At 41.8% G+C, this 57,671-nt stretch carries 50 protein-coding genes (2 of these 50 cut by a window edge); 12 read left to right on the forward strand and 38 right to left on the reverse strand.

Translation table 11 applies throughout. From position 1 onward, the window contains the following. Positions 1-592: the 5' end (the start) of an ATP-dependent zinc metalloprotease FtsH gene (gene ftsH / locus MHO82_RS11860; protein ID WP_239184157.1), read on the reverse strand. The gene continues 1,379 nt to the left of window position 1, outside the view; 592 of the gene's 1,971 nt are visible here — the first part of the coding sequence; the start codon lies at positions 590-592; the stop codon falls past the left edge of the window. Between the two features lie 51 nt (positions 593-643). After that, complete coding sequence (gene rlmE / locus MHO82_RS11865; RefSeq protein WP_239184158.1) at positions 644-1,273, reverse strand: 23S rRNA (uridine(2552)-2'-O)-methyltransferase RlmE; 630 nt, start codon at positions 1,271-1,273, stop codon at positions 644-646. Between the two features lie 111 nt (positions 1,274-1,384). Between rlmE and yhbY the strand changes: the two genes are divergently transcribed. Further along, entirely contained in the window at positions 1,385-1,681 is a 297-nt protein-coding gene (yhbY, locus tag MHO82_RS11870; protein WP_239184159.1) for a ribosome assembly RNA-binding protein YhbY, read from the forward strand. A 72-nt stretch (positions 1,682-1,753) separates the two neighbouring features. Here yhbY and greA read toward each other — a convergent pair whose 3' ends face one another. Then, positions 1,754-2,227 carry a transcription elongation factor GreA gene (gene greA, locus MHO82_RS11875; protein ID WP_239184160.1) on the reverse strand — a complete coding sequence of 158 codons (474 nt, stop codon included), beginning with the start codon at positions 2,225-2,227 and terminating at the stop codon, positions 1,754-1,756. A 517-nt stretch (positions 2,228-2,744) separates the two neighbouring features. Between greA and MHO82_RS11880 the strand changes: the two genes are divergently transcribed. Continuing rightward, positions 2,745-3,737, forward strand: coding sequence for a porin (locus MHO82_RS11880; protein ID WP_239184161.1), 993 nt, complete (start codon positions 2,745-2,747; stop codon positions 3,735-3,737). Between the two features lie 113 nt (positions 3,738-3,850). After that, a complete protein-coding gene (gene dacB / locus MHO82_RS11885; RefSeq protein ID WP_239184162.1) occupies positions 3,851-5,266 on the forward strand; it encodes a serine-type D-Ala-D-Ala carboxypeptidase in 1,416 nt (471 codons plus the stop codon). Here dacB and MHO82_RS11890 read toward each other — a convergent pair. From MHO82_RS11890 to murJ, 10 genes are all read right to left on the reverse strand, one after another. Beyond that, on the reverse strand, positions 5,241-6,086 hold the full coding sequence (locus tag MHO82_RS11890; protein WP_239184163.1) for a magnesium transporter: 846 nt from the start codon (positions 6,084-6,086) through the stop codon (positions 5,241-5,243). The genes dacB and MHO82_RS11890 overlap by 26 nt on opposite strands. Positions 6,087-6,497: 411 nt before the next feature. Beyond that, positions 6,498-9,719, reverse strand: coding sequence for a carbamoyl-phosphate synthase large subunit (carB, locus tag MHO82_RS11895; RefSeq protein WP_239184164.1), 3,222 nt, complete (start codon positions 9,717-9,719; stop codon positions 6,498-6,500). Between the two features lie 17 nt (positions 9,720-9,736). After that, a complete protein-coding gene (gene carA, locus MHO82_RS11900) occupies positions 9,737-10,876 on the reverse strand; it encodes a glutamine-hydrolyzing carbamoyl-phosphate synthase small subunit (RefSeq protein ID WP_239184165.1) in 1,140 nt (379 codons plus the stop codon). A 492-nt stretch (positions 10,877-11,368) separates the two neighbouring features. Then, on the reverse strand, positions 11,369-12,178 hold the full coding sequence (gene dapB / locus MHO82_RS11905; RefSeq protein ID WP_239184166.1) for a 4-hydroxy-tetrahydrodipicolinate reductase: 810 nt from the start codon (positions 12,176-12,178) through the stop codon (positions 11,369-11,371). Between the two features lie 135 nt (positions 12,179-12,313). Further along, on the reverse strand, positions 12,314-13,255 hold the full coding sequence (gene ispH, locus MHO82_RS11910; RefSeq protein WP_239184167.1) for a 4-hydroxy-3-methylbut-2-enyl diphosphate reductase: 942 nt from the start codon (positions 13,253-13,255) through the stop codon (positions 12,314-12,316). Between the two features lie 23 nt (positions 13,256-13,278). Next, on the reverse strand, positions 13,279-13,713 hold the full coding sequence (fkpB, locus tag MHO82_RS11915) for an FKBP-type peptidyl-prolyl cis-trans isomerase (protein ID WP_239184168.1): 435 nt from the start codon (positions 13,711-13,713) through the stop codon (positions 13,279-13,281). 168 nt (positions 13,714-13,881) lie between these two features. Then, complete coding sequence (gene lspA / locus MHO82_RS11920) at positions 13,882-14,379, reverse strand: signal peptidase II (protein WP_239184169.1); 498 nt, start codon at positions 14,377-14,379, stop codon at positions 13,882-13,884. Between the two features lie 20 nt (positions 14,380-14,399). Next, entirely contained in the window at positions 14,400-17,231 is a 2,832-nt protein-coding gene (ileS, locus tag MHO82_RS11925) for an isoleucine--tRNA ligase (protein WP_239184170.1), read from the reverse strand. 29 nt (positions 17,232-17,260) lie between these two features. Further along, the gene (gene ribF, locus MHO82_RS11930) at positions 17,261-18,199 is read right to left on the reverse strand and encodes a bifunctional riboflavin kinase/FAD synthetase (protein ID WP_239184171.1); all 939 of its coding nucleotides are present in this window, start codon (positions 18,197-18,199) and stop codon (positions 17,261-17,263) included. 63 nt (positions 18,200-18,262) lie between these two features. Continuing rightward, positions 18,263-19,822: a murein biosynthesis integral membrane protein MurJ gene (gene murJ, locus MHO82_RS11935; protein ID WP_343299965.1), complete on the reverse strand. Its 1,560-nt coding sequence runs from the start codon at positions 19,820-19,822 to the stop codon at positions 18,263-18,265. Between the two features lie 207 nt (positions 19,823-20,029). Between murJ and rpsT the strand changes: the two genes are divergently transcribed. Then, positions 20,030-20,290 (forward strand): 30S ribosomal protein S20, encoded by a 261-nt coding sequence (gene rpsT, locus MHO82_RS11940; RefSeq protein WP_239184173.1) that lies wholly within the window; start codon positions 20,030-20,032, stop codon positions 20,288-20,290. Between the two features lie 74 nt (positions 20,291-20,364). On the opposite strand, the gene MHO82_RS11945 is transcribed toward rpsT, so the two are convergent. The 4 genes from MHO82_RS11945 to nhaA form a co-directional block, all read right to left on the reverse strand. Beyond that, positions 20,365-20,658, reverse strand: a complete 294-nt coding sequence (locus MHO82_RS11945; RefSeq protein ID WP_239184174.1) for a metalloregulator ArsR/SmtB family transcription factor — start codon at positions 20,656-20,658, stop codon at positions 20,365-20,367. Between the two features lie 100 nt (positions 20,659-20,758). Next, positions 20,759-21,649: a transcriptional activator NhaR gene (gene nhaR, locus MHO82_RS11950; protein WP_239184175.1), complete on the reverse strand. Its 891-nt coding sequence runs from the start codon at positions 21,647-21,649 to the stop codon at positions 20,759-20,761. A 79-nt stretch (positions 21,650-21,728) separates the two neighbouring features. After that, positions 21,729-22,007 (reverse strand): hypothetical protein, encoded by a 279-nt coding sequence (locus MHO82_RS11955; RefSeq protein WP_239184176.1) that lies wholly within the window; start codon positions 22,005-22,007, stop codon positions 21,729-21,731. Then, positions 22,000-23,187, reverse strand: coding sequence for a Na+/H+ antiporter NhaA (nhaA, locus tag MHO82_RS11960; protein WP_239184177.1), 1,188 nt, complete (start codon positions 23,185-23,187; stop codon positions 22,000-22,002). The genes MHO82_RS11955 and nhaA overlap by 8 nt, the downstream gene beginning before the upstream one ends. Positions 23,188-23,624: 437 nt before the next feature. Here nhaA and MHO82_RS11965 point away from each other — a divergent pair, with 437 nt between their 5' ends. After that, complete coding sequence (locus tag MHO82_RS11965; RefSeq protein ID WP_239184178.1) at positions 23,625-24,770, forward strand: Na/Pi symporter; 1,146 nt, start codon at positions 23,625-23,627, stop codon at positions 24,768-24,770. Between the two features lie 522 nt (positions 24,771-25,292). Here MHO82_RS11965 and MHO82_RS11970 read toward each other — a convergent pair. The 6 genes from MHO82_RS11970 to rppH form a co-directional block, all read right to left on the reverse strand. Next, a complete protein-coding gene (locus MHO82_RS11970; protein WP_239184179.1) occupies positions 25,293-26,489 on the reverse strand; it encodes an ATP-grasp domain-containing protein in 1,197 nt (398 codons plus the stop codon). 1,299 nt (positions 26,490-27,788) lie between these two features. After that, positions 27,789-28,628 carry a thymidylate synthase gene (locus MHO82_RS11975; protein ID WP_239184180.1) on the reverse strand — a complete coding sequence of 280 codons (840 nt, stop codon included), beginning with the start codon at positions 28,626-28,628 and terminating at the stop codon, positions 27,789-27,791. A 78-nt stretch (positions 28,629-28,706) separates the two neighbouring features. After that, a complete protein-coding gene (gene lgt / locus MHO82_RS11980; RefSeq protein WP_239184181.1) occupies positions 28,707-29,513 on the reverse strand; it encodes a prolipoprotein diacylglyceryl transferase in 807 nt (268 codons plus the stop codon). Positions 29,514-29,526: 13 nt separating this feature from the next. Continuing rightward, positions 29,527-30,330 (reverse strand): sulfite exporter TauE/SafE family protein, encoded by an 804-nt coding sequence (locus tag MHO82_RS11985; protein WP_239184182.1) that lies wholly within the window; start codon positions 30,328-30,330, stop codon positions 29,527-29,529. A 2-nt stretch (positions 30,331-30,332) separates the two neighbouring features. Then, positions 30,333-32,582 carry a phosphoenolpyruvate--protein phosphotransferase gene (gene ptsP / locus MHO82_RS11990; protein ID WP_239184183.1) on the reverse strand — a complete coding sequence of 750 codons (2,250 nt, stop codon included), beginning with the start codon at positions 32,580-32,582 and terminating at the stop codon, positions 30,333-30,335. A gap of 2 nt (positions 32,583-32,584) precedes the next feature. Beyond that, positions 32,585-33,100: an RNA pyrophosphohydrolase gene (rppH, locus tag MHO82_RS11995; RefSeq protein ID WP_239184184.1), complete on the reverse strand. Its 516-nt coding sequence runs from the start codon at positions 33,098-33,100 to the stop codon at positions 32,585-32,587. A 639-nt stretch (positions 33,101-33,739) separates the two neighbouring features. On the opposite strand from rppH, the gene mutH reads away from it, so the two are divergent. Both mutH and MHO82_RS12005 read left to right on the forward strand, forming a co-directional pair. Then, on the forward strand, positions 33,740-34,414 hold the full coding sequence (gene mutH / locus MHO82_RS12000) for a DNA mismatch repair endonuclease MutH (RefSeq protein ID WP_239184185.1): 675 nt from the start codon (positions 33,740-33,742) through the stop codon (positions 34,412-34,414). Positions 34,415-34,514: 100 nt separating this feature from the next. Then, positions 34,515-35,549 (forward strand): NADP(H)-dependent aldo-keto reductase, encoded by a 1,035-nt coding sequence (locus MHO82_RS12005; RefSeq protein ID WP_239184186.1) that lies wholly within the window; start codon positions 34,515-34,517, stop codon positions 35,547-35,549. 190 nt (positions 35,550-35,739) lie between these two features. On the opposite strand, the gene MHO82_RS12010 is transcribed toward MHO82_RS12005, so the two are convergent. The 9 genes from MHO82_RS12010 to xerD form a co-directional block, all read right to left on the reverse strand. Beyond that, entirely contained in the window at positions 35,740-35,991 is a 252-nt protein-coding gene (locus MHO82_RS12010) for a DUF1127 domain-containing protein (RefSeq protein WP_239184187.1), read from the reverse strand. Between the two features lie 513 nt (positions 35,992-36,504). Then, on the reverse strand, positions 36,505-37,854 hold the full coding sequence (locus MHO82_RS12015) for a sigma-54 dependent transcriptional regulator (RefSeq protein ID WP_239184188.1): 1,350 nt from the start codon (positions 37,852-37,854) through the stop codon (positions 36,505-36,507). A gap of 239 nt (positions 37,855-38,093) precedes the next feature. Further along, the gene (locus MHO82_RS12020; protein ID WP_239184189.1) at positions 38,094-39,368 is read right to left on the reverse strand and encodes a dicarboxylate/amino acid:cation symporter; all 1,275 of its coding nucleotides are present in this window, start codon (positions 39,366-39,368) and stop codon (positions 38,094-38,096) included. A 407-nt stretch (positions 39,369-39,775) separates the two neighbouring features. After that, the gene (locus MHO82_RS12025) at positions 39,776-40,204 is read right to left on the reverse strand and encodes a hypothetical protein (protein ID WP_239184190.1); all 429 of its coding nucleotides are present in this window, start codon (positions 40,202-40,204) and stop codon (positions 39,776-39,778) included. Between the two features lie 209 nt (positions 40,205-40,413). Then, positions 40,414-41,946 (reverse strand): lysine--tRNA ligase, encoded by a 1,533-nt coding sequence (gene lysS / locus MHO82_RS12030; protein ID WP_239184191.1) that lies wholly within the window; start codon positions 41,944-41,946, stop codon positions 40,414-40,416. 33 nt (positions 41,947-41,979) lie between these two features. After that, positions 41,980-43,078, reverse strand: a protein-coding gene (gene prfB / locus MHO82_RS12035) for a peptide chain release factor 2 (RefSeq protein WP_239184192.1) whose coding sequence is annotated in 2 segments (ribosomal slippage) — positions 41,980-43,002 and positions 43,004-43,078 — 1,098 coding nt in all. Because the reading frame shifts where the segments join, the coding sequence is not laid out codon by codon here. A gap of 193 nt (positions 43,079-43,271) precedes the next feature. Continuing rightward, entirely contained in the window at positions 43,272-45,011 is a 1,740-nt protein-coding gene (gene recJ / locus MHO82_RS12040) for a single-stranded-DNA-specific exonuclease RecJ (protein WP_239184193.1), read from the reverse strand. Positions 45,012-45,066: 55 nt separating this feature from the next. Further along, complete coding sequence (gene dsbC, locus MHO82_RS12045) at positions 45,067-45,789, reverse strand: bifunctional protein-disulfide isomerase/oxidoreductase DsbC (RefSeq protein ID WP_239184194.1); 723 nt, start codon at positions 45,787-45,789, stop codon at positions 45,067-45,069. 85 nt (positions 45,790-45,874) lie between these two features. After that, on the reverse strand, positions 45,875-46,771 hold the full coding sequence (gene xerD / locus MHO82_RS12050; protein ID WP_239184195.1) for a site-specific tyrosine recombinase XerD: 897 nt from the start codon (positions 46,769-46,771) through the stop codon (positions 45,875-45,877). A gap of 166 nt (positions 46,772-46,937) precedes the next feature. On the opposite strand from xerD, the gene fldB reads away from it, so the two are divergent. After that, the gene (gene fldB, locus MHO82_RS12055) at positions 46,938-47,456 is read left to right on the forward strand and encodes a flavodoxin FldB (RefSeq protein ID WP_239184196.1); all 519 of its coding nucleotides are present in this window, start codon (positions 46,938-46,940) and stop codon (positions 47,454-47,456) included. A gap of 73 nt (positions 47,457-47,529) precedes the next feature. Here fldB and brnQ read toward each other — a convergent pair whose 3' ends face one another. After that, entirely contained in the window at positions 47,530-48,837 is a 1,308-nt protein-coding gene (brnQ, locus tag MHO82_RS12060; protein WP_239184197.1) for a branched-chain amino acid transport system II carrier protein, read from the reverse strand. 340 nt (positions 48,838-49,177) lie between these two features. Between brnQ and MHO82_RS12065 the strand changes: the two genes are divergently transcribed. Together MHO82_RS12065 and srmB are read left to right on the forward strand one after the other, a co-directional pair. Then, positions 49,178-49,900 carry a tRNA1(Val) (adenine(37)-N6)-methyltransferase gene (locus MHO82_RS12065; protein ID WP_239184198.1) on the forward strand — a complete coding sequence of 241 codons (723 nt, stop codon included), beginning with the start codon at positions 49,178-49,180 and terminating at the stop codon, positions 49,898-49,900. A gap of 123 nt (positions 49,901-50,023) precedes the next feature. Next, on the forward strand, positions 50,024-51,268 hold the full coding sequence (gene srmB, locus MHO82_RS12070) for an ATP-dependent RNA helicase SrmB (RefSeq protein WP_239184199.1): 1,245 nt from the start codon (positions 50,024-50,026) through the stop codon (positions 51,266-51,268). Between the two features lie 87 nt (positions 51,269-51,355). Here the strand turns inward: srmB and yaaA are convergent, their stop codons facing one another. Next, positions 51,356-52,129, reverse strand: coding sequence for a peroxide stress protein YaaA (yaaA, locus tag MHO82_RS12075; RefSeq protein WP_239184200.1), 774 nt, complete (start codon positions 52,127-52,129; stop codon positions 51,356-51,358). Positions 52,130-52,242: 113 nt separating this feature from the next. Next, positions 52,243-53,673, reverse strand: coding sequence for a sodium:alanine symporter family protein (locus MHO82_RS12080; RefSeq protein ID WP_239184262.1), 1,431 nt, complete (start codon positions 53,671-53,673; stop codon positions 52,243-52,245). Between the two features lie 746 nt (positions 53,674-54,419). On the opposite strand from MHO82_RS12080, the gene MHO82_RS12085 reads away from it, so the two are divergent. After that, the gene (locus tag MHO82_RS12085; RefSeq protein ID WP_239184201.1) at positions 54,420-54,602 is read left to right on the forward strand and encodes a DUF3545 family protein; all 183 of its coding nucleotides are present in this window, start codon (positions 54,420-54,422) and stop codon (positions 54,600-54,602) included. Positions 54,603-54,676: 74 nt separating this feature from the next. Here the strand turns inward: MHO82_RS12085 and MHO82_RS12090 are convergent, their stop codons facing one another. From MHO82_RS12090 to nfo, 3 genes are all read right to left on the reverse strand, one after another. Then, positions 54,677-55,225, reverse strand: coding sequence for a hemerythrin domain-containing protein (locus MHO82_RS12090; protein ID WP_239184202.1), 549 nt, complete (start codon positions 55,223-55,225; stop codon positions 54,677-54,679). Positions 55,226-55,310: 85 nt separating this feature from the next. After that, positions 55,311-55,991, reverse strand: a complete 681-nt coding sequence (gene ung / locus MHO82_RS12095) for a uracil-DNA glycosylase (protein ID WP_239184203.1) — start codon at positions 55,989-55,991, stop codon at positions 55,311-55,313. 284 nt (positions 55,992-56,275) lie between these two features. Beyond that, positions 56,276-57,130 carry a deoxyribonuclease IV gene (nfo, locus tag MHO82_RS12100; protein WP_239184204.1) on the reverse strand — a complete coding sequence of 285 codons (855 nt, stop codon included), beginning with the start codon at positions 57,128-57,130 and terminating at the stop codon, positions 56,276-56,278. A 348-nt stretch (positions 57,131-57,478) separates the two neighbouring features. Here nfo and grcA point away from each other — a divergent pair, with 348 nt between their 5' ends. After that, a protein-coding gene (grcA, locus tag MHO82_RS12105) for an autonomous glycyl radical cofactor GrcA (RefSeq protein ID WP_239184205.1) crosses the window boundary here: on the forward strand, positions 57,479-57,671 show its 5' portion. The gene runs 185 nt beyond the window's last position; only the first 193 of its 378 coding nucleotides appear in the window; it begins with the start codon at positions 57,479-57,481; its stop codon lies beyond the right edge, outside the window.

A 57,671-nucleotide genomic window follows, 5' to 3' on the forward strand; every position in this document is an offset into this window, starting at 1 on the left:
CTGTACCCGGTGGGCCAACTAATAAAACACCTGTTGGAATTTTACCACCCAGTTTTTGGAAGCGACTTGGGTCACGTAAGAAGTCAACAAGCTCTTTAACGTCTTCTTTTGCTTCTTCACAGCCAGCAACATCACTAAACGTTGTTTTAATTTGCTCTTCACTCATCATGCGAGCTTTGCTTTTACCAAATGACATGGCACCTTTGCCACCGCCACCTTGCATCTGACGCATGAAGAAAATCCATACCCCGATCAATAAGATCATTGGGAACCAGGAAATAAAGATAGATGCAATTAAGCTTGGTTCTTCCGGTGGAGTACCAACTACTTTTACATTTTGGTTAATAAGATCGTCTAGAAGCTTCTGATCATTATAAACTGGCAAATATGTTACATAACGTGTGTTATCACGTTTATAAACAGTAATTTCCCTGTCATTAAATTGAGCTTCTCTAATTTGTCCTTGACCAATTTCACGAACGAAAGTGGTGTAATCTACCTGTCGACCACTACTGTCACCAGGGCCAAAGCTCTGGAAAACAGACATAAGAACAACAGCGATGACTAGCCATAAAATCAGGTTTTTTGCCATGTCACTCAAGGTGTTAACCCCGCGATAACTAATACGATTAAAAGTAGAGTACTACAGTTTGTATCCTGTAGCTACTATGTAAACTTCTCGAGAACGAGCTCGTGAGGAGTCTGGTTTTCTAATTTTGACCACTTTAAACATCTTCCGCACTTCTTGCAGATATTGCTCAAAACTTTCACCTTGGAAAACTTTAACTACAAAACTGCCATTTGGTACGAGTACTTGTCGACACATATCTAATGCTAGTTCAACAAGATACATTGCTCTAGGTTGGTCTACCGATAAGTTGCCACTCATATTAGGTGCCATATCAGACATGACGACATCAACCATGTCTGGTTGAATACGTTCTAATAAGGCGTCTAAAACAGCTTCTTCTCGGAAATCTCCTTGTAGAAAGCTCACACCTGCAATAGGATCCATTGGTAAAATATCACAAGCAATTATTTGCCCTTCATCACCAACAATTTTAGTTGCATACTGAGACCATCCACCTGGAGCTGCACCAAGGTCAACCACCGTCATCCCTGGTTTGATCAGTTTGTCCTTATTTTGAATCTCTTCAATTTTAAAAATAGCACGAGATCGATAGCCCCTTTTTTGGGCTTCTAGAACATATTTGTCATCAAAATGTTCTTTCAACCAGCGGCCGGAACTTGCCGAATGTTTGTTCTTACTCATGCGTTACCTAATAATTCAAACTGTGAAGACTGAAATGAAAAATAGTCTTCGTGACTAGATGGCGTTAGAATAGAGTGTTTTCAACCCTTATATAGAAAAAATTGGGCAACTATGAATCTAAGCACCAAACAGAAGCAACACCTTAAAGGTCTTGCTCACAATTTAAAACCCGTTGTGTTAATGGGCGCTAACGGCTTAACAGAAGCTGTACTCGCTGAAATCGAAATCGCTCTTAACTACCACGAGTTAATTAAAGTTAAAGTTGCTTCAGAAGATCGCGAAACTAAGCATTTGATTATTGATGCAATTATTCGTGAAACTAAAGCTGAAAAAGTTCAGACTATCGGTAAGACGTTGGTTATGTACCGACCAAGTGAAGACCGTAAAATCGAACTTCCTCGAAAATAAAAAGGCCGCCGTCGCGGCCTTTTTCATTTGAGAAAGAGCAAAAAGTTACACTTTCTAACAATAAAGCCGCGCTTAGATGTACTCTACCGCTTCGATATCAAAATCTTTTTGGCCACCAGGCGTCTGAATAGACACCTCATCGCCTTCCATTTTACCGATCAACCCACGAGCAATAGGTGAATTTACCGAAATTCGGCCAGCTTTAATATCGGCTTCATCATCTGCAACAATTTGGTATTTTACTTCTTCATCAGTATTGATATCGATAAGAGTAACGGTAGTACCAAAAATAATTTTACCCGTGTTCTTCATTGTAGTTACATCAATAACTTGAGCAACTGACAATTTGTATTCAATGTCACGAATTTGAGCTTCGCAGATACCCTGCTCTTCACGAGCGGCATGATATTCTGCATTTTCTTTTAAATCGCCAAGCTCACGAGCTTCACCAATTGCTTTTGAGATCTGTGGGCGACGCTTTAATAATACTTCTAACTCTTCACGTAGCTTCTTCTCGCCACGTACCGTCATTGGAACCTTTTCCATGTATTTTTACCTCATAGCCAAAGTACATTTGCTTTGGTACATAAAACTCAGCTCAAACAAAAATGCTTAAGCTTTAAACAGTGATTTAATGGGATGAGTTCTAGTTTAAACAAAGTTACAGCTCAGGTCACCTACTCTGTTTCGTTCATGAGAGAACACCATTCAATTGTGCATATTCTTATTTTTCAAGCCAATATTCATGATCGACTTCACAAATATAAGGTGTCTATATTTCACAAAAAAACTAAATAAAAATTGTATAAACAACTGAAATGGAACTTTCATAAAACACCGTAACCAACTGTTTAGAAAAGACTAAAGCCTGAAATAAAAAATAAAAAAACGGCATACAAATTAGTTTTTTAGATCGTTTTACTAACTCATTCCCAAGATTGGAAGTAAAAAGTACCCATCGAAACACTGAATACAAGATTAAGTATTTGTTCATCTTTATACGAATTTTGATAACTAAATACTTAATTCCATTATTTCTCCTCCACTCTTAGGATATTGAACAATGAACAAAAAGCTTATTGCTCTAGCAGTTGCAGCAGTTGCGACAACAGGCTCTGTAAATGCAGCAGAAATCTACAATGATGATTCTTCTAGCCTAGCAATTGGCGGTCGTGCTGAAGCTCGTCTTGCAATGAAAGACGGTGATGCAACAGACAACAGCCGTGTGCGTATTAACGTAGAAGGCAAAACAGACATCGGTGAAGGTCTATACGCTATCGGTTTCTACGAAGCTGAATACAATGCCAATGATAACGCTGGTACTAAAAATGATATCGACCACCGTTACACTTACGCTGGTATGGGTGGTAAGTACGGTGAAGTAACTTACGGTAAAAACGACGGTGCTTTAGGTGTGATCACTGATTTCACTGATATCATGGCCTACCACGGTAACAGTGCAGCAATGAAAATCGAAGCTGCTGATCGTGTAGACAACAACCTTACGTACAAAGGTTCGTTTGATAACCTAAGCGTGAAAGCAAACTACCACTTTGCTGACGCGAAACAAACAAACAACGAAACTGTAGAAGGTAACGAGAACAACGCAGGTTACGCTATGTCTGCAATCTACAAGATTGGTGACACTGGCCTAGCACTAGGTGCTGGCTACGCTGATCAAGATAAAGGCACAAACCTTAGCGAAAACGAAATGATGTTCGCGGCTTCTTACACTATGGGTAACCTATACTTTGCTGGTACTTACACTGACGGTGAAGTAGTACAAACTGGCGCAACTAAAGCAGTAGATTACACAGGTTACGAGCTAGCAGCAGCGTACACTATGGGTAAAACAGTATTCAGTTCTACTTACAACAATGCTGAAACAGATAAGAAAGATTCAGCGGACAACTTTGCAGTAGATGCAACGCACTACTTCAATGACAACTTCCGTTCTTACGTTTCTTACAACTTCAACCTGCTAGACGAAGGTAACGGTGTTTCTAAATACGACACTCAGGATGAGCTAGTACTAGGTATGCGTTACGACTTCTAATTTGTCTTAATTGCAACACTGCCTTTAAACGCCCGCCAATCCAGCGGGCGTTTTCTTTTTTATAATGAAATAATGAGTTAGCATAACCGTCACTCTATTGATAGGGATAAGTCATGCGTACCACCATATCACTTGTTGCTGGCCTGTTTTTTATGCTGCCAACTGCTTCAGCATCCATTCCACAAGCACTGTCTTATTTACCGGAAGGCAGCCAAACTGCACTCTACGTACAATCGTTAAGTACCAATGAAACGTATCAAGCCCTTAATGATACAGCCTTAGTGCCACCAGCAAGCACTCAAAAATTAATTACCGCCCTTGCTGCTACCATGGCTTTTCCTTCCAACTTTCGATTTAGTACAACGATAGAGCAACATAAAAATGATCTCACTTTTCGATTCAGCGGTGATCCTTCTTTAATGCACAAAGACATCAAACAACTGATACGAAAAGCAAAAAATTCAGGCCTACGAACTATCGAAGGAAATATTTGGTTGGATGATTCCGCGTTTAACGGCTATGAACGTGCCGTTGGTTGGCCGTGGGATATTTTAGGTGTGTGTTATAGCGCTCCTTCAAGCGCCATTTCATTAAACCAAAACTGCGTGCAAGCAGCATTATATACACAAAAAAATGGCAAGACTCGCGTCAACGTCCCTTCTCATCAATCTATTTTCGTGACAACAAATGTACGAACCGTCAGTAAATCTGAGAAAAAGCAGCAATTTTGTGATTTAGAACTAAGCACAACTCCTTTTAATAACTATCAGCTATCTGGCTGTCTAGTTGAAAGGAACAAGCCTCTGCCTTTGAACTTCGCCATTCAAGACACGTTTTTATACACCCAAGAAGTCATTCGAAAAGAATTGGAAGCACAAGGGGTTAGCTTTAAAGGACAAGTCATAAAGGGCAAACCACAAGCTCAAGGAAAAGTCTTAGCCCAACACCAATCAGCCTCTTTACCTGAGCTGATTGATATCATGCTTAAAGAGTCAGATAACTTAATCGCAGATAACCTAACGAAAGCTTTAGGTAGCTATTACTACCAACAACCTGGTAGCTTTTCAAATGGCACTGCGGCGATTAAAGACATTTTGAAACAAAAAGCCAATATCAACCTATCTAACTCTCGATTGGTTGACGGCTCTGGCCTATCTCGTAATAACCGTATTACAGCAAAGCAGTTAACCGATGTACTAAATTATATCTATAAAAATGATGCTCAATTAAAACTGCTTCGTCACTTACCGACCGCAGGAATGGATGGTACGTTACAGTACCGACGCAGCATGCGTATTGATCCTATAAAAGGAAAGATTACCGCAAAAAGTGGTTCTTTGTATGGCACTTATAATATGGCAGGGTTTGCAACAACCTCAGCAGGTGAACCCCTTCTGTTTGTACAATTAATCTCAAACTACCTCCCAGAGCCTAAAAAAGAAGGAGCCCCAGTGACTCCTCCTGCTATTGAGCTATTTGAAAAACAGTTTTACCAAGATTTACTTAGCTCAAGCCTAAGTAATAATTAACCGTAGAGAAATAAATTAGCATTCCTGATATATCCACTACCGATGCTAACACTGGGCTTACAAGTACTGCCGGGTCCAGTTTTAGCGCCCTTGCAATAATGGGTAAGAGCCCGCCAAGTGTAGTAGACAAAATAACCTGAATCGACAACGCCACTCCAATAGCTAACGCAATACTATTTAGAGCAAAACCGCCAGTACTGGTGTCGCCACTGAAATAAAAAATTCGAATCATCACAACGCAAGAAATTGAAGCCGCTATAAAAAGAGAAACTCGAAACTCTTTCCACATAACATCAAGCCACTGCCGCTTTTTAAGCTCGCCCATCGCTAATGCTCGAATAACAAGAGTGGCTGCTTGAGAGCCCGTATTTCCCCCTGCTGCTGCGATGACTGGCATATAAATGGCTAATAGCACTAACTGAGCTAATGTGTCTTCATAACTGGCAATAATTAGCCCAGAGACAATACCCAGCAAGGCAAGCCCAATGATCCAACCAATACGTTGCTTTACATGAGCTAATACGCTTGTTGTTAAATAATCCTCAGTGGTTTCTACTTCTGAACAAATCAGACCTAACCCATGAGCAAAGTGCCGTTTACGTACCTCCTCTCCCATAGTATCTAACTGGTCTAGTAATGCTTGTACATGATTAATCGAGCACTCACTGAGTACAGCAACCGCTTCATTGATTGGCATCACGACTAAAAGTTCGGCTTGTTTTTGCTCGTTATATTGCAAAAAGGCGTTTCTGGCAGCCAAAATTTCTTGTTGAGCAAACTCATTTTTTTCAATAGGTGTTACGCAGTTCATTACCGCCATGGCGAATCTCCCGATTGGCAAACAGTAAAGACCATCAAAACGACACAACGTCCACACCTACCAATATAAGTAAGCACTAACTTGTTGTCTCATTTACAGTAATTATTTAGGGGGAAAACTTGAAGAAGAGAAGCTCCAACCAGACACGGTCAGAGGGAAGTACACCAATACCGCTATCTGTTTAATTTTCCACCCTGCATACTAGGGGGATGGTCGGTATTGTTCATTAAAGTCTCCAAATGTTGTCGCAATAGCGCGACGGCGAAATCATACTCTTTTATAAAAAACATGCAATTATCACGGGCTACAAGTTTCTAAAAAAACATAAAAAAGCCCGTAACAAAGTCACGGGCTATTAGAGTTATGATGTAAACCTTTTTCAGCCTACTTGTATATCGAAAAGTAATTCAGTTACTTAGTGATACGTGAATGTAACTCTTGTACTGAAGTTACTGTACCGCGATCATCTGCAGTGTGAGCCATACACGTCGCAAACGCCGCATTCAGCGTTGTGGTGTAGTTCACTTTCTCTGCTAGTGCACCACGGCGAAGTACTTTAGAGTCTTCAATCGCTTGGCGGCCTTCTGCCGTATTGACAATATAGCTGTACTCATTGTTCTTGATACGGTCAAGAATATGTGGACGACCTTCATGAACCTTGTTTACTAAACGTGGGTTAATACCCGCTTCACCAAGAATCACCGCAGTACCATGAGTCGCATCCAGTTGGTAACCTAACTTCACTAACTTAGACGCTAAATCCACTACACGTTGCTTGTCGTTGTTACGTACCGATAGAAGCGCGCGGCCACCATCTTCGTACTCTTTACCACAACCAAGCTCAGCTTTTGCAAATGCTTCAGCAAACGTATCCCCCACACCCATAACTTCACCAGTAGAACGCATTTCTGGGCCTAACAGTGGGTCTACACCTGGGAACTTGTTAAATGGCAGAACCACTTCTTTCACTGAGTAATATGGCGGAATGATTTCTTTTGTGAAACCTTGAGATTCAAGCGACTGGCCAGCCATAACGCGTGCGGCAATCTTAGCCACTGGCGCACCCGTTGCTTTAGACACGAAAGGAACCGTACGGGCAGCACGAGGGTTAACTTCAATTAAGTAAACTTCGTTGTCTTTAACCGCAAATTGCGTGTTCATCAAACCACGAACACCCAGCTCAAAGGCTAGCTTCTCAACTTGCTCTCGCATTACGTCTTGAATTTCTTTGCTTAGCGTATAAGCAGGCAGAGAACATGCGGAGTCACCAGAGTGCACACCAGCTTGCTCAATGTGCTCCATAATGCCCGCGATAACCACACGCTCACCATCACAAATCGCATCAATATCCACTTCTACCGCATCATCTAAGAAACGGTCAAGCAGGACTGGGGATTCGTTAGAAACGCTTACTGCTTCGTTGAAGTAACGACGTAAGTCACCTTCATCGTAAACAATTTCCATGGCACGCCCACCCAGAACATACGACGGACGTACAACCAATGGGAAACCAATTTCTTTTGATTTCTCAACTGCTTGTTCCATTGTTGTTACTGTCGCATTTTCAGGCTGCTTTAAGCCTAAACGCTCAACGGCAGCTTGGAAGCGTTCACGGTCTTCAGCACGGTCAATAGCATCAGGGCTAGTACCAATGATTGGTACACCAGCCGCTTCTAATGCACGAGCTAGCTTAAGTGGCGTTTGACCACCGTATTGAACGATAACACCTTTTGGCTTCTCTACACGTGCAATGGCTAATACATCTTCAAGAGTAACGGGTTCGAAATACAAACGGTCAGAGGTATCGTAGTCTGTTGAAACCGTTTCTGGGTTACAGTTCACCATGATGGTTTCGTAACCGTCTTCACGCAGTGCCAAAGAGGCATGTACACAACAGTAATCGAACTCAATACCTTGGCCAATACGGTTAGGACCACCGCCCAATACCATAATTTTATCTTTATCCGTTGGCTGCGCTTCACACTCTTCATCGTAAGATGAGTACATGTACGCGGTATCTGATGAGAACTCAGCAGCACAAGTATCTACGCGCTTGTAAACGGGGTGAATGTCATTTTGATCACGCAGCTTACGAATTTCGCTTTCTGCTACGCCTAACAGTTTCGCTAAACGAGCATCGGCAAAACCTTTACGCTTCAGTTTACGCAAAATCGTTTTATTCAGACCTGCAAAACCATTTTCTTTCACTTGTTCTTCTAGTTTCACGATTTCTTCAATCTGAACTAGGAACCAGCGATCCACATTCGTTAGGTTAAACACGCCATCTACAGATAAGCCCGCACGGAAAGCGTCTGCAATGTACCAAATACGCTCAGCACCAGGCTCTTTCAGTTCATGACGGATCTTGCTCATTGCATCTGGTTCATCCAGATCAACCATTTCGTCAAAACCAGTAGCGCCAACTTCTAGGCCACGTAGTGCTTTATGCAATGATTCTTGTTGGTTACGACCAATGGCCATCACCTCACCAACTGACTTCATTTGAGTCGTTAGGCGGTCATTCGCACCAGCAAATTTTTCGAAGTTAAAACGAGGGATCTTAGTTACAACATAATCGATTGTTGGCTCAAATGACGCTGGTGTTGCACCACCTGTGATGTCATTCATCAACTCATCAAGAGTGAAACCAATCGCTAATTTTGCTGCGATTTTTGCAATCGGGAAGCCTGTCGCTTTTGATGCTAGTGCAGAAGAACGAGATACACGTGGGTTCATCTCGATGATAACCATACGGCCATCTTTCGGATTGATACCAAACTGTACGTTTGAACCACCTGTTTCCACACCGATTTCACGAAGAACCGCCAAAGAAGCATTACGCATTAATTGGTATTCTTTATCAGTTAATGTCTGCGCTGGTGCGACTGTGATGGAGTCCCCCGTATGGACACCCATTGCATCGAAGTTTTCGATAGCACATACGATGATGCAGTTATCGTTTTTATCACGAACCACTTCCATCTCGTACTCTTTCCAACCGATTAGTGATTCATCAATCAGAAGTTCATTTGTTGGGGAAAGATCCAAACCACGAGAACAAATTTCTTCGAACTCTTCTTTGTTATACGCGATACCACCACCAGTACCACCCATCGTAAATGAAGGACGAATAATACAAGGGAAGCCAACCATATCGAGAACTTTGTAAGCTTCTTCCATGCTCTTCGCGGTATCGGCACGAGGACACTCTAAACCGATAGATTTCATTGCTTTATCGAAACGAGAACGGTCTTCTGCTTTATCAATTGCGTCAGCCGTTGCACCAATCATTTCAACATTAAATTCTTCTAGAACACCGTGTTTCTCTAAATCTAGAGCACAGTTCAATGCCGTCTGGCCACCCATGGTAGGCAGAACCGCATCTGGACGTTCTTTAGCGATGATGTTACGTACAACCTCCCAATGAATTGGCTCGATGTATGTCGCATCTGCCATTTCTGGATCGGTCATGATAGTGGCAGGGTTAGAGTTAACTAAGATAACTCGGTAACCTTCTTCACGAAGTGCTTTACACGCTTGTGCGCCAGAGTAGTCGAACTCACATGCCTGACCGATCACAATCGGGCCAGCACCTAGAATTAGAACACTTTTAATGTCATTACGTTTTGGCATTTTCTTACTACTCCGAATTAAGCGCTGTGTTGCTTGATTAGTTCGATAAAGTGGTCAAACAATGGTGCTGCATCGTGTGGACCTGGGCTTGCTTCTGGGTGACCTTGGAAGCTGAATGCTGGCTTGTCAGTGCGGTGAATACCTTGTAAAGAACCATCAAACAAAGACTTATGAGTCGCTCGTAAGTTCTCTGGTAATGTAGCTTCGTCCGCAGCGAAACCGTGGTTTTGAGATGTGATCATCACAACATCACGATCTAAATCCTTAACCGGGTGGTTAGCTCCGTGGTGACCAAACTTCATTTTTACTGTTTGTGCGCCACTTGCTAGAGCAAGGATTTGGTGACCAAGACAGATACCAAAAATTGGTAAGCCTTTTTCTAAAAACACTTTTGTCGCTTCAATCGCATACGTACATGGTTCTGGGTCACCTGGGCCATTTGATAAGAATACGCCATCAGGATTTAGTGCCAGAACCTCTTCTGCTGAAGTTTGTGCCGGAACAACCGTTAAACGACAGCCACGATCAACCAACATACGTAAGATATTGCGTTTTGCACCAAAGTCATACGCAACAACATGGTATGGAAGTTCGCTGTCATCTTTTGCCTCTGGTAAACCGCCAGTCAACGTCCACGAACCTTGTTTCCACTGATACGTTTCAGCGGTCGTCACTTCTTTTGCTAGGTCCATCCCTTTCAGGCCAGGGAACTCTTTCGCTTTCGCCAGTGCTAACGCTTCATCTAAGTTATCGCCCGCAATGATGCAACCGTTCTGCGCACCTTTTTCACGTAGGAGACGAGTCAGCTTACGCGTATCGATTTCTGCGATACCAACGATATTTTGGGATTTAAGATAATCAGAAAGGGAGAGTTGGTTACGGAAGTTAGAAGCTAGAAGGGGAAGGTCGCGAATGATAAGACCTTGAGCATGGATTGAAGAGGATTCTTCGTCTTCGGAATTGGTTCCGGTATTGCCAATATGGGGATAAGTGAGTGTAACGATCTGCTGAGAATAGGAAGGGTCAGTAAGGATTTCTTGATACCCCGTCATAGAGGTATTAAAAACAACTTCACCAACGGCTAAACCATCCGCCCCAATGGACTCACCGTGGAACACTGTCCCATCTTCTAGGACTAACAGTGCTAATTTACTCAAGACAACCTCCAAAACAAATAAGAATGCAGTTAAAGTGTATAAAGTTGCAAACACTCATTCCATACAAAGTCACAAACCCAGTCAAGCTGAATTTTGACAAATTGGCGGCATTCTATTGATGTCCTCAAAAACTGTCAATATCTTTCCAATAAAAAAATTTATTTTTAAGCAGTTCAGGTTGAAAGTGGTTAAAATCCCTTAAAAAAACAATAAAACTAATTTTTTCACCCTTAAAAATGAAAATTTCTTGCCATAGATAGCAAAAACAAAACAAAAATTACAGAACGGCGATCTCTAAGGTTCCGCAATCGTTAATCTATAACCAAAAGGCACTAATAACTAACAACAGAGAGAAAAAACCACCACAAACGACAAAATAAGAAAGAAAAATCACAAGAAACAGCGAGAAATTGAAAGGAAAAAGATAAGATAAAAATAGAAGGAATTTATGCACCACAATAGCTGCAGTGCATAAATAGTTATATTTTGTTTTTACAGTTCATCAAGCCCCAATACATCCTGCATTGTATAGAAGCCCGGTTTTTGTGTTGATAACCAACCTGCTGCTCGTACCGCTCCATTAGCAAACGTCATACGATCTGTTGCTTTATGTGTGATTTCCACTCGCTCACCAATATCAGCAAACATAGCTGTATGCTCACCAACAATGTCACCTGCACGAATCGTAGCAAAACCGATCTCATCACGACTGCGCTCACCAGTGATCCCTTCACGAGCATAAACAGCAACATCATCAAGCTTATTCCCCATTGCACCAGCAATAGCTTCACCCATTCCAATGGCTGTACCAGATGGTGCATCCACCTTATGACGATGGTGAGCTTCTACAATTTCCACATCGCAATAATCGCCCATCACTTTTGCTGCTTTCTCCAGCAATTTAAACACTAGGTTAACACCAACACTGTAGTTTGGAGCCATGATGATCGAAATGTCTTTCGCTGCCTCATCAATTTGTTGCTTCTCAGACTCTGTAAAACCAGTCGTACCAATCACTAACTGCTTGTTGTACTCACGGCACAGTTCAATATTTACCAACGTACACACTGGAGCGGTAAAATCGATTATGACATCAAAATCATCCGCGACTTTGGATAAATCGTCCACTAGAGTGACATTTAAACGACCAACGCCAGCTAACTCACCAGCATCAGTGCCAATGAGACTTGACTCTGAACGCTCACTTGCGGCTCCTAATACGACCGACTCTGAATTATTAACAGCTTGAATTAGGTTGCGGCCCATTCGGCCTGCTGCGCCTGCTATAGCAATACGTACCATTGCGTCCCTTCTCCTATTGCGGGGTTACTTAATATCTTCACTGTATCGGTTTGATTATAAAAGCCAAGCCTTTAAAAGAGTAAATACAAAAAAACCTCAGCATTGGCCGAGGTTTTTGTATAAATCAATCTAAGGCTAAATATTTTTTACTTGCAGCTCTCGCGGTACTTCAAAGAACATGTTTTCTTCTCGCCCTTCAAGCTCTTCAACAGACGCCCCACCAATCACTTTAATACGATTGACAATTTGATCCACCAACTCTTCAGGAGCAGAGGCACCTGCCGTTACCCCAACAACAGACACGCCATCAAACCAAGATTCTTGAATATCTTCCGGGCAATCAATTAAGTAGCCTGGTGTTCCTAACTTTTCAGACAATTCTTTTAGTCGCTTAGAGTTCGATGAGTTCTGGGATCCGACAACAACCATGGCATCCGCTTGCGAGGCAAGATCACGAATAGCATCTTGACGATTCTGAGTCGCATAACAGATGTCATCTTTACGCGGTCCTTGGATCTCAGGGAAAACCTCACGCAATTTCGCAATCACATCGGCGGTCTCATCCACAGACAACGTGGTTTGACTCACGTAGTGAAAGTTAGTTGGATCTTTTACTGTCAGGTTATGTACATCTTCTGGTTTTTCTACCAAGTACATTCCACCGACATCACTCGCGTATTGGCCCATGGTGCCTTCAACTTCTGGGTGACCAGCATGACCAATAAGAACCACTTCCATATTCTTACGGCTCGCACGTGCTACTTCCATGTGAACTTTAGTCACGAGCGGGCAAGTTGCATCAAATACCGTTAGTTTTCGTGCCTTTGCTTCATTACGCACAGCTTGAGATACACCATGAGCAGAAAAGATAACTATATTATCATCTGGCACTTCATGGATCTCTTCGACAAAAATAGCCCCGCGCTCTTTTAAACCTTCTACTACAAAGCGGTTATGCACGACTTCATGACGAACATAAATAGGCGGCTGATACATTTCTAGGGCTCGCTCTACAATGCTTATCGCACGATCAACCCCAGCACAAAAGCCACGAGGATTAGCTAACAATATTTTCATTTCGACTTGCTCTTAATTAGCGTTTAGTTTGTTATAGAAACAATTTCAACTTCGAAGACTACATCTTGACCTGCAAGAGGATGGTTAAAGTCTACTGTTACTGAATCACCAGCAATATCAGTGATAATCCCTGGAATATCGACACCATCTGGGCCTGCAAACGCCATAATGGTGCCAACCTCTGCAGCAGCATCGCCCACAAATTTACTTTTATCCATATGGTGGATATTGTCTGGATTTGATAAACCAAAAGCATCAGCCGCTTCCAGCTCAATACTTTCTTTTGTGCCTGCTTTTAGCCCGAGTAAACACTTTTCAAAATTATCACTTAAGCTGCCGTCGCCCATTGTAAACTTGGCAGGCTTGCCTGAATTAAGTGTGGAATCCGCTACCGAACCATCTTGCAACTTAATGGTAAAGTGCATAATAACTTCACTACTCTTATCGATCACAGACATGTTTCTATCCTTGTTTTTATTTTAATGTAGGTATGCGTTCTACCAATACAACCAATCTTGCTGGAAACTTGGTTTTGGTATTTTCTCTCTCATTAGCACTTATAAATGAAAGCGCCGCCCGAATCAACGGACAGCGCTTAAGGGTATTACGCTCATCTGTAATTTAAGTTACTTTTGCTTATCTTTATCTGATCTAAAGCCGTCAAGAATAATCAAAGCCGCACCAATACATATGGCGGAATCTGCTAAATTAAATGCAGGCCAATGGTAAGTGCCCCAAAAGAAATCTAAATAATCGACAACAAAACCATGCACAATGCGATCAAAAACATTGCCAACAGCTCCACCAATAATCAGAGCATAAGCAATGTTATTAAGCTTATCAGCCGCCGATGACTTACGCATCCAGAACATTAATAAGCCACACACCACAAATGCAATACCGGTAAAGAACCAACGCTGCCAACCACCAGCGTCACTTAAGAAACTAAAAGCGGCACCATAGTTATGAACATACAACAGGTTGAAAAATGGCAGAACCTCAATGCGATTTTGCCAGCCATAACCCATGTTATCCATCACAACTAATTTGATTGCGATGTCAGCAATAAAGACCAGTACCGCTAGCCAAAGCCAGCGGATACCTGATTCTTTAATGGAAGGCATCTGTGTTAAAGCACCTGCCATTAAGCAAACTGACGGGTTTCACCGTCACCTTCAACATTAGACACACAACGGCCACAGATTTCTTCATGACCTTCGATAGTACCGACGTCTGCCACATGGTGCCAACAACGATCACATTTCGCTGCATCAGACGCTTTCACGGTAACAAACAAGCCTTCCACATCGGTTTCTTGTGCGTCAGCTGGTTTTGCTTCTACCACAACAACTTCAGCTTTTGATGTTAACAATACAAAACGCAGTTCATCTTCAAGACTGTTTAGCTTAGCCGCTAACTCAGCATTCGCGTGAATAGTCACCTCAGCTTGTAATGCACCACCGATAACTTTATCGTTACGAGCCGCTTCAAGAAGTTTGTTTACTGCACCACGAACTTGCTGGATCTCAGCCCAGAATTCATCATTCAGTGTTTCTTCACCAGCAAGACCAAACAGCCCGTCGAACCACTCACCTGTAAATACAAACTTATCGCGCTCACCTGGCATTTCATTCCAGATTTCATCCGCAGTGAACGACATGATCGGAGCCATCCAGCGAACCAAAGCTTCAACAATGTAGTACAGTGCCGTTTGACAGCTACGTTGTGCGTGACCACCTTGTTTTGCAGTATATTGGCGATCTTTAATCACATCTAAGTAGAAAGAGCCCATCTCTACAGAGCAGAAGTGCATCAAACGCTGCGTTACTTCATGTAGGTTGTAAGCATCGTACGACTTAATGATCTCTTCTTGTGCCGCTAATGCACGACCAACAGCCCAACGATCCAGTGCCACCATGTCTTCGGGAGCCACTAAATCTGTAGCTGGGTTAAAGCCACTTAAGTTAGCTAGGAAGAAACGAGCTGTATTACGAATACGACGGTACGCATCAGCAGAACGCTTCAGGATTTCATCAGATACCGCAACTTCATTTGTGTAATCGGTTGATGCAACCCATAGGCGAAGAATATCAGCACCCAGTTTGTTTGTTACGTCTTTTGGTGCAACAACATTACCTACTGATTTCGACATTTTACGGCCTTGACCATCAACAACGAAACCGTGTGTTAATACTTGCTTGTATGGCGCTTCATCTTTCATCGCCACTGATGAAATCAAAGATGATTGGAACCAACCGCGGTGTTGGTCTGAACCTTCAAGGTAAAGATCCGCAGAGTTACCATTGTACTCTTCACGACTATCAACTACTGAGTGGTGCGTTACACCAGAGTCGAACCACACGTCTAAAGTATCAAGTACTTTTTCATAATGAGCTGCGTCTTCTTCACCCATTAATTCAGCAGGATCCACATCCCACCATGCTTGAATGCCTTTTTCTTCAACCAACTTAGCAACTTTTTCAATTAACTCGCTGCTGTTTGGGTGAAGTTCTTGTGTTTCTTTATGTACAAATAAAGCGATTGGTACGCCCCAAGTACGCTGACGAGAAATACACCACTCTGGACGACCTTCAACCATACCTTCAATACGGCTTTGGCCCCATTCAGGCATCCACTCAACACTCTTAATTTCTTCTAATGCTTTAGCACGCAGGCCAGCTTTATCCATAGAGATAAACCACTGTGGTGTCGCACGGAAGATAATTGGTGTTTTGTGTCTCCAACAATGTGGGTAACTGTGCTCGTAAGCGTGGTGGTGAAGTAATGCACCATGCTCTTTTAGCGTTTCTACAACCGCATCATTCGCTTTAAATACGTGCTGACCCGCAAATAGTTCAGTATCAGGCAAATAAACACCGTTACTGCCTACTGGGTTAGCCACTTCCAATTTGTACTTTTGACCAACCGCGAAATCTTCTTGACCATGACCAGGGGCTGTATGTACACAACCTGTACCAGATTCAGTGGTTACGTGATCACCAAGAATTACTGGCACATCAAAGCTGTAGAATGGGTGATTAAAACGTGAAAGTTCTAGATCAGCACCTTTACAGAAACCAAGGTTGTGGAAGTGCTCGATACCAGCACGATCCATCACATCTTTTGCAAGCTCAGAAGCAACGATCAAGCGCTGAGGATTGTCTCCTTCAACTTGAACAAGTGCGTACTCAAGATCATCACGCACAGCAACGGCACGGTTAGCAGGAAGTGTCCATGGCGTTGTTGTCCAAATAACAATGGAAACATCACCTTGGCCTTGGTGATCTTCGGTACAGTTAAATTTAGCAACTACAGCGTCTTCATCCGCCGCTTTAAATTTCACGTCAATAGATGGTGAAACTTTATCTTGGTATTCAACTTCAGCTTCAGCAAGTGCAGAACCACAGTCTGTACACCAGTGAACAGGTTTGAAACCTTTAAGTAAATGGCCTTTATCTGCAATTTTACCTAAAGAACGGATAATGTTTGCTTCTGTATCAAAGTCCATTGTGCGGTAAGGCTTATCCCACTCACCCAACACACCTAGACGAATGAAGCTTTCTTTTTGACCTTCCACTTGACCCGCAGCGTACTCACGGCATTTTTCGCGGAACTCAGCAGGCGTTAATTTACGACCCGGTTTGCCCCACTTTTTTTCTACCATTAATTCAATTGGCAGACCGTGACAGTCCCAACCAGGAATATAAGGAGAATCGAAACCAGATAGAGTCTTTGACTTAATAATAATGTCTTTAAGAATCTTATTTAGCGCGTGACCAATGTGAATATCACCGTTGGCATATGGAGGGCCATCGTGTAATACGAAAGATTTTTTACCTTTCTTAGCTTTGCGGATTTCACCGTAAAGATCTTCATCGTACCAACGCTTAAGCATCTCAGGCTCACGTTTAGCCAGGTTGCCGCGCATCGGAAACCCTGTTTCAGGTAAATTCAGGGTATCTTTATAGTCAGTCATTGATTCTTAATTCCGTTACTTGGGCGAAGTTAGACATTATTTGCACCAGACAGCCACACCCGAGCCGCCTGTGCATCAAATTCAATTTGATTTTTCAGAGCGTCAAAAGAGTCAAATTTCTTCTCATCACGCAATTTATGCAGAAGTTCAACATCAAGTTGCTGACCATATAAGTCACCTTGATAATCAAATAGATGAACTTCTAACTGCTGACGCACGCCATTTACTGTGGGACGATTGCCAATGTTTGCCACTCCTCCTACTGGAGCTTCTTTTAGCCCTTTAACTTGAACAACGTATACTCCAGAAACGGGAGAAACTCGTCGTTTCAACGGGATATTTGCTGTCGGGAAACCGATGGTTCGCCCGAGCTTTTGTCCATGAGACACTCGGCCACTGACACTATAAGTGCGGCCCAGCATAGAAGCGGCGTAATTTAAATTATCTTCTGCTAATGCTTGGCGAATGGCAGTACTGCTCACACGAGATTCCGAAACACAAAAACTTTGTGTACTCACCACCTCAAAGCCCGCTTTCAAGCCAGCTTCTTGTAGCATAGCAAAACTACCCTTTCGGCCACGACCAAAGCAGAAATCATCACCCACTACCAGAAACTTAACACCCAAACGCTCAACCAACAAGCGATGAACAAAGTCCTCTGCCGTTAAATGAGCAAATTCAGCATTAAAGTTAACGCACAATAAGCGATCTAGTCCTAAGCGGCTTAACTGCACGTATTTATCTCTGAAACGAGTTAAACGAGCAGGCGCTTTTTCTCCAGCAAACAACTCCAAAGGTTGTGGCTCAAATGTCATCACAACTGATGGCAACCCTAATTGCGCTGCTTTTTCGGTAACCTGTTGTAATACTTCCTGATGCCCTAAATGAACACCGTCAAAATTACCAATAGTTAACACACAACCACGGTGGGCTGAGTTGAGATTATGAATACCTCGGATTAATTCCATTTTGCTTTTCACTGGTAGTGGAGACAAAAAACCGACAAATTATATACTACTCGTCGCCTGTGGTCAGCCTTCTGTACGAAGATGGCGTAATCTAACCCCTAAAATGAGCAGTGTGATTAAATATACACCAGCCCCTAACGCAATTAAGCCCGTCAAAGTCGATACTCGCTCCATTAATGACCAGTCGAGCCATATTGCCATTTCAGGCAAAATCCAATAGACCACAGCACTCATACTAATTCCTGCTAATACCAACTTAACAACAAACATCAACGTCTGAGCCGACACACGATATACCTCAGCTAAATGTAAACCTCGGTATAATAATGTAGCATTGACCAAAGCCGATAATGCAGTGGCAATAGCTAGACCGACATAACCGTAAAAATACGCAAAGATCGCATTAAAAACCATATTCGACGCCATAGCAATAATGCCATAACGAACCGGAGTTTTTGTATCTTGACGAGCATAGTAACCAGGAGCCAGAACCTTAATTAACATAAAGTTCAGCAAACCAGAAGCGTACGCTAACAAAGACATTGAGGCTTTTGATACATCATCAGGGCTAAACTCACCCCGCATGAACAACACCATCAGCATAGGTTTTGCCAACAGCATTAACCCTAGCATGGCTGGCAAACCAAGTAATAACACCATACGCACGCCCCAATCCATAGTTTGTGAAAATCCTTGGCTATGCGCGTCAACATGTTTTCTAGATAAGGCAGGAAGAATGACCGTTGCAATGGCAATACCAAATAGCCCTAAAGGGAACTCCAGTAAGCGATCCGAATAATACAGCCAACTAATTGAGCCTGTAGCTAAAAAACTAGCAATAAAGGTATCAAACAATAAATTAATCTGACTAACCGACACCCCAAATAAAGCAGGGATCATTAAAGTGCGAATTTTAACAACCCCTGGGTCACTCCAACCCCACTGTGGCTTAACAAAAACACGCTCTTTAATAAGGAAGGGAATTTGGAATAAAAACTGAATTAATCCCCCTAGAAACACACCGATCGCTAAGCCAATTTCAGGCTGAGCCAAATTAGGAGAAATAAATACTGCCGCACCTATAATGGCCACATTCAAAAAAACTGGCGTAAAAGAAGAAACGGCAAAGCGGCCTAGTGTGTTTAAAATGGCCCCAGACAGCGCAACAAAGGTAATAAACCACAAATAAGGAAACGTAATCTTCAACATTACACTGGCCAGAACGAACTTCTCACTGTTAGGTCCGTCATTTAACCAATCAATAAACCAGCCAGCGCCAAATAGCGCTGTCACGACACCAGATCCTAAAACTCCTAGTAACGTAACAATCGACACAATCACGCCCAATGTCCCTGAGGCCTTAGCAATCAGCTGTCGAGTTTTGTCCATATCACCAGAGGCGTGATATTCCGTTAATACAGGCACAAAAGCTTGAGCAAATGCCCCTTCAGCAAAAAGACGGCGCAAGAAATTAGGGATTTTATTCGCGAAGAAAAAAACATCGGCCGCAGCCCCAGCTCCCATTAAGTTTGCAACCACAACATCTCTTGCTAAACCTAGGACACGAGAGACTAAAGTCATGATACTGACTATCATGCCTGACCGTAAAAGACGATTACTCACAAAAAACCTCATAAAAGATGAACACTAAAGGTTACTAACGCAAAAAATACTGGTAGAATGCACGCCATCTTAACCGTGTTGATCCGTTATCACCAAGATTTGTTTGGTGGCGGCGGTATTTTGCACAAATCATTTGACTTTTAGGGTGGAAAGAGGCATATTCCTCGGCCTTAAATTGTCACTGACCGAATTTTGGGAGTTAGACCCTTGGCAAATAGTAAATCTGCTAAGAAGCGTGCTATCCAAGCTGAGAAACGTCGCCAGCACAACGCTAGCCGTCGCTCAATGATGCGCACTTACATGAAAAAAACTATCGCTGCAATCGAAGCTGGCGATAAAGAAGCTGCAACTGCTGCTCTAGCTGTAGTTACACCTATCCTAGACCGTATGGCAACTAAAGGCCTTATTCATAAGAATAAAGCTGCGCGTCATAAGTCTCGCTTCACTACTGCAATCAAAGCGCTTTAATTTAGCACTGAGATAAAAGTAGAAAAAACCGGCTCAGGCCGGTTTTTTTATATCTACATTTCAGCAAACGGCGTCTATTTACAATACAAATCATGAAGTAACTGGATCATTGCTTTCACTTCATCACTTTTTAATGAGTAATAAACCGTCTGAGCTTCTTTCCGTGTTTCAACCAAGCCATCACGGCGTAGCCAAGCTAAATGTTGAGACAAAGCTGATTGACTCAACTCTAACTTTTCACTCATCAAGCCAACCGACATTTCACCATCTAATAGGTAACATAAAATAAATAGCCTGCGTTCGTTCGCCATGGCCTTTAGCAACACTACTGCTGGGGCAGCATTTTGCTTCATTTGTTGTAAATCCATAAAGACAGCCTTTAGTTCAGATTATTCTAATTTACTTAATGTTAACGTGAAATTAGGGAATTGTCTCGACGATTCATCTCCTTATGTCATAAATGTTACGCTAACCATCGAATAATGCACTAAAATCAGCCTCACACAGGCTCTTAACAGATGGATGTTGAATCATGCGCTCTGCAAAAATCACATAATACTCTTCTTTTAAATCCGTCACTCTTCCTACAGGATGTAAAGGGCGATCTTCACTGGCTTGTTTTAAATACAAAGAAGGGGCAACAAAAATAGCGTCGTGATAACGACCAAATGCTTTCATTAATGCCGCATCATCAAACTCCCCTAAAATATTTGGCTGAACGCCTTGCTGATCAAACCATTGCATTAACTTACGCCCCATCGAAGTGCGGCTGCCTGGTACAAGCAATTTCTTTTGTTCTAAAATAGCAGGAAAAGATTGAGGATCTACAGAGTGAGAGCAAAAGAAGCTCATTCGGGATTCACCTAGCTTTTTACTAAATAAACCTGGGCTTTGTGCAGAATCAACCGGGCAATCCGACAAGATCATATCTAACTTATGCTGTGATAGACGTTCTAACAACAATTCGTGAGTTGATTCAAAGCAGCGTAAGTGGATGCTGTTATCATCAGGAACAGCTTTAAGCAAAATTTTACTGACCAAGCGTTTTGATAAGGCGTCTGCCACACCAACATCTAATAATACATTGGCACGCTGGCTATAATTAACAATATCAAGCATTTCATAGCTTAAACCAAACATACGATCGGCGTATTTATACACTAGCTGGCCAAGTTCCGTCGGCTCAATATTTCGACCATTACGCTTTGTTAATTTGCCATCAAGGCGCTCTTCTAAGGCCTTTATTTGACCAGTAACAGTTTGTGGGGTCAGGAATAAAGCATCTGCCGCTTTGGTTACTGATCCTTGTTTGCAAACCATCCAAAAGTAATAAAGGTGGTTATAGTTAAGATGAGACATGACTACCCAATACAAAAAAGCTCCAACCCCTAAGCTTACGCTAGATAGGTTAGAGCCTTCAAGCTGGTAAATCAGCTATTTATAATGATTCTTCTGAACTTGAAATCGTTTTACGGTATCTTTCACCAACACGCTGCTCTAAAGCACGTGATAAGAAATTATTTTGAGCTTCATCTTCTAGCTGTGCCAATTTAGCCGGTGAGCTATTAATCTCTAGTCCTTTTGCCATGCCAGTCAAATACGCTTGGCAAATTTCACTCTCATCAGTATCGGTGAAACAGTGCTGGTATTGTTCATCATTCGCCATCGCCGTAATAGAAAACATTAGCAAACCGACAGACATGATCATTTTATTCATTTATTTCACCTTCTCGTGTTTTAGGTAGAGAACGACTTAACAACCAATAGCCCAGTAATGCGGATGACGTGGACCCAATTAAAATACCAAGCCTTGAATACGTACCGTACTCTAATGCAGCAAATTCAAACGCCAGTGACGAGATGAACATCGACATGGTAAAACCAATACCACATAACACTGACACAGCAAAAATATGATCAAACCCCATTCCATCAGGCAGCTTCGCCCAACCCAATTTCACCGATATCCAACTAAAAGTAAAAATACCAAGGGGCTTCCCAATAAATAGTCCCAACGCAATACCTAAAGGAAGCATGTCAGTCAGTGCGCTAAACGACACACCTTCAAGAGATACCCCTGCATTAGCGAAAGCAAATAAAGGCAAAATAGCAAAAGCAACATAGCCATGAAGCGAGTGTTCCATTTTTCTTAATGGAGAAGGACCGCCCTCTTTACCTTGTAATGGGATCACAAAGCCTAGAAGTACCCCAGCTAATGTGGCATGCACCCCTGATTTTAAAACACTCACCCACATAATGATGCCCACGACGACGTACCAAGAAATTTTGGTGACATGTCGGTAGTTCATGAACAGTAGAGTTAAAAAAGATGCAAATGCAACACTCAGCGCTGTTGCAGACAACTCACCACTATAGAAAAGCGCAATAATGACGATGACCCCAAGATCATCAATAATGGCAAGCGCTAATAAAAAGATTTTCAAGCTAACTGGGACACGGTTGCCCAATAAAGCCATAATACCAAGAGCAAACGCGATATCCGTTGCAGCAGGAATTGCCCACCCCTGACGCGATATTTCATCAGCTCCATTAAAAATAAGGTAAACAAGAGCTGGCGCAACCATACCACCAACTGCAGCAATAGCAGGGAAAATGGCTTGTTCTTTACTCGCGAGTGCACCATCAAGAAGTTCTCTTTTTACTTCAAGACCAATTAGCAAAAAGAAAACGGCCATTAAACCATCATTAATCCACAACAATAATGGCTTATCAATAAGTAAAGCGCCTACTCCCATTGTCACTGGAGTAGCAAGGAAGCCTTCATATATAACATTAAATGGACTATTCGCTAATATCATGGCAAAGACAGCTGCGATGATTAATACAATCCCGCCTGCTGATTCCAGTTTTAGAAACTGGCGCATTGCTTCTGTCATTACTGGCTTCCTTTATTATTGTTATTTCCAACCATGATATTCAGTGTAGCTGCTAATTCACATCTCTGAAAAATCGGAACTTTGGATAGCAACCATCGGAAAAACCGATATAAAAAAGAAAAAACTTCGTTATATCCGTTACTAAACTTCGGTTATATGACAAAGAAATTTAAATAAAGGAAAAAAAACTGAAAAAAAACCAGATTATAAGCTCAATAAAGACATTTAACTTAGCACTATCAAAGGCAATAAAAATACAAATAAATCAGCAAACTAGCCCATTCCGTCAACGAATAATTACAAACTCTTTTTTTATCCTACCCCCTACTTTTTCAAATATGACATGGACTGTCATATTTCTGAAATAAACCTTATCTACTATCGCAGCAGCTTAAACAAACCGACGTAAACCAATTTCGGTCACGGAGATATACTTTATGAATACCCAAGCTACGACTGCTGCACCAATCAACAGCTCTATGCGCTGGGTTCGCTGGGCAAACCTAGCGTTCATGCTTTATTTATTACTGCTTGCTGTATCTATGGTAGGTACTGGCTTTAAATGGTCTGTAGGCGAACAAGCCAAAACACTGTTTGAATTTGCCTCTCACCCTGTTGCAGGACTAATGATTGGCTTAGTTGCTACTGCCTTAATTCAGTCTTCAAGTACAGTAACCTCTATCATTGTTGGTTTAGTTGCAGGTGGCTTACCTGTTGAAACGGCTATTCCGATGATCATGGGTGCCAACATTGGTACTACCGTGACCAATACGTTAGTCAGCCTTGGCCATGTTCGTTGTAAAGAAGAATTCCGACGTGCGTTTGCAAGTGCAACGATCCACGATTTCTTTAACCTGCTGGCTGTGATTATCTTCCTCCCTCTAGAAATGATGTTTGGCATTTTAGAGAAGATTTCACACTGGTTAGTATCACCAATGCTAAATGCTGGTGACATGAGCATTAAGAGCTTTAACTTTATCAAACCAATCACAAAACCGGTTGTAAGTGCGATTAAAGAACCACTAGCGACATTTGGTGACACAGCTGGCGGCTTGATCATGATTGGCTTAGGTATCACCATTATCTTCATTGCCATTACCGTAATGGGCAAATTGATGAAAAGCTTAATGGTTGGCCGTGCACGTGAAATTCTTAAAAATGCCATCGGTCGTGGTCCTATCCACGGTATCGCATCAGGCTCAGTTGTTACGATTCTTGTTCAATCGTCTTCTACAACAACAAGTCTAATGGTTCCACTAGTGGGCACAGGTGTACTAAAAGTACGTGAAGTTTACCCATTCACTCTAGGTGCGAACATCGGTACATGTATTACCGCTCTACTAGCAGCAACGGCAGTAACTGGTGAGTTTGCAGTATTTGCTCTACAAATTGCACTAGTACACTTAGCCTTCAACCTAATGGCAACAATCTTTATCTTTGGTATTCCAGTACTACGTGAATTACCACTAAAAGGCGCTTTCTATATTGCTGATATGGCAACTAAGAACAAAGCAGTAGTTGCAGGTTATTTAGCAGCTGTATTCGTTGCTCTACCAGCAACAATCCTAGCGCTTACTGCCTAAAACGAAACACAATAGAAAAAGCCCTTGCAGATTGTCTGCAAGGGCTTTTTTACATCGAAAGAAATGGGGACTCCCTCAGCTCTGCATAAGATATTGCTTTTCAAGCCGAGTAATCTTGATACTCGGCTTCTTTTCTTGAAAAGCAGGATTAATGACAATGGCTTAAACCGATCTCAGGTTAGCTAACCAATACAGAAAAATATTGAGACCAATATTTAACAACATGATTAATATAGAATGTTTTGAAGTCGAGGTAGCCAGAGCGCTGGAAAGCAATAACTATCGTCATCACTTCCCTCACTGATAATTTAGAGGTGCGCCTACGCTGTTTTAATCATGACTCGATAAGATGTTTTTCCCATTGAGCTATAAACAATAGGCAAAAATCATCAACATCAGTGTAAATAGTTTCTAAATTAATCACTCTCAAATCCTTGCGATTTATTGTTCTAGTAAAACGATCAGATCGCGACTTGGGAGTTTAGTTCAAATTTTATCCGCAGATCAGGTTAGCTAGAAAAACTACCACTTAGTACCAATACTTTCACTTTTTTTACTATTGAGATAATTGAGTTCACTCATGACTTGCCTGATCTTTTTTTCGTCATTTTCAGCAAAAATGGCATATCCAGTTCTATCACATGAACTATTCGCAACTGAAATAGTTTCATCTAACTGATCTTCCATATGAATTTTATATAGTGGATATTTTTCTCCTAATAGTTCAGTATCTTTCACCTCTTCATCTGGCATAAAAAATCGTATTGCTACACTGTCGAATTGCTTATTGCGAGAAGGCTGAGGTAAAGATAATAAGTGGCAGAACATCTCTTCAAACATATTACAACCTGTGGTTAATAGAGTAAGCTCCCATATATTATCTCCCCCATTTCTCACGTGAGTTTCAATAATATATACTTGATTATCTTCGACTTTTAGCTCTGTATGGCTAGGACCAGTTTGATGCCCAATTGTAGTGAGTAGTTGAAAAACAACCCGTTCAATTTCATCTCTTACTGAGGGAGAGATAAGAGCAGGCTGCATATGTCCTGTCTCAATAAAACCTGGTGCACCTGTCGTAAATTTTTCAGTGACAGCAAGCAATTCATGCTCCCCCTCCTTGGACAAACACTCAATACTAAACTCTTGCCCACCAATAAATTCTTCGGCAATAAGTTCGGAAAAAGTTTCACTTAATCGTGCATATGCTTGTTTATAATTAGTAAGATCAACTTTAGCTACTCCTAAACTTCCCGATGAATTGCTCGGTTTCAAAATAATTGGTTTATTAAGCTCTTCTAAAAATACTTCAAGATCTTTCTGGCTTTTTACTGATATAAACCTAGCTTGACGCATATTACTTTGTGCTAATTTTTCTCTCATCTTAAGCTTATCACATGAAAAAATGACAGCTTCTTTTGAACAATTAGACGCTATATTCAATGCTTCAGCAATTTTAGCCCCCAGCTCTTGATGGGTTTCCGCAAATGCAACAACAGCACTAAAGCTTTCGCTCTTTGCTAAAGATGAAACCAACTCAAAAATTTTACTTTCATCAAAGCTTTCAACAATAATAAGCTCGCTTGCGTTATTAAGTTGTAACTCTGTCAAATCGTCCTTCATTTGAACTTGGAAATAGGAGACCTTGAGCTTCTTCAACGTCTCCACGTGGTAATCCTTACCTCCGAGCACTAATATCCTATTGTTAAATTCACTCATGTATTAACCTTAAATCCTTACACTTTTCATAGTGACTATTATTTTAGTTTGGGTTCAATTTATACCTTAATAGTTTTAACTAGCAGCTATAAGCCCAACTGGAAAACTTTGCTCATAGCTCATAACTACCATCGTACCTATATCTATAAAATGGTGGCCTGCTCATAATCGACTATTAACAATTAAAAAGCACTTAAAATATAAATATATTTTACTGTTTAAAAATTTTTTGATATGAAATTTATACCTAAATTATTATTGAATATTTTTATCTAGAGGAAAGCTGAATAAGAACACGTACTTTTTAAGGGAGTTGATGATTTTAAAAATGAAATATAGTGTACTTTCTTCCATAATTAGAGCCTCAATATACAGTGTATTATCACAACCTAGTATTTCACAGACTCTAAAGACTGACTATTTAATCTAACATCAAATGCTATCCTAAGTACATTAGGGCTCTAGTCAGACTAACACAACCTTAAGAGTCTACATCACTAATACCAGTGATAAAAAACCTTTAACGACATAACTGTCAACCAAAAAAGTATCATTTAAAACCAAAATTTTCAACAAAGTAAGAACATAATTAACACAGAGTGATTTCATACCATCTTTTTACAGCAGGAAATGAACATTAAACTACCATAAAGATTAGTGTCTCACATTCAAGCAACAAAAGAAAAGCTATACAAAGCAGAATAAAATCATTAAAATTCAACAACTTAAATAAGGAGGGAATCATAACCAACTATATATCATCAGAACAGTGGATTACTCCCCAAAAGAGCACCATTTTTCTAAGGGTTATATAGCTAGCTGACTTATAAAGCATGATCATAGATAAAACACTATACAGAATAATGCACTCTTCGCATAACAGTTGGCCCTTATAATGCGACAGACAAATCAAAAAAATAACTCATGCTTGAGGGTATTAAAACAATTTGAATTCGAAAAATTATGTTTATAGATACTGAAATATCACAATCATTCTAAAAATAATGATGAGCCCCACGGTAATTCAATTTACAGCTGATGAACCTAATAACCACAGAGTAATCAATTTTATATATCTGTATCTACAAAAGATACCTATATTGGGACACAGTTACCAAAACAACTTATCTTTGATAACTATAAACAGGCTGTTGAAGTACACCTCTAAAACACCAAAGTTTGTATCGATTTACGAAAAATCTAATTAGTGAATAATTAAACACTATTCAAGAAGAAACCATTGAGCCTTACACCTTAAAAGTAGGGCTTGCTTCAATATTTTAACCAAGCCCATATTGTTTAAATTGCAATAGGTGCTTTAATTGTTGGTTGAGGCTCGTAGCCAACAATCTCAAAGTCTTCTAATTTGTAATCAAAAATAGAATCAGGTTTACGCTTAATCACTAACTTTGGTGTCTGACCCGGCTGGCGTTTTAGTTGTTCAAAAACAATATCGTCATTCAAATGATTTGAATACAAATGAACATCCCCAAACGTATGTACAAAGTCACCCACTTCTAAATCACACTGCTGAGCAATCATGTGTGTGAATAATGCGTAGCTCGCAATATTAAATGGCACACCCAAGAAATAATCCGCACTGCGCTGGTATAACTGACATGATAGCTTGCCATCAGCCACATAGAACTGGAATAAACAATGACATGGTGCCAATGCCATTTTTCCCTGTTCAGCATTAGCCTGTGGACTTTGACTTTCATCAGGTAAATCGGCTGGATTCCACGCAGAAATAATATGACGACGAGAATGAGGCTTCGTTTTAATTTGCTCAATCAATTCTGAAACCTGATCAACTGTCGAACCATCAGGGCATGCCCATGAACGCCATTGAGCGCCATAAACAGGGCCTAAGCTACCGTCCTCTGTTGCCCATTCATCCCAAATCGTCACTTTATTGTCTTGCAGGTATTTAACGTTCGTATCACCATTTAAAAACCATAATAACTCGTGAATAATAGCGCGAGTGTACAACTTTTTGGTGGTTAGCAATGGAAAACCTTCACTGAGGTCAAAACGCATTTGACGGCCAAATACAGAGCGTGTACCAACGCCAGTTCTATCACCACGATCGGTACCGTTATATACGATATCTTGCATCAAATCTAAGTATTGCTTCATGCCAAGGCTTCCCCACAATGTTCAAAGCTAAAAAAAGACGCTGTAGTTTAGCGTCTTTTTCTCGTAGGGGATAATGAATTAGGCTTTCGCTTGCCCTGGTTTATGTTTATAGGCCCAACCAATCAGCAATAGACCACCAATCACCATAGGTAATGAGAGAATTTGTCCCATACTGATGAAGTCACCAAACAGACCTAAATGCGCATCAGGCTCTCGCACATACTCAACTAAAAAGCGGAACGTGCCGTAGCCAAATAAGAACAAACCTGAAGCCGCTCCCGCAGGACGTGGACTACGTACAAACCAGTTAAGTATAAAGAACAGAACCACACCTTCTAAAGCAAACTCATATAATTGAGATGGATGACGCGGCAATGGACCACCTGTTGGGAACACCATTGCCCAAGGCACATCCGTAACACGCCCCCAAAGCTCTCCGTTCATAAAATTACCTAAGCGGCCAGCACCAAGGCCAAAAGGCACTAACGGAGCAACAAAATCAGCAACACTGAAGAACGTTCGTTGGTTTTTATAGGCGTACCATAACATGGCACAGATCACCCCTAATAACCCCCCATGGAAAGACATACCACCAGTCCACACTTTAAATAGGTATAAAGGATCATCTAAAAACAGATCAAAATTATAGAAGAAGACATACCCAACACGTCCCCCAATTACTACCCCTAAGAAACCTGCAAACAGTAAGTCACTCACTTGTTCACGTGTCCAACCACTATTTGGGCGATCTGCTCGACGGTTAGCCAACCAAAGTGCGAACATAAAACCAAACAAATACATTAAGCCATACCAGCGAATCGCCAATGGACCAATTTCAATTAAGATTGGATCAATCTGTGGGAAGGTAAGAAATCCCTGAGTCATTATTTTTTCTCTATTAACCAATAAACATTTTGCTGCCAATGAAAATTAAAAACACAGCAAACACTTTTTTTAATGTTGGAGTCGGCAACTGAGTTGCTAAACGAGCACCAAAACGTGTCGTCAGCATTGAAGTTGCGACAATACCAATTAAAGCTGGTAGGTATACATAACCAATACTTAATTGAGGTAAATTTTCTGCGGATAGACCATGAAAAATAAAACCAGTCATTCCAGCAATCGCAATGAAAGTACCACACAATGACGAGCTGCCAATAGCTTTACGCATCTCGATGCCATGCATACTAAGATACGGTACCGTTAGGGAGCCACCACCAATACCAGCCAAGCTTGAAACAACACCAATGACACCACCACTCATTGCACTTCCGGCAATACCGGGCATCTCTCTCGTAGCGGATATTTTCATAGACAATAGCATTTGCACCGCGAGTAACAACACAATGACACCAAAGACTTTGGGTAAGTAGTCGACTGGTGTAAGCTCCGCAATATAGCTGCCAACGAGCCCACCAACGACAACACCAGGAATCAAACCTTTTATCAAGTCAAACTGAACATTCCCTAAACGCACATGATTTAGCGCCGAGGAGCCTGAAGTTAAAATGATGCTTGCCAAAGACGTCGCCAACGCGATATGCATAACAATATTAGGATCAATTCCTGCCCTAGGTAATAGCCACATTAGTGCTGGCACTACCAGCAGCCCACCGCCAATACCCAAGAGCCCGGCCATTACACCAACCACGCTGCCAAGCAGAAAACACATTCCAAACAGCCACAAACTCAATTCAAACATTATTATTTTCCAGCACGGATAAAACCGCCCAACCCTTTATTATCAATGTACTGCTCCATCATGATACGAATATGGTCTCCCACACTGCATTGACTGGCTTGCAATGCAATCTGACTAAGCTCTGCTGACGAGGTATGCCTAAGAATGTATTTGATACGAGCCACATTTGACGTATTCATACTCAATGAGCGATAGCCTAATCCAACTAGCAACATGGCACCAAGCGGATCACCCGCCAGCTCACCGCACACGCAAACCGGTAAATTATACCGACGGCTAACATCAATAATGTGCTTTAGTGCAGCTATCACAGCAGGATGCAGAGCATCATAGACATCAGAAACCCGGGCATTGTTCCGATCAACCGCTAATAAATATTGCGTTAAATCATTACTACCAACAGAGATAAAGTCGACACGCTCTGCAACTTGTGGCAATAAATACAAAATGGAGGGAACTTCGACCATAATCCCTACTTTTGGCCGCTTTAAAGGCACTTTACTTAATGCACTGACTTCCCCATAAGCCTGATCAATAAATAAAAGCGCATCATCCAACTCTTTAATGCCAGATATCATTGGCAACATGATTTCCATGTTATCAAGTCCAATACTGGCTTTTAACATGGCTCGTAGTTGCATCAGGAAAATATCAGGATGATCCAGAGTAAAACGGATCCCACGCCACCCTAGGAAAGGATTATCTTCATCAACCGACAAATAAGGTAAAGGCTTATCTCCCCCTACATCAAGGGTTCTCATCACAACTGATTTGTCACGATAAGCAGACAAAATAACACGGTACTGCTGAGTTTGTTCTTCTTCGGAGGGAAAACGGTGTTGCAATAAAAAAGGGATTTCAGTTCGGAATAACCCTACCCCTTCAACACCTCGGTTGAAAGCAATATTACTGTCAGCACTCAAACCTGCATTCAAATATAAATCCACTTTCTGCCCGTCTTGGGTTGAGGTGGATTTATCTAATTGACCTTCAACTAAGCGAGATAATTCAAACTCTTCTTTTTGTAGTTGGCGGTATTCACGTATAATCTGCTCATCAGGTTCGATATAAAGATCGCCAGTATAGCCATCAACAACCGCAAGTTTCCCCTGCAATGCTTCCGGCTTTAAATCTACCCCCATAACAGCTGGGATCCCTAGCGCACGAGATAAGATGGCTGCATGAGAATTAGCAGCCCCCTCCATTGAAATCACAGCGGCCAACATCTCTTTAGAGACACTAGCTAACATGGAGGCCGTTAGCTCCCTCGTAATAAGGATAACTGGTTGCTGCCAATCACACTCAACAGCTTCACCATTATAGAGAAAGTACAATAAACGCTGCCCAAGCTCACGGATGTCCTGTGCTCTTTCACGTAAGTAAGCATCGCTCATTTTGGCAAATCGACTTGAATACGACTCCACTACTTGCCTAAGTGCCCAATCCGCCCTATCACGCTTTTGAATTTGCGCGGTAAGATCTTTACGAAGCATGGGATCGTTGAGTAAATGGGTAAAGAGGTCGAAAATAGCAAGAGTTTCTTTATTGATGTCATTATCAAGTCGTTTGCGTAACCGACGAAAATCATTCATGGCAAGCTCAAGAGCCAAAGACAAACGCTCAAGCTCATCATCCACGTCCAAAGTGGACGCAGGACAAACTGATTCTAACTTCGGCTGATTATCATCCCACCATATCGGAGCAATCGCGACACCAGAAGACGCAGATAAACCAGTGTAATGAGAGACATGATCTGTCTGTTTGGGCCATAAACCTTGCGATTTAGTATGAGCAAAAAGAACCGCAAGCTGAGCTGAAAGGGTAACAAGAAAAGACTCTTCGATTTCATCAAACTGACGCTGTTGGCGTTGCTGAATCACCAATACACCGAGAATTTTACGGCGATGAATAATCGGAGTACCTAGAAATGAATGAAAAACATCTTCACCCAGCTCTGGCATCCGTTTAAATTCAGAATGCGCAGACGCATTTGCCAAGTTTAATGGCTCTGCGGTACGGCTTACGAGCCCAACAAGACCTTCATTAAAACCAAGGGATACAGATTTATCGTTTTTAACTAAGCCTTGAGTTGCCATCAAATCTAAACGATCCAGCTCGTCATTAGCAATATAAACAGAGCAGCACTCTGTGTTCATTGCCGAGCAAGTGGCACTCACTAAAATCTCAAGAGCTAGATTTAAATCATCCGCCCTTGCAACACGTTCAACTATATCCCTTAGCTGGGTAAGCATGACTAGCCTCTTTTGTTGCTTTTCCTTTTCGATTTACGCTCTTTAAAAGGCATAGTGATCGGCGCAAATTCTTTCATTGCCCGTCGATATACATCACGCTTAAAAGAAACAACCTGTCGCACTGGATACCAATAGCTTACCCAGCGCCAGCCATCAAATTCGGGTGATTTGCCTCGCTGCATGTTTACCTTGGATTCATCGCATTCTAGACGCAGCAAAAACCACTTCTGTTTCTGTCCAATACAAACGGGTTTTGAATCCCAACGAACAAGACGTTTAGGCAATTTATAACGTAGCCAATATCGGCTAGTCGCTAAAATTTTCACGTCTTTCTTAGTTAGGCCAACCTCTTCATATAGTTCCCGAAACATGGCTTGTTCTGGTGTTTCACCGTTATCAATGCCCCCTTGAGGAAATTGCCAAGAGTGTTGCCCATATCGCTTTGCCCAGAAGACTTGACCATGGTTATTACATATGACAATTCCTACATTAGGACGGTAACCATCGCCATCTATCACTGGATAGACCTCAAATATAAATACCTATTAATTCTGATTTTTTCACAGATCCCTACTGTGGGCAAATCTGATCACAAAACTGGTGCTTATTTTCCTACTTAGCGCCCACTTCCGGCATAACTAATACTCATCAAGACACTTATCAACATAAAAATGAGACAAAGACCACATTTATTCACCTTTTCTGTGGGTAACTTTGTGAAAAACAACTGCTTAAAGAGACAGCGTAATTTCTCCCCCGTTTTTCAAAAAGAAAAAAACAACAAGAAAACAATAATAAAAACATAAAATCAACAACTTAAAACCAGTGGGCTTTATATCATTAAAATAACTCTCAGTTGAATCATCATAAAACACAGAAAGGTCAAATATCGTACAATTTTATTTTTATCCACAAAAGAGGCTTTTTTTTCAGCTAAGATTTGTATTAACACCTTAAAATATGAGAAAAAACCTGTATGTATATCCAATACATGAATATAAATAAAAAAGGTTAAGCCCCCTGTGGATAAGTTTTTATATAAATAGTTCTTTATTCTTATCTTTACTAAACAAATCAAAAACGCGTGATGATATTGAGCCTTTATCTTAAGTAACGTTATAATTTTTGGGTTAATTAGCCCCTTAAAAGTACATACTATGCCACTTCCTCCTGCTACCACCTCTGAACTCATGGATCGTGCTCACGCATTAGCTGGCCTTGATCTTGACACGCTAGCTCAACAAGCTGGAGTTGAAGTTCCCCTCGATCTCAAGCGCGATAAAGGCTGGGTCGGGCAACTGATCGAATGGCATTTAGGCGCATCGGCTGGTAGCAAGCCCTTACCAGACTTTATTAATCTTGGCATTGAACTTAAAACTATTCCTATTAGCCATTCTGGCAAACCGCTGGAAACCACATTTGTTTGTGTGGCTCCATTAACAGGTATACATGGACTTAGTTGGGAAAACAGCCATATTCGACATAAGCTAGCCCAGGTTTTGTGGATCCCTGTGGAAGGTGAAAGAGAAATCCCCATTAAAGAACGTCGAGTAGGATCTCCGCTCTTATGGTCCCCATCAGTTGAAGAAGAGCAACAACTCAAACAAGATTGGGAAGAGCTTATGGATCTGATTGTACTTGGAAAAGTAGAGCAAATTACCGCAAAACACGGAGAAGTTCTCCAGCTTCGTCCAAAAGCAGCAAACAGCAGAGCACTCACTGAGGCTTACGGGCATGATGGTCAGCCTATTAAAACTCTTCCACGTGGCTTTTACTTAAAAACACACTTTACCGGAGCGATGCTAGAGCGCCATTTCTACCACCCAAAGTAAATCGGTGTGCCTTGGCCATAATGATATAAAGCTTTTAGGAACACAGCCTCTCGTTTATAGTCAATGATATGAGTATGATAGACGCTGCCATGGAGAGGATATGAAATATCATAAGTTGCCACACTCATCATTGGAAATAAGTAAGATTTGTCTCGGAACAATGACCTTTGGTGAGCAGAATACTGAGCAAGATGCTCATAACCAGCTAGATTTTGCCATCGAACATGGCGTTAATTTTATCGACACTGCGGAAATGTACCCCGTCCCACCGAATGGAAAATCACAAGGCAAGACCGAAGAATACATTGGCTCATGGCTAAAAAAGACAGCCAGAAGAGAAAAGGTCATCCTTGCTACCAAAGTAGCTGGACCACGTAGCGTGCCATATATCCGTGAGAATATGGCTTTAGATCGCCGTAATATTCATGCTGCGATTGATGATAGTTTGACACGCTTACAAACAGATTACATCGATCTTTACCAACTTCACTGGCCCCAGCGCCAAACTAACTGTTTTGGCCAACTCAACTATGAATACCAAGAAACCAATGACGGTATCACCTTATTAGATACGCTTGATGCGTTAGCTGATCTCATCAAGGCAGGAAAAATTCGTTACATCGGTGTTTCAAATGAAACTCCTTGGGGAGTAATGAGCCTCTTAAAGTTAGCGGAAAAACATGATTTGCCACGAATAGTCTCAATACAAAACCCTTATAACCTACTCAACCGTAGCTTTGAAGTCGGACTATCTGAAATCAGTCATCATGAAGGGGTTGAATTACTCGCTTACTCGCCGCTTGCCTTTGGTACACTCAGTGGGAAATACCTTGATGGCAAAAAGCCAGCTGGAGCACGGTGTACTTTATTTGAACGGTTTTCTCGCTACTTTAATCCACAAGGCATCGCAGCAACACAAGCTTATATTGATATCGCCAACAAACATGGGTTAGACCCTGCGCAGATGGCACTGGCTTTTGTCAACCAACGCCCTTTTGTGGCTTCTAATATCATTGGTGCGACTAACTTAGAGCAATTAGAAAGTAATATAAAAAGTATCGAATTAGAGCTGTCTTCTGATGTCAGAGCGGACTTACAACAAGTTGGAATTCAATACTCTAATCCTTGTCCATAATGCTTTAGCACTCTCTTTTTCCTATAAAAATGCCCCGAGGAATATGGGGCATTTTTTGTTTTAGATACACCACCACTCGATGCTCAAGATATTGTATTACATAGATAATACAGGGAAGTGAGTAAAGAGGTCACTGGTGATATATCGGTTACAGCGCTGTATTTGTCACCTGTCAAATACAGCGCTAGGGCTACGTGACTATTCGAGATCGAGCAGCGCGACGTAAATGACGAACAGTTCGGGCAGCTTTATCTTTGGCTTCGAATACAGAACCAATTGTCGTGCCATCAATGTATAAGCCGATATCTTTTAGCAAATGAACATTATAAAACGGCAAATCAAATTTCGCTTGGCGATGTGCCTTATGCCATTTTTTCTCTTCACGATGTAAATCAGCACGAACAAGTAGTACAGCGATACGCAGGTATAGTGATTGACGCATAACGTCTCTCCTTTTCAATGGTTGTGAAAAAGAGCGTTGGATTAAAAGCGGGCAAATCTAAGATGAAAAGAACCTTACTCAAGCCGCTTCTATCCGCGGCCCAAATAGTGTTGGATACGGATTTATTGCTTAGTTTGTTTACAAGGATGATCTGACGCCATAAGGAACGTACGATCGGCACATGCTGTCATTGAGATGATTGAATTAGTCATGATATGCCTCCTTTCTATGCAATAAATCTAAATTTGATATGAATATGGTGTAAATTTTAAACAACTGGGTGCATTTATCAAGGGAATGTTTTGCTATCCCCCCAAAACAAACAGATCAACCATATATCTGGCAGCCTCATACACCTAAAAAGCATTTATCCCTCTGCTTGAAAGCGTATGAAAAATTAACTGTTATAACTTATAACAAACTAAGAATAGAAATAACCATCTGACCTATAAAAAAACCGTAACTACAAATCTAGCTACGGCTTCATTTATATCGCAGTAATGAGCATACTATTTAGCTGTAAGTTCTTGGCTCTGAAATAAGATTATGCTTATTGAGTAAGCGATACATCGTTGCACGAGAAACCCCTAACTCTTTCGCAGCAGCCGAGACTTGGCCTTCGTGTGATTCTAACACCATCAATAACGCATCTCGTTCTGAGTGCTCACGAATAGTACGTAAACTGCGTTTATTTTCACCACGCTGTGGCAGCTCTAAATGCTCTTCTTCAATCACTAAATCATCAGCTAATAATACCGCCCTTTTTACTTGATTGATTAACTCACGAACATTTCCCGGCCAACTGTACTGCGTCATACTTCGCTTGGCTCTTTCAGAAAAACTACGCGCTTGGGCGTTATATTCTCGGGCGTACTTTTGTAAAAAGTGCTGAGCTAGTAGAACAATATCGGCATTACGATCACGAAGTGCAGGCACTGCAATTCTTAATACATTAATGCGATAGAATAGATCATCTTTGAATGACCCAGCAGCGACCGCCTGCTCAATATCGGTATGTGAAGCCACTATTACACGAACATCTAGCTCTTTCGAGCCTGTGGCCGTATCGGCTCTGCCTTCCTGTAAAAAATACAGCAGATGCAACTGTTGTTTAATCGATAAGTCATTGACATTATCTAAAAACAGCGTACCGCCATCTGCTGCTTCAAGTCGGGATACCTGATTAAGCTCAGTCTGATTATCCGGCTTAATGCCAAATAACTCAGCTTCAATGCGAACATCAGACAACGCACTGCAGTTTACAGACACGAATGGCCCTTTATTACGACTGGAAGCCTGATGAATAGCTTGAGCGACTAATTCTTTGCCTGTTCCATTTTCTCCAGTGATCAACACTGACACATCTGTTGGAGCAACACGACGAACCTGATCTCGAAGGCGCTTAATCGGTTGAGTATCACCAAGTAACCCCATATCAGTATGCTCACCCAATTTGGGCCATACTTTACGCTCCAGTTTTAACATACCAAGCTGATGACCAATAGTATTTAAAAGCTGTGCATCAGGAATGGGTGCAGTGAAGAAATCAATGCAAAAATTAACGATAAACTGGCAAATCGTATCTGAATTAAGCTGATCTTCACGAATAAAGGCTAACCAACGAACCGCTTTATTATTGTTAACCAAAGTAGCAATGCCATTAAGACTAAAATCATCGTGGCTTAAATCCACAATGCCGATACAGGGGCCAAGTTCAGTGAAAAGTGTCTGTGCCGCACGTAAATCATAACAACGATGACAACGCCACCCCACCTGCTCCAAAACCGCAAGCCAAGGTTCATACCCACCACCAACAACAACTAAAGATCCTGGGACAGAATCCATCCTGAATTGAGTACCCATAGAACAATTCCTTTTAAAATGAATTTGATAATTTTATAAATATTTTCAAAAGTAAGAATTCACTATAACGTTTTTAAGACGGAACTGTGTCTCATTTATGAGATGTTTGGATTTGGTTCAACAAATACATGTATATATGTAATAAGTTTTTCCGTTCAAGACAAATTATCAATATATAGCATTATCAATAAAAAAAGCTCCCGAAGGAGCTTTTCTAATAGACGTAATTCAGTTTGAAATTATGCTGTCGCTTTTTCGGCAGCAACGTCTTTCTCTTCAACATTAATTTCATTTTCTGATTTCGCAACAATCGTATTTACCGCAGTATCACCAACAACGTTTGAAGATGTACAGAACATGTCGTTAATGCGGTCAACAGCAGCAACGATTGCCAGACCTTCTGGTGGTAAACCTAGTTGATGCAGAAGAACACCAACCATTACTACACCACCACCAGGAACACCACCCGCACCAATAGATAGAAGCAAAATCGTTAAACCTAACGTAAATAAATCGGCACTGTTGATTGGTTGGCCAAATGCGTTTGCTACAAAAATAGTTGCTAATGCAATGTAAATAGACACACCAGACATGTTCATTGTCGCACCTAGTGGTACACCAAAGCCTGCTACTGATTTTGATACACCAATTTTATCAGTAAGGGTGCGCATTGTTACTGGAATTGTCGCGTTTGAGCTTGCTGTTGATAGTGAGAACAACACTTGCTCACGAGTGTGACGTAAAAACTGAGTTGGCTTAATGCCCGTCGTTAAAGCAACCATCATTGGGTAGAAGAAGAAAATCCAGAACACTAGCATGGCAATAACCAGCATGACATAACCAGCTACAGACATTAGCGTGTTGCCATCCAATGTCGCACCCAACTGAATCATTAGGGCAAATACACCGAATGGAGCCAAATTCATCACAAGGCCAACCAGCTTCATCATGATTTCGTTTGCCATTTTAAACGTCTTGATAGCAGGGCCACCGCGAGAATCAAGCGCTTGAATAGCTAAACCAGTAAGAATGGCCATAAAGATGATTTGCAGCATGTCACCACTTGCAAATGCTTGAACAGGGTTGCTTGGCACAATGTTCGTGATAAGCGAGAAGATATCTGGTGTTTCCGTCGTTTTCAAAACAACAGAGCCTGCTTCTACTGTACCAGCTAAATTAGCATCAGCACCTGGCGCAAAGATCATACCTACAGTTAGAGCAGCCGTGATCGCAATGATGGTGTTAATAATGTAAAGACCAAAAGTTTTACCACCTAAACGACCAAAAGATGTGATGTCTTTTAATTCAACAATACCGCATACAATCGATACATAAACCAAAGGAACAACTAACAGCTTAATTAATGATACAAACATGCCACCAACACCCTCAGCTAAGCCAAGAAGGTAGGTATCCATGATAGTAACCCCGTTAAATAGATACTGAATTGCCGTACCTATAATCAAGCCAATAAAAAGGCCTATAAAAATCTTGCTAGATAGCGATTGTTGCATAATCCAACTCCAGAGTGTTGTGCTTACATGTTTTTTAGATTTATATATTTTTCACTGCTTCCAGTGCAATTGGCGACATTTTACATAAATGAAACACTCTGGAAAGCCCTGAAATCACATTTTTATTAACATGAATTAACAGAAAATATCACTTCAATCATAATCACATAACAGTCATCTAATTTAAAATTCTTATAAAACGGTAACTTATCAATAACAATAAAAACATAAATAACAAAACAACAAACTGTATAGTTATATGTTAAATTATGAGAAGCGTGACATTCATCACGTGCTAGAATGGCAAAAAACGTTTAAAACGCAGCCAATAAAAAAGTCACCATGACGGTGACTTTTTTATTCTATGCATAATGTCTTATAAAATAAGGAAAGTTCAGTGTGAATAGTTAACCATTATTTTTAGATTGGTAGTCATTACACGATTCACTGGTCACAATATCGCTGACAAAGCCCTTGTTGCCAACCCTCCATTCTCGGATGCCAACACCACTGTCTAATTCATCCTTAAAGTTATTACAAGCAATGTCCAACAACGCTTCCTTTGATTCGCTTTTACTCACACCCCATTCCCAGCGATTACCTTTGAGCTTCCGCACAATCGTCAGTAAAGCGGTATTCTCATCATAATGGAAAGATGTGTAACCGCCTCGGCCACCGTGAAAAGGGATTGGCTCTAAATGATTCAGCTCTTTCATGCTTTCATTTACTTCGGCAGGAACTTTACCAACAAAGTCAGAAGGTGGTGGCGTTAGAGACGTCGAGATACAACCAGTCATTAGAGCAACGGTAATAGCGGGGATTAGATAATGTTTCATTTACTCATACTTTCATTTATAAAAACGCGAAGGGACGCATTCTGCATACAAATAACATGAACACCTTTAATTTAAACAAAAAATGAGATCTAGGCAGCATAAATAGAGACGAAAGGTCACTCACTTGCCCATAAAAACAACAAAGCCACCGAGATGGTGGCTTTGAGAATAAACAAAAACAACATCCTCTGTTAATCAGAGTATTATTGTTATTGCTGTGGACGCATTGCTGGGAACAAAATTACATCACGGATTGTGTGCGTGTTTGTAAATAGCATTGCTAGGCGATCGATACCGATACCTTGACCAGCCGTTGGTGGCAGGCCGTGCTCTAGTGCAGTGATGTAATCTGCATCATAGTACATTGCTTCATCATCACCTGCGTCTTTCGCGTTAACTTGTGCTTTGAAACGCTCATCTTGATCTTCTGCATCGTTAAGCTCAGAGAAACCATTTGCCACTTCACGACCACCGATGAAAAACTCAAAACGGTCAGTGAAGAACGGGTTGTCATCGCTACGACGTGCTAGAGGAGAGATGTCCGCTGGGTAGCCAGTGATGAACGTTGGTTGGATTAGCTGAGGCTCAGCCGTTTCACCAAAGATCTCTTCAAGAAGCTGACCACATGTCCAGAACGTTTCTACTTCTACGTGTACCGATTTCGCGATTGCTACCATCTTCTCACGGTCTTGCAGGTCTGCTTCTGTTAGTGCTTGAATCTCAGCGTGCTCAGGGTTGTAGTGTTTGATCGCATCGAACATGCTCATACGCGCGTACTTACCGCCAAACTCGACTGTTTCATCACCGTAAGGCATAGACGTAGAACCTAAAACGTCCATTGCTGCCGTGCTTAGCATCTCTTCTGTAAGATCCATTAGATCTTTGTAGTCAGAGTACGCTTGGTAGAATTCCATCATTGTGAATTCAGGGTTATGACGTGGAGACAGACCTTCGTTGCGGAAGTTACGGTTGATCTCGAATACACGGTCAAAACCACCAACCACTAGACGCTTCAGGTAAAGCTCAGGAGCAACACGTAGGTACATATCGATGTCTAGTGCATTGTGGTGAGTGATGAATGGACGTGCCGTTGCACCACCCGGGATCACATGCATCATTGGCGTTTCAACTTCTAGGTAGCCTTTTGAGCTCATGAAGTTACGGATTGAAGACACAAGCTTAGAACGCACAATGAATGCATTACGAGAATCTTCGTTCACAATTAGGTCAACGTAACGCTGACGGTAACGCATCTCTTGGTCAGTTAGACCGTGGAATTTTTCTGGTAGAGGGCGAAGTGCTTTAGTCAGCAATTCAAACTCTTCCATGTTCACGTAAAGGTCACCTTTACCTGATTTGTGAAGTGCACCTTTAACACCGATGATGTCACCGATATCTAGACCTTGGTATTTCTCTTTCAATACTTTTTGAACATCTTTCGCTGCGTATGCTTGGATACGACCAGATGTTTCTTGAATCGCTAGGAAAGGACCACGCTTCGCCATAACACGGCCAGCAATTGCAACAATGTGGTTTAGCTCTTCTAGCTCTTCTTTCGTCTTTTCACCAAATTCCGCTTGAAGATCACCCGCTAAGTGCTCACGGCGGAAGTCATTTGGGTGGCCGTTTGCTTTACAGCTCTGACGGATATGATCCAGCTTAGCGCGACGCTCAGCAATCAGCTTATTTTCTTCAGGTGAAGAGGCTTCTTGTACGTTTTCGTTTTGAACAGCATCAGTCATTTTAGATGTACCCTGTATATGTCGATAGAAAGCTTACAGGCCTGACTTCAGGCTAGCTTCAATAAATTTGTCTAAATCACCGTCAAGAACTGCTTGAGTATTGCGGTTTTCTACGCCAGTACGCAAATCTTTGATGCGCGAGTCATCTAGTACATAAGAGCGGATCTGGCTGCCCCAGCCGATATCAGATTTCGAATCTTCATTGGCTTGCTTTTCAGCATTTTGCTTTTGCAGTTCAAGCTCAAACAGTTTTGCTTTTAACTGCTTCATTGCCTGATCTTTGTTCTTATGCTGAGAACGGTCATTTTGACACTGAACCACAGTGTTGGTTGGCAAGTGAGTAATACGTACCGCAGATTCCGTGGTGTTAACATGCTGACCACCCGCACCCGATGCACGGTATACGTCGATACGTAGATCGGCTGGGTTAATGTCGATCGCGATGTTGTCATCAATCTCAGGATAAATAAACGCAGACGCAAAAGAAGTGTGTCGACGGCCGCCTGAATCAAATGGTGACTTACGCACTAAACGGTGTACACCCGTTTCTGTACGTAGCCAACCATAAGCGTACTCACCAGAGATTTTAACTGTTGCCCCTTTCAGGCCAGCCACATCACCGTCTGATACTTCAATCACTTCGGTTTTGAAACCTTTCGCTTCAGCCCAACGCAAGTACATGCGCAGCATCATTGAAGTCCAATCTTGCGCTTCTGTACCACCTGAACCTGATTGCAAATCAATATAACAATCTGAAGGATCATGGTCGCCAGAAAACATACGACGGAATTCCAGTTTTTCTAGTTTACCTTCAAGATCAGCTAACTCTGGTTCAATTTCATCAAACGTTTCTTGATCTTCTTCTTCCACGGCCAGCTCAAGCAGACCTTCAACGTCTTCTACGCCTTGGTCTAGCTGATCAATGGTTTCAACAACCGCTTCAAGTGAAGAACGCTCTTTACCTAACGCTTGTGCACGCTCAGGTTCGTTCCACACATCCGGTTGTTCAAGTTCTGCGTTGACTTCTTCTAGACGCTCTTTCTTTGCGTCATAGTCAAAGATACCCCCTCAGGATATTTGTGCGTTCAGACACATCCTGTAAGCGGTTTTTTATTGGATTGATTTCAAACATGCTTGCCAATCATTAATGAATAGAATTTAACCGAGGAATTTTACCCAAAAGTGCAAGGAAGATACAGCGAAGATAGAAGGAAAGTCGTAATTTTATTACTGGATATTATTGAGTGGATTTAAAGTAAGAAAAACCCAAGTGAAAAACGCAACGTAGGCGCTTCACTTGGGGGTAGTGAGTAAACTAAGTCCAATTACTTGGCTTCAATGTCTTCAATCATTAACTGCAAAGAACGATTGCCACGGAACTCATTTACATCAAGACGATACGCAAGATGTACTGTTTTCACTGAGGCATCAGGCCAACGACGCAAATCAACATTAAAGGCAATCGCATCAATCATCACCCCAGAACCAAAACCACGCGACACAGCCTCAACCATTAACTTAAGGTGTTTTTCGCCCACCAGTTTTTGATGAAGTACTTTAAACTCACCATCAAACAAAGGTTCAGGGAAGGCTTGGCCCCACGGTCCACCAGAACGGATGATCTCGGCGGTCTCCATGTTTAGCTCATTAGGAAGAAGCTCACCGTCCGACAGTAGCACACCTTTTAAAGCATCTTCTTCCAGACTACTGCGTACAATATCGTCAAACGCTTTTGAAAAACGCTCAAAATCAGCTTCTTTAATGGTAAGACCCGCCGCCATAGCATGCCCACCAAACTTTAAAATCAATCCTGGATTACGAGTATCAATTAAATCTAACGCATCTCGCATATGCAGCCCAACAATGGAGCGGCAAGACCCTTTGATCAACCCTTCTCCACCATCGGCAAACGCAATCACCGGGCGATGAAATTTGTCTTTAATCCGAGACGCTAAAATACCAATCACCCCTTGGTGCCAATCTCGCTGAAATAACGCCAATCCGTAAGGTAATTCGCTATCAGTACCGAGTTTCAAGCGTTCGCAAATGGCCATGGCTTCTTCTTTCATGCCTTGCTCAATCTCTTTGCGAGTTTGATTCAACGCATCCAGCTCTGATGCCATGCGGCGAGCGGCGTGAATGTTTTGGCACATAAGCAGTTCAACCCCAAACGACATATCATCCAGTCGTCCAGCAGCATTAATTCGTGGGCCTAGAGCAAAACCAAAGTCTGAAGCAATTAACCGTTTAGGATCACGGTTCGCCACTTCAATCAGCGCCAAAATACCTGGGCGACATTTACCCGCACGAATGCGTTGTAGCCCCTGATGCACCAAAATACGGTTGTTTTCATCCAGTGCTACCACATCTGCAACTGTTCCCAAGGCCACTAAATCCAATAACTCAGCTAAGTTTGGCTCAGGAATACGGCGCTGTTGGAACCAGTTTTGCTCTCGAAGGTGGGCTCGTAATGCCAGCATTAAATAAAACGCAACACCAACCCCCGCCAAGGCTTTTGAAGGAAAAGAACACTCTTGAAGATTCGGGTTCACAATGGCATCGGCAATTGGCAATGTATCCCCTGGCAAATGGTGATCGGTAACAATCACCGTCATGCCTTTGGCTTTTGCAGCGGCCACCCCATCAATGGAAGAAACGCCATTATCTACGGTCATGATCACTTCCGCACCACGCTCTTGCGCCTGCTCAACCACTTCCGGGCTCAAACCATAACCATCATCAAATCGGTTCGGCACTAAGTAATCCACATTCTGACTGCCCAGCATGCGCATCGCCAAAACAGACAATGCAGAACTGGTTGCGCCATCAGCATCAAAATCCCCCACCACAATCACTCGGCGATTATCAGCTAGTGCTTGTGCTAAAATCTCAACCGCAGCGGTAATGCCATACAATTTTTGGTAATTGAGTAAACCTTTTGCCCCTCGTTCCAGCTGAGAGACAGAAGTAAGGCCTCGGCTACAATAAATACGCTGTAAAAGAGGAGGAATCGAGTCAGGTAAGCAAGATGTATCTTGTTCGGGACGGCGTTTGATTTCAATCATAATAGGAATGCGGGCCCAACAAAGCAGGCCCTTTTAATGAATTATAAGTCTAAGTTTAGCGGGCGTTTAATGTTTGACTTAAACGAGTAGCAGGCTGGTAACCAGGGATCATAGTGCCATCTTCAAGTACCATTGCCGGTGTCCCTGTTACACCCATTTGAACACCTAGTTGATACTGCTTTTCAATCGTCGCACGGCACTGTTGAATATCATTCAACTTACCATTACCTAATGATTTACCCGTTTTTGCTAGGTGCATAGCCTCAGTATTATCCGCTGAACACCAAATCTTGCTCATGGCCTCCGCTGTTTGAGATTGCATACCACCACGAGGGAAAGCAAGGTAACGAATAGTGATGCCTGCATCATTATAGTCTGCCATCTCGTTATGTAACTTACGGCAGTAGCCACAACTAATATCAGTAAAGACCGTCACGACATGCTTTTCTTCTTTCGCAGGAAAAACAATCATGTCTTCTTCATATTCATTCAGTTTTTTCACCAAACGCTTCGCAACAATGTCTGTTAAGTTACCTTGGTCATCAAACTGATATAGCTTGCCGTGAAAGAAGTGCTTCGCATCATCGGAAACAAAAAAGATTCCTTGGCTGGTTTGAACCTCTTTTATTCCTTCAACAGGCGACGGGGTAATAGAATCTGCGTTCAAACCAATAGAGGCTAAACGTTCTGTGATTTTTTCATTGTCCGCAAAAGCGTGAAAAGAAGCGGCGGTAAGCACTGCAAATAAACCTGCAGTAATACGGCGAGTAAAGGTCATTAATAATTACCTGCTAAATCAATCGTTCGAATGTTGAACATGGGCGATGAACAGTAGAGTCTGTATTTTTTATAAAGTTCAACGCTTATGCGCGAGGGTGATGCTGCTCGTGAATCTGTTTTAAGCGCTCAGTTGCCACATGAGTATATATCTGAGTCGTCGATAAATCACTGTGTCCTAATAACATTTGCACTACTCTAAGATCTGCTCCGTAATTAAGCAAGTGAGTTGCAAATGCATGACGTAAAACATGGGGGGATAGCGTATCGCCGTCGATGCCAGCAATCATGGCATAATGCTTAATGCGATGCCAAAAAGTTTGCCTTGTCATCTGCTTGGCACGTTTACTTGGAAACACCACATCAGATGTTTTCTGCCCTAATAAAGCGGGTCTGCCTTCAGTGATAAAGGTTTCAATCCAATCAATGGCATTTTCCCCAAGTGGCACCAAGCGTTCTTTATCCCCTTTACCCGTGACACGCACTACCCCTTGGCGCAAGCTAACGTTTTCCATGGTTAAGCTGACTAACTCCGTCACACGTAAACCAGTCGCGTAAAGCAACTCCAACATCGCTTTGTCACGTAATTGAATAGGATCATTAGTATCAGGAGCGGCCAACAAGGCATCCACCTGATCTTCCGACAAATCTTTCGGCAGTCGTTGCGGTAATTTCGGACTCACTAATAATGCGCTGGGATCATCAGCTCGCATTTTCTCACGATGCATGTACTGAAAAAGGCGACGAATCGCCGATAGCATCCGGGCGCGTGATGTTTGCTTAAATTCCTTATCCGCAAGCCACGACTGGTAACTCTGTAAGCCTAATATACTGATCGATTCCAATTTATAGTTATTATCACCCAGCCACTGGATCAGCTTAGAGAGATCATTACGATAAGAAACGAGCGTATTTTCAGACAAGCCTCTTTCCATCCACATGGCATCAAGAAAGCGCTCCATTAAAGCCGTATCGCTGTTCATCCTGTATAAACCCTCAGGTCATTTCTCACTTACCCGCTAAGGTACTGAACCATCAAAAAAACGCAAGCGCCTTTCTTGTGCAAAAAATAATATTAGCTTAGATGGTTGGGGATGAGAGTAATTATCGGTAGAATCGCTTTACCTATTGTTCCAATGGAAGCCCTACATGAAAATCGGTCTGTTTTATGGCTCTACAACTTGTTACACCGAAATGGCCTCGGAGAAAATTCGCGATATTATTGGCGCAGAGCTAATTGATATTCACAATATTAAAGAAACTCCCCCGCAATTAATGAACGATTACGATTTATTAATTCTTGGCATTTCCACATGGGATTTTGGTGAAATTCAAGAAGACTGGTTGGCCGTATGGGAGCAATTAGATGGACTGACATTAAATGGCAAAGTGGTAGCACTCTTTGGTTTAGGGGATCAAGAAGGCTATGGCGAATGGTATTTAGACGCCATGGGTCTATTACATGATCAACTAAAACCAACTGGCGTACAGTTCATTGGTTACTGGCCAAATCAAGGCTATGAATTTGAAGCCTCAAAAGCGTTAATTAATAATGATACACAGTTTGTTGGCCTAGCCCTTGATGAAGACAGCCAATATGAGCTAAGTGATGAACGCATTCAGAACTGGTGTGAACAGATTTTAGTGGAATACCACGATACGCTGTAAGAAAAATAAAAAAGGGGTGCCTTAACAGCACCCCTTTCTTTTATCTATAAAGGCTCACTTTTGTTTTACAACATTAAGCCGTTTTTGCTTGTGGTTTTGCATAACCGCCAACAAACTTCATGCACACAATCGCTGCTGCTGTTGGTAATAGCCACGCCATACCATACTCAAACAATGGCAACATAGAGAATGCAGACACATCAACGCCCGCCACTTTTGCCGCATCAAGTAAAGCAAAGACCAATGCAACCAAAATAACCACACGGTAAGACAAACGTGGGTTTGGTAAGAACTTGCGTACAAATGTCAGAGCCACAAGAGCAATAGCCACTGGGTATAAGGCAAACAATACAGGAACAGACAGAGCAATTAGCTGGCTCAAACCAACATTTGCAACTACCGCACACGCTACAGAGTTAATCACCACCCAAGCTTTGTACGGCAATGGTGTTAAAGAACTGAAGTAATCTGAACACGCAGAAATAAGACCAATTGCTGTTGTTAAACAAGCAAGCAGTACAATCACAGACAGAACCACCTGACCTGCTGAGCCAAATAGAGCATGAACGTATTGCGCTAGAATCACACCGCCATTATCAACACCCAACGCAACCGTGCTGCTTGTCGCACCAAGGTAGAATAATGAAATGTAAACAAACGCAAGACCTGCCGCCGCAATCAAACCAGCACAGATAAGGTATTTAGTCGTTGGGCCTTGCTCAGTAATGCCTTTGTTACGAAGCGCTTCAACAATCAACATACCAAACATCAAAGAGCCAAACGTATCCATTGTTTGGTAACCGTCAATGAAGCCCGTTGTGAATGCTTGAGAAACATAACCACCTTGCGCAGCGGCAATGTCACCCTGAGGGTTAATGAATACCGCAATAGCAAGTACAATTAAACCAATGAACAGAGCTGGCGTCAGCAGTTTGCCGATCACATCAAGCAATTTACCTTGCGCCCATGAGAAGATAAGTGCAACAGCAAAAAACACAATAGAAAACAGGGTTAGGCTTGCTTGACCTGCGTCAGCCAAAAATGGTTTAACTGCCATTTCATACGCAACAAGACCAGTACGAGGAGCCGCAAATGCAGGGCCAATGATGATAAAAATCAGTACCGCCATCAGTGTCGCAGCTTTTAAAGGTAAATCACGTGTTAGTGCAGCCCATGATCCACCAGCAACAGCGATAGCAATAATGGTTATAAGAGGGAGACCTACTGCCGTTGCAAGAAAACCAAACATCGCTGGCATTACATTATCACCCGCTAACTGACCAGCTAACGGTGGGAAAATAATATTACCGGCACCTAAAAAAAAGGCGAAAAGCATAAAGCCTAACGCGATTATGTCTGTTAATTTTAGATTCTGTTTCACAGAAAACCCTTGTCTGTCATGTTGTGTTTGTTTTGTTATATTCGTAATATCAATTTAGTTTCATTATCTAAATGTGACATTTGTCGCAGCATAATGGACAATAATGTATCAACAAGCAATAGCTCAGGCTAAAACGCTACAATCTTCCAAATCAAAACCAAAAAAGCAGAATATAAAACTAATATTAAAAACCAAAGCAATATCTAAATCCAAATAATCTCATTTTATCAATACACACCATTTAGATTTAAAGTTCACCCAACATAAAAGAAACAGAATTAAAAACTAAACAACATAGCACTCTATCGTCTGCTATAAATAATCTCTTGCTGAGGCAATCATGGCAAAAAGCTTTACATTCAAACAGTTCCACATTGATGCTCACCAATGTGGCATGCCCGTCAGTACAGATGGTGTGTTATTAGGGGCGTGGGCCAATATAAAAAAAGCTCAAACAATATTGGATATTGGGAGTGGCACAGGCCTACTTTCTCTCATTTGTGCACAACGTAATGCACATGCACAAATTACCGCAGTCGAAATCGAACCTTCAGCCGCTCAAGCCGCATTGCAAAACTTTGAGCAAAGCCGCTGGGCAGAACGCCTCACCTTAAAGCACCAAAATGTCAGTACACTGGTGACCACACCAGAAAAATGCGCGCATTTCGATGCGATTATCTGCAACCCGCCCTACTTTAATAATGGCGAGCAGTCGCATCAAGATAACCGCGCCACAGCAAGGCACACAGACTCACTCACACACCAGCACTTACTGGAAATTTGCCAACAGTTACTCAATGTAAAGGGAACAGCCAGTTTTATTCTTCCAGCAGTAGAAGGGCAACTGTTTATCGAGTTAAGCGACTCACACGGATTTGTTTTAACACGGCTAACAGAAATCAAAACCACCCCAACGAAGCCAGTTTCCCGATTACTTATTGAATTATCACTAGAGGTTCACCCTAACGTTCAATGTGATCGTAATGAATTAATGATCCATAGGGCGGGACAATACAGTGAAGAATTCACTGACCTAACAAAAGATTTCTATTTGAAAATGTAATCAGCGCCCTTTCACTCACCATAAAGTGATTTTTACTGAAAAAGATCGGTGATCCAGATCGCATTAGGCTTTATAATTGCTGGCTAATTTATTTGCATCGGCACCAGCGTGGAGAAACAACCTTTGATCAGAACTTTTGCAGATTTAGAGCTGTCCCAAAACCTACTACAAGCAATTGAGGAGATGGGCTACCAGCGACCAACTCAAGTTCAAGCACAGGCGATCCCGCATGCGCTCGATGGCCGTGATGTTTTAGCTTCAGCCCCCACTGGCACAGGTAAAACAGCGGCATTTATTCTTCCTGCACTTCAGCACCTAGAAGATTTCCCTCGCACCAAACCTGGCCCTGCTCGTGTACTTGTGCTAACTCCTACTCGTGAATTAGCCATGCAGGTCGCAGAGCACGCCCGTGGTTTAGCCAAGCACACGAATTTAAAAGTATTTACCATCACAGGTGGTATTGCTTACCAAGAGCACGCCGAGATACTTGGCACAACTCAAGACATCGTGGTGGCGACACCTGGCCGTTTAATGGAATACATTGAAGCGGAGAAATTTGATTGTCGTGCTATTGAATCTCTGATTCTTGATGAAGCAGACCGTATGCTAGACATGGGTTTTGGCCCAGTTGTTGACCGCTTATCCAAAGAGTGTCGCTGGCGTAAACAAACCCTTCTATTCTCTGCAACACTAGAAGGTAAAGGGGTTGAAGGTTTCACCGAAGATCTACTGACCGATCCAGCAGAAGTCGACGCGGACCCTTCTCGCCGTGAACGTAAGAAGATCAATCAGTGGTACCACCGTGCCGATAACATGGAACACAAGCTGGCCCTGCTGAAAAACATCATCACCGAGCAAGCTGAACGTTCTATTATTTTCGTGAAAACCCGTGATCGCCTAGCCGATCTACGTGGCCAGCTAGAAAGCGCGCAAATTCCATGTGCATGGATCCAAGGTGAAATGCCTCAAGAGCGTCGTAATAATGCCATTGAACGTTTCCGTGATGGCACGGTTAATGTACTGATCGCGACCGACGTTGCTGCTCGTGGCATCGACTTACCGGATGTTAGCCATGTGATTAACTTCGATATGCCTCGTACCGCAGATGTATACCTACACCGTATTGGCCGTACAGCACGTGCAGGTAAAAAAGGTAACGCAGTTGCTCTAATTGAAGCCCACGACCAAGGTATGATCGAACGTGTAGGACGTTACACAAAAGAAGAGATTAAAGAGCGATTTATTGAAGGGTTAAAACCAACTCACAAAAAATCAAAAGTCGTGAAAAAGAAGAAAAAGAAATTAGATAAAAAGACTATCGCCGGTAAAAAGAAGAAAGCCGCGAAAAAGCTAAAAAAGAAAGCGTAAGCGTTTAAGCACACGACTTTTCATCCTTACCATCAAAAAAAGCTGCGAGTTCATCGCAGCTTTTTTATGCTTCAAACACAATTAAAACTATTGCTCTTCGCGCTTAAAGACAAATTCAGTAGTGGTTGATTCAGCTTCAACAAAATAGTATCCAGCCACATCAAACTCTTTTAACTGTTCAACATTATCAAGACGCTTTTCAATGATGTAGCGAGCCATCATGCCTCGTGCTTTTTTCGCGTAAAAGCTAATCACTTTATAGGTGCCATTTTTACAGTCTTTAAACACTGGCGTGATCACTTTTGCTTCTAAGCTTTTTGGTTTTACCGCCTTAAAATACTCATTAGACGCTAAATTCACCAAGACATCATCACCTTGTTCAGACAATGCTTGATTTAACTTCTCTGTGATCACCGTACCCCAGAACTGATACAAATTCGTACCACGCTTGTTGGCCAGCTTCGTGCCCATTTCTAGACGGTATGGCTGCATTAAATCCAGCGGCTTTAACAAACCATACAGCCCAGACAACATACGCAGGTGCTGCTGAGCATACTGAAAATCATCTTCCGTTAATGAGTTTGCATCCAAACCAGTGTAAACATCCCCTTTGAATGCCAAAATAGCCTGGCGAGCATTCTCTTGGGTAAATTCTGGCTGCCACTGTTCAAATCGAGCAGCATTTAGACCTGCGATTTTATCGCTCACTTTCATCAGCGTTGCAATATCAGACGGAGTTAACTGTCGGCATTGCTCAATCAACTCCACCGAATGGTCAACCAACTCAGGCTGAGTATAAGTATTCGTTGCCAGTGGTGATTCATAATCAAGGGTTTTGGCTGGAGAAACCACAATTAACATAAGACTATTTCCTTTACTAAACTGGTGGTTAGAATAGCATCCAAACAAAAAAAAGCCACGCTATCTAAGCATGGCTTTCTCTATCAATTTAATAGGTCAAAACAAGGGAGATATTAATCCTTTTTGCTTTGATCCCAGATACCTTCTTCAAGCTGGGCATGCAGCTCTGGGTACTCTTTACTATCAAACGTCGGCACCTTACCAGCAGATAACTGCTTGTTATAATCTTTCGCCAGCTTAATCACCGTACCTGACAGTAAGATAATGGCAATTAAGTTCACTATCGCCATGAGTCCCATGGAGACGTCGGCCATTGCCCATACTGTAGGTAACGTCGATAACGCACCAAACATCACCATACCAAGAACAATCACACGGAACACATTCAGACCCGCTTTGTGATTATGCTCTAGGAAAATCAGGTTTGTTTCCGCATAAGAGTAGTTAGCAATAATAGATGTAAATGCGAAGAAGAAGATCGCAATCGCAACAAAAATACCGCCCCAATCACCCACCTGTGCGGTAAGAGCACGCTGAGTTAACTCAATACCCGTTACTTCACTGTGTGGTACATACTCGCCAGACATTAGGATGATCGCTACGGTTGCAGAACAAATTACAACGGTATCCATGAAAACACCCAGCATCTGTACATACCCCTGAGAAGCAGGGTGCGGCGGGTAAGGAGTCGCAGATGCCGCAGCATTCGGAGCAGAACCCATACCAGCTTCGTTTGAGAACAAACCACGCTTAATACCGTTAATCATTGCCTGTGCGATCGCATAACCTAAACCACCTGCGGCAGCTTCTTGAAGACCAAACGCACTACGAAGGATCAGCATTAACACATCTGGTAATTGCTCAATGTTTGCCAGCATGATGTAAATAGCAACACCAAGGTAAGCCAAAGCCATGACAGGTACAATTAGCTCTGCGGTACGTGCAATCGTACGCAAACCACCGAAGATAATCACAGCAGAGATGATTACTAAGGCAATACCAACGTACAAAGGATCAAAACCGAATGCCACGTGCATTGCTTGAGTAATGGAGTTTGCTTGAACAGCATTAAACACCAAACCGAAAGCGATGATCAGGAAAACAGAGAACAACACGCCCATCCAGCGCATGCCCAACCCTTTTTCCATGTAGTACGCCGGGCCACCACGGTAGTTACCATCTTCATCGCGTGTTTTGTATAGCTGTGCCAATGTGCTTTCTGCAAACGCAGTCGCCATACCTAGCATGGCAATGAGCCACATCCAGAAAATAGCACCAGGGCCACCAACGGTTAACGCCACGGCCACACCAGCCATATTACCTGTGCCTACACGTGCTGCTAAGCTGGTGCAAAGTGCTTGGAAAGATGAAATACCAGCTTTGTCGTGTTTACGGCTATTCTTTAATACTTTGAACATATGGCCAAAGTGGCGGAATTGGATAAACCCAAGACGAATCGTAAAGTAAATACCAACACCGACTAGAAGATAAACCAGAACCGAACCCCATAATAGGTCGTTCAGGAAATTAATAAGACTTGTCACGCTTACCTCTCGTAGAGTTCCTAATGACATTACGTACTTCAGGAGCTAACTTACTGCTCTAAAGTACTCCTTTAATTCTAATTGTAACTACTATAGTAGTCGCCATGCATGGTAACGCTTAATTGTTACTCTGTGCATATAACGAATAAGTTCAATTAGACCGACTGAATTGTTAACTGCCTTGTCGGAAGAAGTGGCAACGGGGCAGGATAATGCAAACATAATGAATAAAAATCAATATGAATCAAAACTCACTTGGTTGTTACTTTATCCTGTAAATCGAAAAAACAACCTCAAACAACAAACAAAATGACAACCTAAAACAAACAAAACAACCAAATAAGAAAACAATAACAACAAAAATAAAACAGTATAAAAATACACAGTTCAAAAAATACAAAAAGCGATATCTTTTACCGAGTATCAAGCCTTTCCCCCCTTTTCAAGCAAGAGGCATTATGCAAAAAATAACACCTTGTTCGGTTAAATTTTAATCATATCAATGACTGTTCACTGATTATGTTGAAAAACACAATTTCGTAACAAAATTAATTTTCATGTAATACTTATTTTCCGACTTCAGATGCTCAATAAGTGTCCATTTTTCAAAATTACTGTGATTTGCGTGATCATGAACTCATAAAACTTTCATGCAAAAGCAACAAATGCGAAACACTTCAATTTTATTATTCCCCAGTCTGTGGTACTTAATAACTGAACATTCTTCTATATTAAAGAGGTGGCTTATGGATGGCTTCACACTTGATGATATTTTGGCATCGGACCCTGCACCAAAAGCGAGTAGAGGCAAGCAACAAAAGCGTAAATGGCGTGAAATTGAAGCGTTAAAAGAGCGCAAACGCCTACAAAAGGAATTGATGGATATTGATGTTTTTTCCGATTATTCACTAGAAGATATCGATCTATAAATAAAGAAGGCGCCACGTGCGCCTTCTTTAGTTCCGATATTTTTCCTTCTATATAGAAGCAGTGCTTAATCGTATTATACCGCTTCTTTTTCGGCGACATTTAGCCGTGCAGCTAAGTGGCGGTATTTACCTGCCACTACCTCTCCAAAAATAGGATCACTCTGCTCACACCACTGCGCCTCTAAATATTGCCAATCTTTCTCGTTTAAGTTCTTTTGCAGCAAAGGAAGGATCTGCTGGTTTTCCAACTCTAAATGCCCTTTTACACGCTCAATAAACGCCTCTAACTTAACAATAAAAAGGTGCTGGGGAATAACCGCATCATTTAAGATCATCTCCACTACCTCTGAAAAACCCGCCGTCACTTTTGCTAAAGAATGATGCTCTTCAACTAAGTTTTCAATCGCTGACACATCATTAAAGTGGTCAACGTAATATTGGTAGATTAAATCTTCTTTGGGGTGATGATTCTGCTCAGAAAATTCCTGTAAGTAGTCCACCACTTCTTTCACAATGGTGTAATTGATGGGCTTCTCATCTTGCAGCAACTGAAGTTTTTGCTCCAATACGGCAATGAGCCGATTCATGTAGCCATGCTCACGATGAATGCTTTCTAACAACATACTTCCTCCTAAAGATGTTTCTCTCTACTCAAAAGTCTAATTGCTGTTTAAAAATTCACCTTGAGCTTGTCTACAAAACACCCAATTAAGCGTCTAAATCTGGCTGCCAATTGATCTGGGACAAACCTTGCTGGGCTAAATACTCATTTGTTTTCGAAAAATGCTGACAACCGAAGAAACCACGGCGTGCAGACAGGGGAGAAGGATGAGGCGAAGTCAGAACATAATGACGATCTCTGTCTATCATTTTGCCTTTCTTCTGCGCATGGGCGCCCCATAATAGAAAAACGACACCTTGAGTCTGTTCGTTCAAGACATGAATAATCTGATCCGTAAAGGTTTCCCAGCCCGATTTAGCATGAGAGTGGGCTTGACCTTGCTCTACCGTCAATACCGTATTCAGCAATAACACCCCTTGATCGGCCCAGCTTTTCAAATAACCATGCTTAGGAATTTCAAAGCCTTCAATATCCTGAGCTAACTCTTTATACATATTCACAAGAGAAGGAGGCACTTTAATATCAGGCAAAACAGAAAAACATAAGCCATGAGCCTGATTTGGACCGTGGTAAGGATCTTGGCCTAAAATCACCACTTTTACCTCTGCAAGAGGAGTGAAATCAAAGGCATTAAAAACATCTTCTTGAGGGGGAAAAACTGTTTTACCGGCTTCTCTTTCTGACTGGACGAAAGCTAACGTATTTGCAAAATATTCTTTTTCTTGTTCTGCTTGAATAACATCTTGCCAAGTTAGGGAAGTGTGCATCAGGGCTCCTGAGTTGAGACTGTCTAGTTCTAGAATGTTCCTATGATCCCATTCTACTGTTATCTACAACCAACGTCAGGAGCGCAAGCTAAAAACTTTCATTATCGTGTTTTAGGAGGAGTTTGTGGTGATCGCCAGTGCCCACGCCCCTGAACAAGGCGGTGAGGAATAGGAAAACCCATAGTAACTAATTGAGAATGATTCATGATGTGTCCTCTTATTACTGTAAGTAAATGGAACTAAACACCATGAAAAATTAATGCCACTTATTCTCCACCTAAATTTTAAATTGATTCCTCTAAAGAGAACTGCCGTAGTTTCTGAATTTCATCAGGCCAAATATTTTGGTTAATCGTTTCTAAAATCAAAGGAATACGATTAAATCGCTCATCTTTCATTATATATTCAAAACAACTCCATCCAATTTCTCCTTCACCTAAAGAATGATGGCGATCCACTCGCGCCCCTAATGTAACCTTTGAGTCATTAAGGTGCATTGCACGCAAATACTGCATTCCAACAATGTGCTCAAATTCTGAAAAAGTCTGTTCACAAGCCGCTGGTGAACTCAAATCATAACCTGCAGCAAAGGTATGACAGGTATCAATGCAAACCCCTACCCGACTTTTATCTTCAACCGCTTCAATGATTTCAGCCAAATGCTCAAACTTCCAACCTAGGTTTGTCCCTTGCCCAGCTGTATTTTCAATCACTGCAACCACATCTGGTACTGCTTGATGAGCTAAGTTGATGGACTCTGCAATTAAGGCCAAGCACTCTTGCTCCGAAATTTTCTTTAAGTGACTGCCTGGATGAAAATTCAATAACGTTAACCCTAACTGCTGGCATCGTTCCATTTCATCAATAAAAGCGGCGCGTGATTTTTCCAGCTTCTCACTGTCGGGCGAGCCTAAGTTAATGAGGTAGGAATCATGTGGCAAAATCTGTTCTGCACTAAAGCCATACTTGGCACAATTTGCTTTAAAATCCAATATCACCTTGGGCTCTAGTGGTTTAGCTACCCATTGACGCTGATTTTTCGTGAACAACGCAAACGCATTGGCTCCAATTTCATGTGCTCGTGACGGTGATAAATCCACCCCACCAGCCGCTGACACATGAGCTCCTATGTATTTCATCTCTCAATTTACCTTCGCTACTACTTAAGTTGTACTTCAAACACATCTGCCCTACAAAAATAAGGCGAAAACCCGTGAATAAGCCTGTATCTTCATTCATAACCACACCTAAAATGTAGTAATTAAATTACAAATGAAATCTTAATTATTTTAAAAAGGGGAAAAATCTAGGCTGATAATTCAATAATTAATCGTTTATTGATGTAAAACAGATAATATCCATTTTTTAAAAAAGGTTTTTTGTTGTTAATTGACGCAAATCAATATTAGAATAGCACCCATGAGGTATATAATACACAGCTCAACAAAACATCGAAAATTAACCACAAAATGAACTAGGAGACAGTAATGATCACAGGCATTCAAATTACTCAAGCAGCAAATGACGATCTTCTTAACTCTATCTGGCTACTAGATAGCGAAAAAAATGAAGCTCGCTGTGTAGCTGCAGCGGCTGGTTTTGAAGCGGATCAAGTTGTACCCGCTAACGACCTAGGTGAAATTGAGTACCGTGAAGTTGGCATTGAGACAGCACCTCGCA

The sequence above is a fragment of the Vibrio sp. Of7-15 genome, from assembly GCF_022347565.1.
Classification (GTDB): domain Bacteria; phylum Pseudomonadota; class Gammaproteobacteria; order Enterobacterales; family Vibrionaceae; genus NORP241.

Coding starts and splice junctions, on each gene's coding strand:
- carB (WP_239184164.1), bottom strand. CDS start 9,719: ATGCCAAAACGTAATGACATTAAAAGTGTTCTAATTCTAGGTGCTGGC.
- MHO82_RS12025 (WP_239184190.1), bottom strand. CDS start 40,204: ATGAAACATTATCTAATCCCCGCTATTACCGTTGCTCTAATGACTGGT.
- lysS (WP_239184191.1), bottom strand. CDS start 41,946: ATGACTGATGCTGTTCAAAACGAAAACGTACAAGAAGCCTCTTCACCT.
- MHO82_RS12085 (WP_239184201.1), top strand. CDS start 54,420: ATGGATGGCTTCACACTTGATGATATTTTGGCATCGGACCCTGCACCA.
- MHO82_RS12065 (WP_239184198.1), top strand. CDS start 49,178: ATGGCAAAAAGCTTTACATTCAAACAGTTCCACATTGATGCTCACCAA.
- recJ (WP_239184193.1), bottom strand. CDS start 45,011: ATGATTGAAATCAAACGCCGTCCCGAACAAGATACATCTTGCTTACCT.
- lspA (WP_239184169.1), bottom strand. CDS start 14,379: ATGCCTTCCATTAAAGAATCAGGTATCCGCTGGCTTTGGCTAGCGGTA.
- MHO82_RS11975 (WP_239184180.1), bottom strand. CDS start 28,628: ATGAAGCAATACTTAGATTTGATGCAAGATATCGTATATAACGGTACC.
- greA (WP_239184160.1), bottom strand. CDS start 2,227: ATGGAAAAGGTTCCAATGACGGTACGTGGCGAGAAGAAGCTACGTGAA.
- ung (WP_239184203.1), bottom strand. CDS start 55,991: ATGCACACTTCCCTAACTTGGCAAGATGTTATTCAAGCAGAACAAGAA.
- MHO82_RS12090 (WP_239184202.1), bottom strand. CDS start 55,225: ATGTTGTTAGAAAGCATTCATCGTGAGCATGGCTACATGAATCGGCTC.
- dsbC (WP_239184194.1), bottom strand. CDS start 45,789: ATGACCTTTACTCGCCGTATTACTGCAGGTTTATTTGCAGTGCTTACC.
- MHO82_RS11945 (WP_239184174.1), bottom strand. CDS start 20,658: ATGGATTTACAACAAATGAAGCAAAATGCTGCCCCAGCAGTAGTGTTG.
- ileS (WP_239184170.1), bottom strand. CDS start 17,231: ATGACTGACTATAAAGATACCCTGAATTTACCTGAAACAGGGTTTCCG.
- MHO82_RS11955 (WP_239184176.1), bottom strand. CDS start 22,007: ATGAATAAAATGATCATGTCTGTCGGTTTGCTAATGTTTTCTATTACG.
- dacB (WP_239184162.1), top strand. CDS start 3,851: ATGCGTACCACCATATCACTTGTTGCTGGCCTGTTTTTTATGCTGCCA.
- MHO82_RS11880 (WP_239184161.1), top strand. CDS start 2,745: ATGAACAAAAAGCTTATTGCTCTAGCAGTTGCAGCAGTTGCGACAACA.
- MHO82_RS12010 (WP_239184187.1), bottom strand. CDS start 35,991: ATGCGTCAATCACTATACCTGCGTATCGCTGTACTACTTGTTCGTGCT.
- MHO82_RS11965 (WP_239184178.1), top strand. CDS start 23,625: ATGAATACCCAAGCTACGACTGCTGCACCAATCAACAGCTCTATGCGC.
- nhaR (WP_239184175.1), bottom strand. CDS start 21,649: ATGTCTCATCTTAACTATAACCACCTTTATTACTTTTGGATGGTTTGC.
- MHO82_RS11890 (WP_239184163.1), bottom strand. CDS start 6,086: ATGGCGGTAATGAACTGCGTAACACCTATTGAAAAAAATGAGTTTGCT.
- lgt (WP_239184181.1), bottom strand. CDS start 29,513: ATGACTCAGGGATTTCTTACCTTCCCACAGATTGATCCAATCTTAATT.
- fldB (WP_239184196.1), top strand. CDS start 46,938: ATGAAAATCGGTCTGTTTTATGGCTCTACAACTTGTTACACCGAAATG.
- MHO82_RS11985 (WP_239184182.1), bottom strand. CDS start 30,330: ATGTTTGAATTGAGTTTGTGGCTGTTTGGAATGTGTTTTCTGCTTGGC.
- MHO82_RS12020 (WP_239184189.1), bottom strand. CDS start 39,368: ATGCAACAATCGCTATCTAGCAAGATTTTTATAGGCCTTTTTATTGGC.
- dapB (WP_239184166.1), bottom strand. CDS start 12,178: ATGGTACGTATTGCTATAGCAGGCGCAGCAGGCCGAATGGGCCGCAAC.
- nhaA (WP_239184177.1), bottom strand. CDS start 23,187: ATGACAGAAGCAATGCGCCAGTTTCTAAAACTGGAATCAGCAGGCGGG.
- yhbY (WP_239184159.1), top strand. CDS start 1,385: ATGAATCTAAGCACCAAACAGAAGCAACACCTTAAAGGTCTTGCTCAC.
- fkpB (WP_239184168.1), bottom strand. CDS start 13,713: ATGTCTGTGATCGATAAGAGTAGTGAAGTTATTATGCACTTTACCATT.
- ispH (WP_239184167.1), bottom strand. CDS start 13,255: ATGAAAATATTGTTAGCTAATCCTCGTGGCTTTTGTGCTGGGGTTGAT.
- mutH (WP_239184185.1), top strand. CDS start 33,740: ATGCCACTTCCTCCTGCTACCACCTCTGAACTCATGGATCGTGCTCAC.
- xerD (WP_239184195.1), bottom strand. CDS start 46,771: ATGAACAGCGATACGGCTTTAATGGAGCGCTTTCTTGATGCCATGTGG.
- MHO82_RS12005 (WP_239184186.1), top strand. CDS start 34,515: ATGAAATATCATAAGTTGCCACACTCATCATTGGAAATAAGTAAGATT.
- MHO82_RS11970 (WP_239184179.1), bottom strand. CDS start 26,489: ATGAGTGAATTTAACAATAGGATATTAGTGCTCGGAGGTAAGGATTAC.
- ptsP (WP_239184183.1), bottom strand. CDS start 32,582: ATGCTTACCCAGCTAAGGGATATAGTTGAACGTGTTGCAAGGGCGGAT.
- MHO82_RS12015 (WP_239184188.1), bottom strand. CDS start 37,854: ATGGGTACTCAATTCAGGATGGATTCTGTCCCAGGATCTTTAGTTGTT.
- yaaA (WP_239184200.1), bottom strand. CDS start 52,129: ATGTTAATTGTGGTTTCTCCAGCCAAAACCCTTGATTATGAATCACCA.
- nfo (WP_239184204.1), bottom strand. CDS start 57,130: ATGAAATACATAGGAGCTCATGTGTCAGCGGCTGGTGGGGTGGATTTA.
- ribF (WP_239184171.1), bottom strand. CDS start 18,199: ATGGAATTAATCCGAGGTATTCATAATCTCAACTCAGCCCACCGTGGT.
- rlmE (WP_239184158.1), bottom strand. CDS start 1,273: ATGAGTAAGAACAAACATTCGGCAAGTTCCGGCCGCTGGTTGAAAGAA.